The sequence below is a fragment of the Algoriphagus boritolerans DSM 17298 = JCM 18970 genome (genome assembly GCF_900108085.1).
GTDB classification, from domain to species: domain Bacteria; phylum Bacteroidota; class Bacteroidia; order Cytophagales; family Cyclobacteriaceae; genus Algoriphagus; species Algoriphagus boritolerans.
The window spans coordinates 1-57,671 of sequence record NZ_FNVR01000020.1; the positions used below are offsets into that span (position 1 = coordinate 1).

Genomic DNA, 57,671 nt, shown 5'->3' on the forward strand with positions numbered 1-57,671 from the left:
GGTCACATTTCCAGTGTTGGTGATCTCGTACTCATACGTCACCACATCACCAACCGCGGAATACGGATCACCGGAGGTAGCAGTCTTCACCAGGCTCAACTCAAAATTCTGACATACCGGCGCAACAGTTTCATCATTACTATCCACAGCAGTACCAGAGAGGTCACTTACTTTGTACCCGTTAAAAGTTCCTTCGGCCGTTGCCTGATTGGTCACTTGACCTGCTTCAATATCTGAGGCAATAATTGTGTATGAACCCGTATAAATCCATGACTCACCTGACTCTAAGATTCCATTAGTATTCGTATCTCCTGATTGATAAGTAATAATACTTACTTTGGGGTCAGCCACCGAAATACTACTCAAAGGAAAACTTCCTGCTCCCAAAGCTACCGTGAAGGTATAATTGATGTTTGGGTTAAGGGTCGGATCCAAACATTCATCGTCGCTTAAGTCATTGGTAAATTCCTTTACCAAGGTAATAGAGCATACTCCGATGTTTACTGTCACCTCAGCCATCTCACTTTCACATTCTCCATCTTTAATTTGGGTAATGTAAAATGTCTGAATCCCAGCCGTGGCAGTGGAAACTTCCGGAGCTGATTGCAATGGATTCATGTCAGAATCATACCATGTGATGGTATATCCAGTAGCAGGAGTTACTGAAAGCAATTGGCTTTGGTCAGTCCCAGACCCCTCACAAAAATCAAAAGTCTGAGCTTCAGGAGTAGGTGCTTTATTTGGGATAGTAACACTTGTGGTTGTAGTCTTAGGACACTCTTCACTTGTAAATGAATAGGTTACAACGTAAGTACCTGGTAAACTTTCTATTAAGTTAATTCTTCCGGTTTGAGAATTTATTGATAACCCCTGGGTTGAAGAAAAAGAACCCCCTGGAACACCATTAAGTGTAACGTCAGCAAAACTGTTACATAGATCAGAAGGATTGTAACTTATTTCGGCATTTCCTAAAACTAATCTTACTGGAACCGGCGCAACAAAATCTTCAAGAGCCGCAGTCGAAGAGCTAGAGGATTTTGTTTTAACAAATACAGTTCCAATAGTTAATCCATCACATGGATTACCTATACCTGTAAAAAATGCACTAACATTGACAGCGGCCTCAACAAATTGAAATTGAGAGTAGGTGTTAGTACCAAAAGCACCCAAAGGGGTGCTTATAGGATTTATACCAATATTTGTAGCAGCGAAAGCAACTGGGCCAGGAAACTGTTCAATATAATCATAGTTTGAGCCAGAAATTAAACTCCAGCGATAGAATCGAACTATTGGATTAGATCCACCATTAGTATATTCAACGGAAATCAAAAAGTCTCCAATAGTTCTTCCGTCATGAGGTCCAGATGCTGTAAAAGGGCGATTATTACCGGTAGTTCCAGTCGGCTGAAGTGTGCCCTGTAAAAATTCAAAATCGATGTAGCTATTTCCATTTGTTTCTAATCTATCAGCGCCTACTATTATCCACTGATCGTTTGCAAGATCTTCAGCGAGATGTACAAAAACATTGTTAATATCAGATTTACCTTGAACACCGCCCAATTGCCATCCCCAAGCCGTATTAGGATTATCATTAAATTTACCTCCACCCTGAAACACATTGTCTGTGGAAGGACTAAAAGGATCAATAAACTTCACTGTTCTGACGACGTTAACAGGAGATCCATCACTATTAAATAAAAAACCTCCCGATCCTGCTCCGCCTTGAACCCAATCCCCAGCTCCGTTGGTTGGCGAATTTGCTACAAGGTTTCCGTCAATTTCGAATCCACCAGTAGGTGTAGTCACCGACACCACTTGAGAAAAACTTGTAAAAGAAAGCCCTAATGCAAGCACAAAAAGTAAAAAACCTTTGATTAAGCTTGAATTCCTTTGGCTAAATATCCATTGCCAACTCGGCTTTTGGATAATCTGAAATTCGGATAACCTGTCCATATTATTAAAATTTAAATTTTTCGAGTCCGTAAACGTTTCGCAATACCTTGAATTTTTTATCCCTAAAAAAAATCGGATTAGGCCCTATTCTACTCTTCTAATCAGATTTTTACCCTGTTTTGACCGCTGATCCAAGTCTGAAATTGTGGTGAATTAAACCATTCATTTCAAACTCAGTACTCTCACAGTCACATTTATGCCATAAAAATACACTTTATTGTTTTTCATTTCCAAATCATTTTGGAAAAAAATTTATTTATAATACATTTTTTTTTATTTGAAATGATTTTTTGTTGGTTTTAGAATTCAGATTACATCATTCATTTATTAAAAATTCTAACCATCGCATACGTATAAAATTGAAAAAATATGTCCCTCATTTAGCTATTCGCTACTTTTCAACTGTCAATTGACTATGAATTAAAATTCAAAAGGACATTTATTCAGCTTTTGACCAATTTTCCCAAAACCATTTGAAATCTTAAAAACCTAGCCTCAAAAATCCAGTTTAAGGAAGAATTAGAATCAAACTTCATTATCCCTCTACCGAGATAAATTTTTAGATCCGGATAAAGTAGATTCCCTTTCAAAAAAATGTACTTGCATCCACATCCAATTCAGCCTTTCCCCCAAATGGAAACAACTACCCAAAGTGACATTGCTTCGATTCAAAAAGTTTTCTTAAATCATCAAGAAACTGCTCTAAAATGGAGATCATCAACCCTTGAGGAACGCTCAGCTCGATTGACCAAACTCAGGACATGGATAAAAGAGAATCAGGACTTAATTCGAACAGCACTTTGGGAAGATTTTAAAAAGCCGGGTCCGGAGGTGGATCTCAGTGAAATATTCCCAGTCACCTCAGAAATCAACCATACGCTGAAACACCTCAAAAGCTGGATGAAGCCTAAAAGCATCAGCACACCTTTGTCAATGATCGGGACCAGCGGGCAAGTTTATTTTGAGCCTAAAGGATCATCCTTGATCATTTCTCCCTGGAATTTCCCATTCAATCTGACAGTTGGCCCCTTGGTTTCGGCCCTGGCAGCAGGTTGCCCAGCTATCATCAAACCCTCAGAACTATCGCCGGCCACCTCTGATTTAATCCAAAAAATGATTCGGGCCATTTTTCAGGAGGAAGAGGTTACCGTTTTTTTGGGTGAAGTGGAAGTTTCTAAGGAATTACTTAAGCTTTCCTTCGATCACATTTTCTTCACTGGAAGCCCTGCAGTTGGAAAAATAGTGATGAAAGCAGCCGCAGAACACCTTACGTCAATTACCCTCGAGCTTGGTGGAAAGTCACCCGCCATCATCGATGAATCCGCTGACTTAAATGATGCCGCAGGAAAATTGATCTGGGGGAAATTTGTGAATTGTGGGCAAACTTGCATCGCTCCGGATTACCTTTTGGTGCATGAGTTCCAAAAAGATCGGCTGATTATGGAATTGAAGGTGTTCCTGCAAAAATTCTACGATCCAAAATTTGAAGGCATAGAAAAGTCACCGGATTATGCGAGAATTATTGGCCCTAGACATTTTAAAAGACTATGCGGCTACCTGGCCGATGCCGTCTCAAAAGGTGCGTCCCTGGATTTTGGAGGGAAAACAGTGGAATCAACTTTCTACATCGAACCAACACTCCTATCCAACATCAATAAAGACATGGAGGTGTTCAACGAAGAAATCTTTGGGCCGATTTTGCCGATTTTGACTTTCACCAAAATTGAAGAGGCAATCGCTTTGATCAACTCCAAACCAAAGCCTTTGGCGCTTTACTATTTTGGGAATGATACTCAAAACTCCAAAAAGGTAATCGAGGAAACCAGCTCAGGAAATGTGGTCCTAAATGACTGCATTATTCACTTTCTGCATAACAATTTACCATTTGGCGGAGTAAATAACAGCGGCATGGGAAAAGCACATGGTCACGCAGGTTTTTTAGCTTTCAGCCATGAAAAAGGAGTCCTCAAACAGCGGGTTGGACTCAACAACGTTACCATGCTGAGACCTCCTTACGGAATCCAGGCAAAGAAAATCATTCAATCTTTAATCAAATGGTTTTAATCTATGAGAAAACAAATTTTTAAATTCCTCGCATATTTCGGATTTGTCTCCTTATTTCTTTTCTCAGGATGTTCTTCTGATCCAGATACCGATCCGGATTTTCTAACTGCGCAGGATTTGTTGGATGAATCCTATGGACCTGATCCCAAACAGAATATGGATGTCTATTTGCCGGCAGGCCGAACCACTTTAGATACACCACTCCTTATATATATACATGGTGGTGCTTGGATAGATGGAGATAAAAGTGAGTTTTTACAAGTAAAATCCGCCTTGGAAAGCGAATTCCCCGGCTATGCTTTTATTTCACTCAATTACAGGCTATTCGATTTTACCTCTGGGTCAAATGGCATCCGGGATCAAGAGCAGGATATCATCGCAGCTTTCGATTACATTGAGAGCCAACTTTCCCAATGGAATATTTCAGATGATTTTGTAATCTCTGGAGCAAGTGCGGGTGGCCATTTGGCACTTTTGCATGCTTACAAAAATAACACCTCGGACATTAAAGCTGCTGTGGTATTCTTCCCTCCAACTGATCTGATTGAACTTTTCCCTTTCAGTAATTTTACTTCATTAGGTTTAACCGCCTTACTTGACGGAACGCCGACAACTTCGAAAATGGTCTATTTGGATTTAAGCCCAATTACTCATGTGGATCCTCTTGATGTTCCCACTATTTTTTTCCATGGTGATCTAGATTCCGTGGTTCCGATCAGTCAGAGTCAACTTTTGGAACAACGACTGCAAAATGAAAACGTTCGCCATAAGCTCAGAATAGTACAGGGTCAGGGTCATGGGTTTACACCACAGACCAATGTCATGTTGTTAAAAGAGGCCAAGGATTTTATAGGAGCGTTTTAAACAAAAAACCCCGACTCTTGCCGGGGTTACCCATGCTTTTCAGACTTTTTGAAGTCCCGTAGAATGTGCCATTGATTTGATGGCGTGTACTACTTTCTCCGAAGGATGCAGACGAATCTGGTTCAATTGCTCTATTGCGCTCAGCATCTCCAAGTATTCTTGCATCAGGGTTTGATCGCTATGCAAGGCTTGCATTAAGAGTTCTTGTTCTACCTCGGGCATTTCCTGGTAGATATACCGTACCAGGTCATTTGGGGTAAATGATTTTATCATAGGCAAAGTTTAATTGTATCATTTTCTTCCTCAGGTGGATCAGCGCGTATCGCATTCTACCCAAGGCGGTATTTATACTGACTCCGGTCTGGTCGGCGATTTCCTGGAAACTCATATCCAGGTAATGCCGCATCACCAACACTTCCTTTTGAGCTTCTGGAAGCTCTTCAATTAGTTTTTTTACCATTTCCAAGGTCTCCTCTTTGACGCGATGATCCTCTATTGAAGCCTCCGCAAACCTCAGGGAGTTGAATAGATTGGATCCATCCTCCATCAGGATTGTCGGGTAGCGCCTGGACTTACGGAAAAAATCAATTGCCAAATTGTGCGCAATACGCATCAACCAAGGCTGAAATTTCCCCTCCTCACTATACCTGTCTGAATGGATTGTCTGGACAACTTTCACAAATACGTCCTGGAGCAAATCCTCTGCTACATACTGATCCTTGACGATCAGATAAATTGTGGTAAAAACTTTACTTTGGTATCGATCTACCAAAAGATCAAAGGCTGCTTCGCTGCCATTTCGATACTGAGCTATCAACTCGCTGTCCTGTGGACCTATTCGCTTACTCATTTTAAGTTGGTTTATAAACAACGTAGAAGTCTAAGCCATAGTATCTGTTAAATTGTGAAAGAAATAAAATTGAATATCAATGTGAACTGCATTCAAGAGTTCCAATCTAAGCCGTTTTAGGAATACATGTCAAGTAGTCAATTAAATTCAAGAGGAAGTTTGGAAATTTAACGTTCAACAAACTTTAATTTCGACTACTCTCAAGTTATTCTAACATTTTGCCAATGTCTATGCCAAAAAATGTTAAATCAGGATCAGCTGTTCAATCTTTTTAGTCAGGAAACATCCCGAAAAATCCCCTTCAATTCTTACCTTCGTAAACTTATCAAGATAACATTACAATGGATTTAAGCGGAAAAATAATCAACCAACTGCCCGAAGTAGGCGGAAATTCAAAAACCGGGAATGCCTGGAGAAAACAGGAATTTATCCTGGAAACTGGCGGACAATATCCCAAAAAGGTTTGCGTATCCCTCTGGGGTGACAAAATCGATCAGTTTGGGTTGAAAGTTGGAGAGCAAGTAACCTTGGGAATCGATGTAGAAAGCCGGGAATATAACGGTCGCTGGTATACTGAAGTCAAAGCTTATAAAGTAGATCGAACTTCAGGAGGGGGGGCACCCGCTGCTATGCCTGCGGTCGATACCTTTTACTCTGAAAGTGAAGAAGACAAACTTCCCTTCTAAATAAATCAGAAACCTTTTTTTAGCTAGACTTTTCGATGTGGGACGATTTTGAAGAAAATGAAGAAGAGGATGAGAGTGAGTTTGACCCCAAAGCACATCGGGATCAGATTTACGCTCATCCTTTGATGAAAAAAGCGAATGAAATTGTATCGCTGACCCACGCGCTGGTGGGTAGTCTAGATGAGGCACGCAAGGAACTGTACGGCGGAATGATGATGGAAGACGCCATGATCATGAGTGCCAAATTTGCAGGCGCTGAGGGAGTCAATGACTACATCCACAAAATGGAAAATGCCACCATTATGAAAGTCCATGCCCGGCATCTCAACTCCATGACCTACCAACTGGCAATGGAAGAAACCCATGCGGAAGAACATTTGAATCTACTTAGGGAGGCAATTGAAGAGTTTAAAATATTGTTTGTGGCTTGGGTAAAAGGTTTTGATTCTCAGGACAGATATGACGACGGCTGGGGGCTTTTTGTTTAGGTCAAAATTTTGATTAAAGTATTTTTTTATTTTTTAGTTAAAAAAGACAATGAAAGGGCTCTTTTATCTCTTACTGGTATTTACAGTATTATCCTGCAACCGAAGCGAAAATTTGATTGAAATACAGGAATTTGACCTATCGGATTTGATTGTGGACACGCTTTTTCTTGAGAAAGATACCCTGACCCGAGACCCCTCCAGCCAGATTGGCAAGCAATTATATGACCATGCAGTTTAATCCAATTTTTAAATCAGAAAGCGGGGAATACACCGCCTTGCAAAAAGACCAACAAATTGGACTCATTTTCAGGCATGCTGAAATCAAAAGTGGCGATCTTGATCAAAATGTCAAATCCAAGCATGCCTTTATCGTTTTGAATTCGGAAGGAGAAAAAATAGCCGAAATCGCTTTTAGTAATTGGGACTTTTCACCCTATGCTTTTCAAACTCCCAATGGGATCTATTTCCCAATTGTGGACCAGCTTTGGGAAGATCAGGTGCCCAATACCCGAATGGATTTTTCCAAAATCAACCCATAAAAAAAACGAGACTTATTCAGTCTCGCTTTTTACTTGTTGTAGTTCGATTTCTTCACCAGATTCATCCAGGAATCTGTATTCCGTCACGGGTAGCGAAGAATCTCTGATCAGTTTTATCCATTTGTAATACTTGAAAAACCACCTCATCCGCTGGCTAATCAGGCCTTGGGTAAAGTATGCGTGCAGATAGGGATGCAGCCCGATTTGAATGTTGGCCACGTTTTGGATGGTGGCAATATGTGCTAGGTCATGTTCTAACTTATCGGCGATCAGGATCGAAGCCTGAATCTTACCGGTTCCGTTGCAAGCCGGGCAAGTCTCCTTGGTCACAATGTTGACTTCCGGTCTTACCCGCTGTCGGGTGATCTGCATGAGCCCAAATTTGCTCAGCGGCAAAACAGTATGCTTGGACCTGTCTAGTTTCATCTCCTGCATCATCACTTCGTAGATGGCTTTTTTATTATCAGCCTTCTTCATATCAATGAAGTCCACGACGATGATTCCCCCCATATCGCGGAGGCGGAGCTGTCTGGCAATTTCTTTAGCAGCGACCATGTTGGTTTTTAAGGCCGTTGATTCCTGGTCACTTTCCTGATTGGACTTGTTGCCACTGTTCACGTCGATGACGTGCAGAGCCTCGGTGTGTTCGATAATGACATAGCCACCCTGAGGTAGGCTCACCGTCTGTCCAAACAAGCTTTTGATTTGCTTTTCGATTCCAAAACTTTCAAAGAGCTTAACTTTACCGTTGTAAAGTTTGACAATTTTTTCTTTTTCAGGGACAATAGTCCTGATGTAGGATCTGATCTGATCGTAAGTAGATTCTTCTTCTACGGTGATTGCGTCGAATGATTCATTGAGCAGGTCCCTGATAAGTGAGGAAGCCATACTCATCTCTCCGATGATTTTGTCCCGACTCTTGGCTTTCAGCAATTTTTTCATCCCTTCTTCCCATGTATCGAGAAGATTTCGAAGGTCTTTATCAAGTTCCGTCACGGACTGTCCTTCGGCCACGGTACGGATGATTACTCCGAAGTTGGCAGGCTTGATTGAATTGATGAGTCTGAGAAGCCTTTTTCGCTCGTCGTTGCTTCGTATTTTCTTGGATACATTGACTGTATCGGAGAAAGGTACCAGCACCAAAAAGCGACCGGGCAGAGAGAGCTCACAGGATAGTCGGGGTCCTTTTGTAGAAATGGGTTCTTTTACGACCTGCACCAATACTTGATTGGTTTTGGATAGGACTTTTTCGATTTTACCGATTTTGTCTATCTCAGGTTCGTTTTCGAAGCCTTTCAGCAGATAATTAGTGTAGTTGTTGTTGCGCACCATTTTAGTGAACTTCAACATCGAGTTGACATTTGGCCCCAAGTCTTGGTAGTGAAGAAAGGCGTCTTTCTCATAGCCCACGTCGATAAACGCGGCATTGAGACCGTTGACAATCTTTCGGACCGTTCCCAGGTAAATATCACCTACTTTGAACTGGTTGTCCATTCCTTCGGAATGAAGCTCCACCAATTGCTTATCATGCAGCAGGGCAATCCGACTTCCGTTTTGAGCAGAATCGATTAACAATTCCGTACTCAAAATTTGGTCTTATATAATGTAAATGAACGTGTTGTTTTACTTAAAACAGGAAATGAAGAAGTGAATTACTTCTTCTTGTGTCTGTTTTTTCTAAGTCTTTTCTTACGCTTGTGCGTAGCGATCTTATGTCTCTTTCTTTTCTTACCGCAAGGCATAGTTTTTAGAATTTAAGGTGTAAATTATTGATTTATAGCCGATCAAGGTAGCTCTGAACACTCTCTAAGATCATGGGATCTTGAGTCATTTTTTTCACTTCCTCAAACTGAGCTTTCGCTTTATTCTTTTCCTTGGACTCAAAGTAGCTGACAGCAAGATAAAATTGACCCTGAATATTATCGGGATGGTACTTGACCAATTCCTCAAATCGCTCAGCCGCCCTTTTATATTGACCTGACTGCATGGACAGAATCCCCATGTTAAACAACCCATCCTCATTTTGGGGATCCGCTTCGAGAATTTCCCGCATCATCGTGATTCCCTGCATTGGATTGGCCGAAGATACATAAGTCATCGCCACTTTGGTTTTCAAATCTAAACGGCTTGAATCTTTTTCCAAAACCTGATTCAGGTAAATTCTTGTCTTCTCCGCCATATTCTCTACTTTGGTTTTATCCAAAGCAAAAGAAAACGCTTCATAGTAAGCCTTACCTGCTTCTTCGATCAATCCCAAGTCTGAAGGGTTCAGTTCAACAGCTTCTCCCAAGAAATAGGCCGCGCTGTCCAACATCCCTTCCGTCTGATAGATCGAAGCCAATGTTTTGGCAGCTTCGATTCTTTCAGTGGATTCTTCGGAAGAAGTCAGGGTTGACTTCAGCTGATCAGCCTGAGATCGATTGTCGGAAGAAAGCCCATTCTCATGCAATTCGGACACGTCCGGCGTAGAGCTTGGCATCGCATTGGGATCTTCGACAGCGGTAGTCCCGGCTTCATTGTCTACGACAACTTTTGGCAAGGCATACAACCCGATCACTGCAACTACTCCTAACACAATGAGAATGAGCTGAGATTTTTTCATGTCAAATTAGCCTCTAACTTATTCTTGAGGAGCCAATTCTTTGATTTTCTTGCTATTTTTGATCTTCTCTATAAACACTTTGGAAGGCTTGAAAGCCGGAATATAGTGCTCATCGATAACAATAGCCGTGTTTTTGGAAATATTACGGGCAATTTTTTTAGCTCTCTTCTTATTGATAAAGCTGCCAAAACCTCTCACGTAAATGTTTTCTCCGTCAGCCATAGAATCCTTCACTACTTTGAAGAACGCCTCAACGGCTTGTGTAACATCATCCTTTTGGATTCCTGTTTTGTCTGAAATCTTGGTGATTACTTCTGCTTTTGTCACAGTGTTTTTAATTTAGAAATTACGAAATAAGCTTAACAACCTATTAACCAAGTGTTTTTGGGACTGCAAATGTACGAGAACCAATGCAATTAAAAAACATATTCGAAAAAATTACCTTGGTTTGCACTAGAAATATTTCCAATAAATGATCCATAAAACCACTGAAAATCAAGCATTTTCCACTCAAATAATTTCTTGGTACAGATCAAATCCCAGAGAACTTCCCTGGCGAGGGATCACTGATCCATACAAAATTTGGCTCTCAGAAATCATCCTTCAGCAGACGAGAGTAGCCCAAGGATTACCTTATTATTATGCCTTTTCTGAAGCTTACCCCAGTGTCAAAGAACTTGCCTTGGCCCCTGAGTCTGAGGTTTTACGACTTTGGCAGGGATTGGGTTACTACAGCAGGGCTCGAAATCTCCACAGCTGTGCAAAATACATTTGGTTTGAGTTGGACGGAAAGTTCCCCGACAATTATCAGGATTTACTCCTGCTAAAAGGGGTAGGCAGCTATACTGCTGCTGCTATCTCCAGTTTTGCTTTTGGTGAAGCCAAAGCGGTAGTTGATGGAAATGTTTTTCGCGTTTTGGCCAGGTATTTTGGAATAGCCACTGATATCGGGACAGGTAAAGCAAAAAAGGAGTTTGAGGCGCTTGCGGATCAACTGATTCCCAAATCAAACCCGGGAGAATTTAACCAAGCCATGATGGATTTTGGGGCGAGGCTATGTATCCCGAAAAATCCGGATTGCGGACTGTGTCCTCTAAAATCAACCTGCTTTGCCTTCCAAAAAGGATTGGTCAAAGAACTTCCTGTAAAAATCAATAAAACCAAGGTGAAGGAACGCAACCTGCATTATTTTGTGATTCAATGTGGTCAGGATTATGTCTGGAACAAACGCAAGGCCGGAGACATATGGGAAGGGCTTCATGACTTTCCGATGGAAGAAAAAGGGAATGAAAAGTCAACCAAATTGGATTTCCCAACAGATCAAAAACCTGCTGCATTTCTAAAAAAATACCGACACATTTTGTCGCACCAAAAACTTAACGCGAGCTTTTCGAAGCTCGATATTCCGATTGAAAAGTATCCTGAACTCGCACAATGGTGCGAAAATGAAGGATATTTCCTGGTGGCAGAAAACGAAATAGCGTATCTGCCAAAACCCAAATTGATCGTTAATTTTTTGAACGATCAAGGGATTTGAGTAACTTCATGACTTTCAATTTTTCAACCTAAACAAAACAATTATGGCAGGAGTAAACAAAGTTATCTTATTAGGTAACCTCGGAGCTGATCCGGAGGTCAAATACCTGGAAGGAGACAAAGCGGTGGCAAAACTAAGACTAGCGACCACCGAGTCCTACAAGGACCGAAATGGAAACCGCGTGGATCAAACCGAATGGCATGATCTCGAAATGTGGGATGGACAGGCGAAAATAGCAGAACAGTACTTGAAAAAAGGATCACAGATCTATGTGGAAGGTAAAATCAAAACAGATACCTGGCAAGATGATCAGGGCCAAAACAAATACCGAACAAAAATTCGAGTCCTCAGCTTCACCATGCTAGGCGGTAAGCCTGATGGAATGGGTGGGAATCAGCCCTCATCTGCTACTGCTTCAAATCCGAAACCTGCAGCAACTGCCAGTTCAACCAACTCAGGTCCGGATTTGGTATTGGACGATACCGATGATGATTTGCCATTTTAAATTGATACTTGGTTCCCCTGAAGTTGATTTTCAGGGGAATTGCTTATTTTTGCAACAAACATCTTTTCGCCTACATGGACGACCCGTACCCGAGTTACTACCTGATCGCTCAGCTTACCGAGTTATCATTTAGTTATTTCTTAACCAATGGGTTACTATTGGTAATTTTGCTGATTGCCTCGGCCCTTGCATCCGGATCTGAAGTTGCGTTTTTTTCACTCAACAGCGAAGAGATTATATCCATTCAGGAGACTGACCCCAAGAGAGGAAAACAAGTCGCTGATCTTCTTGCCAATCCCAAAAAATTATTGAGTACAATTCTTATCCTTAATAATCTGATCAACATCGGAATTGTGACACTGACTACGTTCGTTACTTGGTCTTTATTGGGGATGAATGCCACCGGCATTGTGGTTATATTGATTCAGACCGTGGGAGTCACCTTCGCGATCGTCTTCTTTGGTGAGATTGTACCCAAAGTCTATGCAAATCAGGCAAAAATTCCGTTTGCCCTGGGGCTTGCCCCTATTCTGAGTTTTTTCTCTTCCATTCTTCAGCCTTTTTCCTGGTTTTTGATGGTATTCAGCAATCTCATCGAAAAGCGAGTGGAACAAAAAGGATACTCGCTATCTGTAGATGAACTTAATCAAGCGCTGGAACTGACTACTGAAGATACTCCTGAGGAAGAAAAAGACATCCTTAAAGGCATTGTGAATTTCGGTACACTCACGGTAAAACAAGTGATGCGAAGCCGGATGGATATCACGGCGATTGATTCTGAGATGGATTTCCATGAATTGATGGACAAAATCAATAAGAGCGGGTATTCGAGAATTCCTGTCTATGAAGAGACAATCGACAATATTTTAGGAGTTTTGTATATCAAGGATCTTTTGCCCTATATCGAAAAGGATGAAGATTTTGCGTGGAAAGATCTAATACGAAAGAGTTTTTTTGTGCCTGAAACCAAAAAAGTGGATTCGCTCCTCAAGGACTTTCAGAAGATGCGGGTACACATGGCTATTGTCGTAGACGAATATGGAGGCACCTCAGGACTTGTGACTCTGGAAGATTTGATCGAAGAGATCATCGGAGAAATCAACGATGAATTTGACGACACCAATGATATATTCTTTCAGGAAATCGACAGTGACACGTTTATTTTTGAAGGCAAAGTCTCCCTCAATGATTTTTGTAAAAAGTTGGAATTGGATCCCCAGCTATTTGAGACCGTCAAAGGTGAAAGTGAATCTCTGGGTGGCTTGCTTTTGGAACTGAATTCTAAACTGCCAAAGAACGGTACCAAAATCAAATTCGGAGATTTTGAATTCACGGTTTTGGCCGTTGATGCCCGTAAAATCAAAAAAGTCAAAGTCTACCACAACCGAGGAGAAAAGGACAGTACGACCTCGTTCACTGACTAAATCTGTTTTTAATATTATTTTGTTTATTTTATATAAATCCAAATAATATTCCGCCGTTCTAGTATAGACCCTCCCAAGAAATCATTCTTGGAAATTTCCTGAAATAAAAAACTTAAAAAAAAAATCAATTTTTTTTTCAAAAAACCTATTTTTTCTATTTCAACACATTTTTACAATAAAGTGGTCTTATTTTTTATGTAAAATGACATTTTTGACAAAAACATCTTGCATTTTCCGGTGTTTTTAAAGTCAAAAATAGATTTGATAAAAACCTAATAAAGCCTGATTTTATCAAAAATACTTCATAATAAAGCCCTGTTTATTGCCTTAATTTTAACAAAAGAATTTTTTTTTGTAGTTTTTGGAAATTTTGAACCTATTAAATCAATTTATAATGCAAGAAGGTTTGTATCGATCGGAGTTTGAGCATGACTCCTGCGGTATTGGAGCGGTAGTCGACTTGAGTAATATTCCAACTCATGAGACCATAAGCGATGCCTTATATATGCTAAGTAATATGGAGCATCGCGGTGGCAGGGGATCAGACCCTAAAACCGGTGACGGCGCAGGTATTTCTATTCAAGTCCCACACCAATTCCTCAAAGACGTTACCGCACGCACAGAAATCAATCTTCCAGAACCGGGATATTACGGTGTTGGAATGACTTTTTTCCCCAAGAATAAGCAGCTTTATCATCGGTCAAAAGACTTGCTCAACTCGCTGATTGAAGAAATGGGCTTCAATCTCATCGGATATCGCGAGGTGCCCGTTGATGAAACTATCCCGGGATCGGGAGCACTTGAGGTGATGCCTAATATTGAGCAGCTCTTTGTCAGTCACAAAGCTGGATTGACCGGAATAGAGTTGGAGCGGAAACTTTATGTCCTTCGTAATTTTGCCACATCAGAGATCAATTCCAAAATTCCAGGTGTAAACCATGCGTTCTATTTCGCAAGTCTGAGCAGCCTTACCCTTATATATAAAGGCCAACTGAGAACTGATCAGGTTTTGGCATTTTACAGAGATCTCCAAAATCCCCGAATCGAATCAGCTTTTGCTATTGTTCATTCAAGATTTTCGACCAACACTTTCCCAAATTGGAGACTGGCACAACCTTTCCGTTTCCTTTCTCACAATGGAGAGATCAACACCATCCGGGGAAACCTGAATAAAATGAAGTCAAAAGAGGCTCTGATGAAGTCCAAGTTCTTCACCGATGAGGAACTGGCCAAGCTGATGCCTATTACCAATAAACTCAATTCGGATTCGGCTAATCTCGACGCGATGGTTGAGCTGTTGACCTTGAGCGGCAGATCACTGCCTCATGCCATGATGATGCTTGTACCGGAAGCATGGCAGGACAATCAGGTCATGGATCGCGACAGAAAGGCTTTCTATAAGTTTCACGCCTCTTTGGTCGAACCATGGGACGGCCCGGCGGCCTTGCTTTTCACAGATGGAAAGTCAGTAGGCGCCACGCTGGACAGAAACGGACTCCGCCCACTTCGATACTTCATCACCCGCGACAACCGACTGGTACTTTCATCCGAAGCAGGAGCCTTACCGATCAGAGAAGCAACAATTACCGAAAAAGGTAGGATCAGCCCCGGCAGAATGCTCTGGGCAGACCTAGAAAAAGGACGGGTCCTATTCGACGAGGAGGTAAAAGGAGAAATCTGCCGTCGTCAACCCTATGAGAAATGGGTGAATGAACAGCGAACCAAACTTCGGTTTGTACCAGATCCTGAGGAGTTATCGCACCCGTATTCTACTGCTAACCTTCAAAAGTGCCAAAAAGTCTTTGGCTATACTTCTGAAGAACTAAAGGTGATACTCGGACCTATGGGGGACACCGGATATGAAGCTGTCGGCTCCATGGGTGCTGATACACCATTGGCCGTACTCTCCAAGCAAAGCCAACATATTTCCAACTACTTTAAGCAGCTTTTTGCCCAAGTAAGTAATCCTCCAATCGATCCGATTCGGGAGCGATTGGTTATGTCCCTTTTTACCAGAATTGGTGAAAGTCATAATATACTGGACGAAACACCTCAACATACCAAGCAGATTCATATTTCCCAGCCGGTGTTGCTCAACGCAGATCTTGAGAAAATAACGCGAATGGAACATTTGGGGTATCGAACACAAAAACTCTATGGCCATTTCATTGCGGACCACAAACCTGGAAGGCTACTAGAAGCTTTGGATAAGCTCTGTCATGAGGCGGAGGAAGCCATTCATGCCGGCAAAAATGTTTTAATTCTTTCTGACCGAAACAGCTCCAAAGAATTAGCGCCAATTCCTTCCCTGCTTGCGATCGGAGCAGTACACCAGCATTTAGTGATCAAGAAAATTCGAACACGGGCAGGTATTGTCCTTGAATCCGCTGATATCCGTGAAGTTCATCACTTTGCCACAGCGATAGGCTATGGGGTTTCGGCTATCAATCCTTACCTGGCTCTGGAATCCTTGTTGGATCTATTTGAAAAAGGTCAACTGAAAAAAGTAAAAGACCGCTCCACGGTATTTGCAAATTACCAAGATGCAATCGGCAAAGGCCTTTTGAAGGTGCTTTCCAAAATGGGAATCTCAACGCTCCAGTCTTATCAAGGAGCACAAATATTTGAAGCACTAGGATTGGGACCCGAGGTCATCGATCGTTGCTTCAAAGGCACGATTTCTCGAATCAGTGGAGTTTCATTTGACGATTTGGCTGAGGAAGTGCTAATCCGCCATCACGCTGCCTATGAAACCCACAGTCCCATATTGGAGACCGGGGGAGTCTATCAGTGGAAACGAAGAGGGGAAAAACACATGTTTAATCCGGAGACTATCCACTTACTTCAAAAATCTACCCGACTCGGAGACTTTGAGCTTTACAAAAAATTCGCCGCAAAAATCAATGAACAAACAAAAGATGCCCTGACTTTGAGGGGTTTGTTTGAATTTAAGAAACGAATCAGTGTCCCAATAGAAGCGGTTGAACCTGCAGAAAACATCATGCGAAGATTCGCAACGGGTGCAATGTCCTTTGGTGCCATATCTCACGAAGCTCATGTCACACTGGCCATCGCCATGAACCGTATCGGCGGGAAAAGTAATTCCGGTGAAGGTGGCGAGGATGAAATCCGATATGACAAAAAACCGAATGGCGACTGGGAGCGCTCTGCTATCAAGCAAGTGGCCTCAGGAAGATTCGGTGTCACCAGTCATTACCTAACCAATGCTTCCGAGCTTCAAATCAAAATGGCCCAAGGTGCAAAACCCGGAGAAGGAGGCCAGCTTCCCGGACATAAGGTGGATGAATGGATTGGAAGAGTGAGGCATTCAACCCCCGGAGTTGGATTGATATCTCCACCTCCACATCACGATATCTATTCTATCGAAGATTTGGCTCAGCTGATATTCGATTTGAAAAATGCAAACCGAAAAGCCCGAATCAATGTGAAGCTAGTCTCTCAAGCTGGCGTTGGAACAGTAGCAGCAGGTGTGGCAAAAGCAGCCGCAGATGTGATTCTCATTTCAGGTGCTGATGGAGGCACGGGAGCATCTCCATTGAGCTCGATCCGTCACGCGGGGCTTCCTTGGGAGCTTGGACTGTCGGAGGCCCACCAGACTTTGGTGAAAAACAACCTGAGAAGCCGTGTGGTTCTCCAGACTGACGGACAACTTAGAACCGGTCGTGATTTGGCGATCGCTACACTTCTTGGAGCAGAGGAATGGGGAATTGCCACCGGGGCACTCGTGGTAGAAGGCTGTATCATGATGCGTAAATGCCACCTCAACACCTGCCCTGTCGGTGTCGCAACACAAGATCCTGAATTACGGAAGTTGTTCACAGGAGATCCTGATCATGTCGTCAACTACTTCAAATTTCTGGTTCAAGACCTCCGTGAGATTATGGCGTCTCTTGGATTCCGGACTGTCGATGAGATGGTCGGCCAGAGCCAAGTACTTCAGTCCACCGGACATCTGAATCACTGGAAGTGGGATAAAGTGGATCTTTCTCCGATTTTCCACAAAGTGGAAGTTCCGGACCATGTGGGAATCCATAAGCAAATCGATCAGGAATTTGAACTGAAAAAAGTACTGGATCGTCAGTTGATCAAAACCGCAACACCAGCCCTCGAACAAGCGATTCCGGTTTCGGGGAATTTCCAGATCAAAAACACAGATAGATCAGTCGGAGCAATGCTTTCGAATGAGATTTCGAAAATCTATGGAGGCGTCGGATTACCCGAAGACACCGTTCAATTCAAATTCAACGGATCGGCAGGACAGACTTTCGGGGGATTCTTGGCCAAAGGCGTTAATTTCGAACTGGAAGGTGAAGCCAATGACTACTTTGGAAAAGGACTATCCGGAGGGAAACTGATTGTGTATCCGAGCCGAAATGCCCGTTTTGTTCCCGAAGAAAATATCATCATCGGTAACGTAGCATTCTATGGTGCCACATCCGGTGAGGCCTATATCAACGGTAAGGGAGGCGAACGGTTCTGCGTGAGAAACTCAGGGGTAAAAACTGTCATCGAGGGCATCGGAGATCACGGATGTGAATACATGACTGGTGGACTGGTCATCAACTTGGGAGAAATCGGCCGAAACTTCGCCGCTGGAATGAGCGGAGGTATTGCTTATATACTCAAGGATTACATCACTGAGGTCAATACCGAAATGGTGGATATCGATATCTTGGAAGACGAGGATTTTTCAACGATCAAGACCTACCTCAAGCGACATGTCAAGCTAACCAACAGCGGATTGGGTCAGCGGTTTTTGGATGACTGGGAAAAGATTAAGGACCAGTTTATCAAAATAATTCCGAGGGACTACAAAGCCGTATTGATTAAAAGATCACAAGAACAAGCAAAAACTTTGGTGTAAGATGGGAGCGAAAGAAGGATTTATTCAATTCAAAAGAGAAACACCTGTAAGCCGGGATCCCAGCGAACGAATCAACGATTACAGAGAAATATACAAACCTTTTTCAGAGGAAAAACTAAATCATCAAGCCGCAAGATGCATGGATTGTGGAGTTCCGTTCTGTCACAACGGTTGTCCACTGGGTAATGTCATCCCGGAGTTCAATGATGCGGTCTATAATCAGGAATGGGGACAAGCTATCGATATTTTACGAAGCACGAATAACTTCCCTGAATTTACCGGAAGGATCTGCCCCGCACCCTGTGAGGCAAGTTGCGTCTTGGGGATAAATAAAGACCCGGTTGCCATAGAGTTAATTGAGAAAAGTATTGCAGAAAAGGCCTATGAGTTGGGATTGATCAAAGCCAATCCCCCAAAAGAGCGAACCGGAAAGAGGGTAGCAGTAGTCGGCTCCGGACCGGCTGGACTGGCAGCAGCGGATCAGTTGAATCAGGCAGGTCATGAAGTCACGCTTTTTGAAAAAGACGCTAAAGTGGGTGGATTACTCCGCTATGGAATACCCGATTTCAAGCTTGAAAAATGGGTAATCGACCGCAGAATAGCACTCATGGAGGAAGAAGGAGTAATTTTCTCCCCCAATACCGAAGTAGGTAAGTCTATAAAGGCTGACGAAATACTTAATCAATTTGACGCTGTCGTTCTCTCTACCGGTGCTGCACAGCCAAGAAGCCTAAACATCCAAGGCGACAAATACAAAGGCGTTCACTTTGCAATGGAATTTCTTGGGAAACAAAATCGGGTAATCGGAGGTGAAATGGCTGAAAACCCAATTTCGGCCCAAGGAAAGCATGTCATTATCATAGGTGGCGGAGATACCGGCAGTGACTGTATTGGCACATCCAATCGACACGGTGCGGCATCCATCACTCAACTTGAGCTCCTTCCCAAACCTCCGAAACAACGGACTGTCCTGAATCCCTGGCCAGAATGGCCCATGACCTTGAAAACCTCAAGTTCTCATGAGGAAGGGGCGGAAAGGATTTTCTCTATCCTTACCAAGAAATTTACAGGTAATGAAGCGGGAGAAGTCACCGGATTGACCCTCGTAGATATCGAATGGAAAGAAAAAGGAGGTCGAATGGCTTTTGAGGAAATTCCCGGTACAGAACGGACCCTACCCTGCGACTTGGCATTCATTGCAATCGGATACCTCGGACCTGCACAGAATGGCCTTTTACAGGCTTTTGGAGTAGAAACAATGGAAAACAGTCTTCCTAAATCAAAAAATTATCAAAGTACGAATCCCAAAGTTTTTCTTGCTGGAGATATGCGTCGCGGCCAGTCCCTGGTCGTATGGGCCATCTCAGAGGGAAGAGAAGCTGCGGTCAAAGTAGATGAATACCTAATGGGCTCATCTTCGCTGCCTCAGAAAGATTCATCCTTCTTCGAGGTAGAAGAGCAAATCGCGGGATAATGTCAAGGCTATCCCCTTTGGGTTTTCCCTGACGTTCAATAGTACCCTGTTTAGTTGACCCACCTGCGATATAGAAAGCCACCTTTTGGGTGGCTTTCTTCATTTATTTGGTTTAGCTTCCTCTTTTTCTCAGGGGCATTTCACTTTGTTGATGAATTTGGCCTCCGGGTCTTCGTTGGCCCCGCCGCTCCTGCTTGATTTCTACCCACTTGATCCGTTGCTCTTCGGTAAGAATCTCCTTTATTTTCTCCTGATGAGCTTTCATCTCTTTAGCTCGAGCCCTTCTTTCTGTCCTTTCCCGTTCCATTTCGGCTTGCCTCTTTTTAGCCTGATCCAGATTCAGCGACAAGATTTGACTTTTTTGTTCTTCAGAAAGCTGAAGTTCAGTTGCCATTTTTTCAGTAGCCCTTTTGGCCCAGTCCTCTGGGTTGGTTTGCTCTCTTTTTCCTTGTTGTGCAGCTACCTGAAGACTGATAAATACCAATAAGGCTGCTCCGACGATCCACTTTTTCATACAATTATAGTTTAGTTTCGAAGGTTAGACCAGCCTGTGCACGATGAGTTTAAACTCACTGGAAAAGAAACTGTTAATAAATCTTAATCAGGAGCTTTTTTCCTCAATCAGCTCTTTTCGCTCAGAAGCCCTGACATATTTGGGTTTGATCAAAAGCCGAAGACTCGGATCAAAACTGAGGTAGTTCCAGCTCCAGTCTAAGAAAATGAAAAGTTTATTTTTCATCCCGAGGATGGCCATCAGATGGACAAATAACCAAGTCAACCAGGCAAAGAATCCCTGAAACTTGATAAATGGCAAATCAACCACGGCGAGTTTTCTCCCGACTGTAGCCATTGAGCCCAGATCTTTATAGCTAAAAGGACCCAATTCTTGGCCATTCACCAGCCGAAAAAGATTCCGTGATAGATTTTTTGCCTGCTGAATTGCCACCTGAGCGACCTGAGGATGACCTTTTGGAAATTCTCCTCCCGGTAGGAGGCATTGATCCCCCAAAACAAAAATGCTTTCCAAACCAAACAGCTGATTGTATTCGTTGACTAGCATCCGACCGTTTCCGGCGTAGTGAATTTGGTCGAAACCGGCAATTCGATTAGGCTTAATTCCCGCCGCCCAGAGCAAAGTTTGGGTTTCGATCGGTTCTCTTCCTTCCAGTAAAACCAATTTTCCATCATAATCCTGGACTTTGGTACTTAATAAAACCTCGACTCCAAGTTCTTTTAAATAGGCCAATGCATGGGACTGTGCTTCTGTCGACATGGCCGCTAGCAAACTTGGTCCAGCCTCTATCAGAACCACCTTCATATTTTTGAAGCTGAGCTCGGGGTAATCCTTCGGAAAAACATTATTTCTCAATTCAGCCATTGCACCGGCCAGCTCCACCCCAGTTGGCCCTCCTCCGGCGATAACCATATTCATGAGTGACTTCCGGTCTTCCATTTTGGAGATCGTAATAGCCCGCTCATAGTTGGAGATGATTTTATTTCGAATGTAAAGTGCCTCTGAGACCGTTTTCATCGGCGATGAGTAGTACTCGATATTCTTAGCTCCGAAATAATTGGTGTCCGCCCCCATCGCCAATACCAAAAAGTCAAAGTCAATGTAACCGATATCGGTATAAAGTCTTTTTGCGACTGGATCTACCCGTTCTGCCTCCGCCATTCTGAAGCTCACATTGGGTGTACCATGAAAAATTTTACGAAGTGGAAAGGCAATAGCGCTGGGCTCGAGTCCAGCAGTCGCCACCTGATAAAATAGTGGCTGAAACTGATGGTAGTTGTTTTTATCCAAAAGAATAACCTGAAAATCGCTATTCCTCAAGGCTCTGGCTAGCTTGAGTCCTGCAAATCCAGCACCGACGATGACTACTTTCGGAAGATTAAGGTTGGGAAGATTGGGAATTGGTTGATCTAACAATGGATTCATAAGGTTTAGGTTTTTATACTACTACGGCAGTAAGCTAAAATTGAGTAGGGATTTTGGAAAAAAGTCCCGCTCCGTTTAAAAAAGATGGCCTTCGGCTAAGTGAAAAGATTTGTTATTTTTGCCCACCTGTAAACAGAAATCATCTCCATGGGAAGAGCATTTGAATTCCGAAAAGAACGAAAGTTTAAACGTTGGGACAAAATGTCCAAGGTCTTTACCCGACTGGGAAAAGAAATCGTGATGGCGGTAAAAGCCGGTGGTCCTGATCCAAGTGGCAATGCAAAACTACGAACGGTCATTCAAAATGCCAAAGGTGCCCAAATGCCAAAAGACCGAATCGAGGCAGCCATCAAACGTGCATCCAACAAGGATGAAAAAGACTACGAAGAGATTGTCTACGAAGGTTACGGCCCTTTTGGAATTGCCTTTATTGTGGAAACCTCCACAGATAATACCAATAGAACGGTAGCCAACGTCCGCTCTTATTTTTCTAAAGCAGGCGGGTCAGTTGGGACCTCAGGCTCGGTAAGCTTCATGTTTGACAGAAAAGCTGTATTTCGCTTCGAAAAAGCAAACTATGACCTAGAAGAACTGGAACTTGAACTTATCGATTTTGGACTGACCGAAATCGCAGAAAATGAAGGTGAAATCTTCGTTTACACAGAATTTGAAGACTTTGGATCCATGCAGAAAGCGCTGGAAGATCATGGAGTAGACGTGATTTCAGCGGATTTTCAGCGATTCCCCACTACTTTGATTGAGCTAACCGAAGAGCAGGAAGAGATCATTCACAAACTCATCGATCGTCTGGAAGAGGATGACGATGTCAACCAAGTATTTACCAATATGGCCTAGGTTTAGCTTGGCCCTTATTTATGAATTTCAAAAGAAGACAAAATTTCCAGCCCTCCGACAAGCTTCTAGTTTTGGTTGGCAGTAAAAATCCGGTTAAAATATCCTGTACCGAAGATGCATTTACCCGAGCATTCAACAAAAGCTTTCTGGTGGAAGGTATCAACGCTGCATCCGGAGTCTCGGCACAACCTATGGGAGATCAGGAAACCCTGCTTGGCGCTAAAAACAGAGCCCGAAATTCGAGGGAAGTATTTCCTGAGGCAAACTATTGGGTAGGAATAGAAGGTGGCCTGGATGAGGATGAGGCAGGAATGTTTGCTTTTGCCTGGATTTACATTTTGGACAGCGAGGGCAGGTCAAGCCAATCCAAAACCGGGACATTCTATATACCAGCGGCTGTGGCAAAATTGGTAAAAGAAGGAATGGAACTGGGTGCTGCAGACGATACTATCTTTAATCAGGAAAATTCCAAGCAACAGGGCGGTTCGGTGGGCCTTTTGACACATGGAATTGTGGATAGAAATGAATATTACCGTCAGGCGATCATTTTGGCCTTGATTCCATTTCTAAATAATAATCTTTTCTGAATGTCTAAATTCTTCCAATTAGGGTCTGCTTAAAAACTTGAGATTCATCTGTTTATAATTTTTTTTTTCAATGGTCATCCCGATAGTTATCGGGGCATTCCAGTGTGTGACGTTTTCGTCATGTATTCTTGAGTCTTGCCTTGATCCGGTTCATTCCGTATCCTGTCTTTGCCTGAGCAAACTTGCGTTTTATCGGATTCCGCTCTCCCGGTCTTAGGTGGTTTTCTACTGCCTGGGCCGATGGCCTGCTCAAGGGCTTGGCCGCCAATTTAATCCCTTTGTCCTTTAGCCATTTTCTGTTTTCCCGGTTACATTAAATTTTATCGGCGAATACTTTTGTAACTTTTTCTGGCCTTTTGCCGATATGTTCTGGGCTTCTTGCCAACCGGTTATTTGGATCCAGCTGGTTGTAAAACGGGGTATGGAAACTGACCATCGTAAGTTGGTTGGGGCTGTAATATGAGCTGTTTGGTACACGCCTTTTGGTGGTCTTGGCCATATTTTCTGGCACTTAGTTATCCTTAAATTCCCAAGAATATCCCGAAAATTCCAAAAAAATACATTTTAGAGTTTTTCAGCAGACCCTACTTTAAGAATGTTAAGTACAACTACGACAAGCCTTCAATCGCACCTTCCTGGAATTGAAATCTGAGTACGAAACTCACTAGAGTCCAGAATGCTATTGATACCAATCTAGCTGGGTAAATAAAAAAATCCGATCCCGCACTTGCGAAACCGGACTTTAAAAATCACTTGGTAAAGGAATTAATACCCTGGATTCTGCGGCAATGGAGCAGAATTGTTGGTAAGAATTTCAACCAATGGAATTGGCCAGATAAACAAATCATCCTCATACGGCAAAGCATGATCCGTTGGGATGGCCACATCTGTGATGTAGAATTCAATACCTGTGATCGATCTGGAAGTGGCTTTAGCCGGAATTCCATCCATTCTTCCTTCGCCGGATAATCTGTGGATATTCGGGAATCGTCTACCTTCTGCAAGGAATTCGATTCTTGTCTCATTGATGATTGCATCGATTAGCGCATCTGTATTTGCAAAGCTTGCGGCAGTGTAAGAAGGAACAGAAGCAGGCAATGCTCGGTCTCTTACTGAATTCAACAATTCAATCGCTGCTCCGGTGTTACCCAAACGTGCATTAGCCTCAGCTGCTGCCAAGACAACCTCTGCAAATCTCATCACAATGGATTGATCGGAGAATGTGATGTTATCGATGTATTTATTGGTAAACATTCCAAGTGGACCTTGGCTTACCATTCCATCTGCATCACCTCTCAAGCTTCTTCGTGCATCTTCAGGATGCCAGAATTCTGCTCTCCAAATGATCGGACTGATCTTCACCAAACCTCTTGAACCCAAGTTTGGGTTGCCATACATGTTTGCAAGTGCACCGTTTACTCCAGGGTTTGAGTTTTGCGTATTTTCAAAAGAGAAAATGTTATCGCTGCTGGTTCCACCTCTGAATGGCTCCAAAGGATTTGCTGTCACTTCATAGACAGAAGCAAGCTTGTTGTATTCTGTCAATACTCCAGCCCAATCTTCCATGTGAAGTTTTACTCTTGCCTTCAAGCCGATCGCAGCACCTTTCTGGGCTCTGAATGGATTAGTACTCTCATTCAAAAGGTTTTCAGCTTGATCGAGATCAGCCAATAATTGTGTATACACTTCCTGTACGGTTCCTCTTCCTACTGCCTCGCCTGGACCTACTTTAGATACGTCGTTGATAGCAAATGTGCGGTAAGGAATACCCATCGAAGAAGGATCGTCAGAATAGGGTCTTGCAAAGAAAATTACCAATTCGTGATGCGCTAGCGCTCTCAGGTAAAGTGCTTCACCCATAAACTGGTTCATCACTTCAGTAGTAATTACACCGTTCTGTTCTGCGATTGGAAGGTTTTCAATCACGATGTTCGCACGGTTGATCATTCTGTAAAGTGAGATCCACTGCCCGTTATTGTTTGCAGACTGAGGATTGTGCGAGTTGGTGTAGGTGATTTCATAGAACAACTGATCGTTGTACATGTCCTCGCCTCTCATGTCACCCTGCTGTACCGATGCTGCTCCAAAAGGATAGCCACGCTGTACAGCACCCAGGTAGAAACCTCGCTGTGCAGCCTCATACACGCCAAGCACTGCAGCGTTTACTCTGTTTGCATCCGCAAAAGCTTCCGCATCAGGAATAATGTTCGCAGGCTGCAGGTCTGTAACCTCGCAGGAGGAAGTAATTCCCACCATCGCTAAAGCAACAAATGCTGTTTTTATTTTATTTGAAATTACTGTTTTCATTTTAGTCATTTTTAGGATGATTGATTAGAATCCAACATTAAGACCCACAGACCAAGTTCTGATGATTGGGGCTACGTTCCAGTCTACACCGAAGCTCAACTGACCACTGAACTGATTAGACTCTGGATCAATTCCTGAATATTTGGTAAAAATTAATGGGTTTTGAACCTGAGCAAAGAATCTTGCTGATCTGATTGCACCATTGAATGTATTGCTCAAGGTAGCAGCAGGAATTCTGTATCCAATTGCGATATTTTGAATTCTCACGAAATCACCTTTCTCGATGAATCTGCTGTTGGAAGCAGAAGTCTGCCAGGTGTTCGCATCACGTCCTGAGTAAAGTCTAGGTACGTCAGTTACCTGTCCGCTTTCTGTCCATCTGTTCAAGATCTCTCTGTGGTTGTTTGAGAAACCAAGTCCCATCAAACCTCTCAAAGATTCATTCATAATGTAGTTACCACCTGAGTACCTTACAAAGATTTCAGCATCCCAATTACCATAATTGAAGTTGTTGGACCATCCACCCTGGAATTTAGGAAGTGTATTTCCTAAGAAGAACTGAGTGGGTGCGGAAGCTGCATTAGCAACGTTGCTAGGATCATTGGCATCAAATGCTCTCCAAGAAGAAGCACCTACAAGCTGAACCACATTATCACCGCTGAAATACATTGCATTACCGTTTGCAGGGTTTACTCCAGCCCACTTAAATCCATAAAGCTGCGCAATTGGTCCACCCACTACGGTTCTGTTGTAAGTACCAGTCAATGGCTGCACCAAGTTGGTTACCTCGTTTTCGATGAAGGTGAAGTTGAAGTCAGTGTTCCATGAGAATTTACCTCTGTTGATCACATTGGCAAAAGCTCTCAATTCAACACCTTGGTTATACATCGCACCTACGTTTTGGCTGATGTTGTTGCCAGGAATACCCAATGAAGGAGCAGTTGGAGCGTTCAAGACGATTCCATCCACATTGTTCTTGAAGTAATCAGCAGAGATGGTCACTTTGCCGATGGTCATATCCAAACCTACATTGAACTTCTTGGAAGTTTCCCACTGCAATGCAACGTTAGCTACGTTAGAATATCCGATACCTGCGCCAGCAGCTGCCTGTACTGGACCGAAACCACCTGCATAAGGGAATGCCCCACCTGGTAAGCTTACGTTACCTACTTCAGCATAAGATGCTCTTAGTTTGAAGTCAGAGATCAATTCTGAATTAAAGAATCCTTCGTCAGACACTCTCCAACCGATGGATCCACCTGGGAATGTACCTCTTCTATTTTCTTCAGCAAGCTGAGAAATACCGTCATTTCTTACCGCAAAAGACAAAAGATATTTGCCTTTGTAGCTGTAATTGAATCTTGCAAAGTACGAATCAAACCCATTTTCCGAGAAGCCACCTGCAGAGAATTGATTGTTGTAAGAGTTGGAGATCAAGTTTCTCAATCTGAAAAACTCATCAGAGAAATCAGTTCCTGATGCAGAGAAATTGTAGAAGTTGGTGTACTGGTATTCCACACCTGCAGTTACGTTAATATTGTGATCATTAGCCAAAACAGTCTGATAATTCAAAGTATTCTGCCAGTTCCATCTGAACGCTGGATTGTACGCCATCGTCACTGAACCATTTGCGCTTCTACCGTCACCATGCTTAGGGTTCAATGTAGTAAAGTCATCTGCCATGGTCAAATCGATACCGATTTGTGTTCTTGCAGTCAGGCCAGTTGCCAGATCAACTTCAGCATAAGCATTACCCAACAATCTGTGGTTTCTGCCTCGGGTGAAATTGTTTTCCAATACATAAGCAATGTTTGGAATGTTGTTGTCCGGACCGGCTAGGTTGGCACCGAAACCGGTGGTTGCACCATTTGCAGTGATATTATACCCATCAAAAGCAGTGTTTTCAGGATCGAAAATAGGAACGTTTGGCAATGCACGGGTAGCATTGTAGATCGCACCTGAAAGGGAGTTGGCACCGTTGTTCAAAGCAGTGATTTCAGTGTAGGCATAAGAAAGGCTAGTTCCAATTCTTACTTTATTAGAAATCGAGTGATCAATGTTTGCTCTGAAAGCATAACGCTTCAAATCGTTATTTTTTACTACAGACTCCTGATCTGTAAAACCCATAGAGAAGAAGTATTTCGTAGCTTCAGATCCACCGCTGATGGAAAGGTTGTGCTGCTGAGTTGTACCTCTTCTAAGCACAGCACTTTGCCAGTCGGTGTTGACACCTGGATTTGCAAGGGGAGACGCATTTGCATTTGTTCTTTTTTCATTTGCGATAGGTACCCACTCGTCACCGGTCAATAGGTCGAACTGATCCACTGCCTCGTTGAAACCAGTACTTACGCTGTAGTTAACCTGTGCTTTTCCGGTTTTACCTCTTTTGGTTGTAATCAAAATTACACCATTAGCTGCTCTGGAACCGTAGATCGCTGTAGCTGATCCATCTTTCAATACTTCGTAAGACTGGATATCAGCAGGGTTGATGTTAGCCAATGGGTTGGAAGCAACTGCACCTGAACGGTCAGAATCCACCACAGGAACACCATCAATAACGATTAGTGGATCCGCTCCACCAGACAGGGAGTTTACCCCTCTGATCCGGATGATTGGTCTTGCTCCCAGGATACCACTAGGTACAGTCACGGATACACCAGCAGCTCTACCTGCCAATTGTGTGTCGAAAGAAGGAGAAACCAAGTTTTCTATAGACTCATTGCTGATAGAAGTCACCGAACCGGTGATGTCTCTTCTCTCCTGAGTTCCATAACCCGTTACCACGACTTCATTCAATACTTTGACATCGGTGTCCATGCTCACATTGATCACAGAACTTGAACCGATTGGCATTTCCTTGGTTAGGTAGCCCACAAAGCTGAATACAAGGGTGGTAGCATTGTCAGGAACAGAGATCGAATAAGATCCGTCTAGATCGGTAATTGTTCCTTGGGTGGTGCCTTTTACCACCACGCTGGCGCCTGGTACGCCTTCAGGCTCTTCGGCCGAAGTAACCCTACCAGTGATCGTTTTGGATTGCGCGAGTACTGACACGATCGTCAGAAAACTCAGTGCAAAACCTAATAAAACTTTCTTCATAGGTAATTGATTTAGTTTTTTTAACATTCAGAAGGCCAAGATGCGACCTATTAGACCAAGGAAACAAATCTTAAAAAGTGCTTCCATGAGTTGTAAATCCATATTTTATTTGGCCTTTTGACTTTTTTTAAAAATTTAAACTAAATAAAATTAAACCTAAAGACATGAACGTAATTAAACTATTGCATTTTTAATTATTGAATCCATTAAATTTTTTCTAAAGACGAAAAAGCCTCTAAAAATTCTGTTCATTAGAAAAGTTCAATAAATATTTATGATTGCTTATGAATTAATAGTTAATTAACATTTACATAATATTCTGCTTAATCAAAAAAATTAGCTGATTTATTTTGAAGTCTCTGCAATGAATCTTTCAAAAGTCAAAATCTAATTAAAGTGATTTGAATTTTTTCCAAATTTCATGGAAGCAGTGATTTTTTGATAAATTTTTGATTTTTTTCGACGATTGGCGCAAAAAACAGGTCCCAAATCAAAAAATCACCCTCCAAATGGTAGATTTCGATAAGGAATCCATTTTTGGTTCAATCGTTTTAGAATAGTTATCTCTCCAGCGTTAAAGTAAGCGCGGAAGCTTTGTTGTCTGACCAACTCCAACACCTCAAAAAAATTCCCCGGCTTGAGATCCTTGAAAGAGACTGTCAAATGCGGATGGTAGTTGCGATCACTCAATTCATCTACGAGGTTGAGTTCCCTTTTACAAAAAGTCTTCACGGACGATTGCATCGCCATGAGCTCTGTGGATTTCTCGATGCCAAGGAATATGACCCGGTTTCCAAACGTCCCCACTCCGGCAATTTTGACTTCAAAAGGTTTTTGAGCTTCTAAGAAACGCGCGAGTTTTTCTTCCAGGATTGATTCTTTGGCTTCATTATAGCTGAAAGGCATCTTCAACGTGATGTGTGGCGGAGATTTTAAGGCATATTTTATTCCAAACTGATCCCGGATTAACATTTTAATATCCTGCGCCATTTCAAGGATTTCCGGAGGAGGCAGCAGTGCCAAAAAGTATTTTTGCATTATTTTCATCCCCGTAGTTTAATTTTCCAAATAATCGCTCTTCATCAATTTCAAAAATCTGTTCGATTTCCTGAATCTATCTTATAACTTAAGACAAAAAAACCAAAAACCTTGAATTCAGGCTTACCTTAGCAAGACAGGCATGATCCAAGTATTACAAATAAGGATGGTTTGCCAAAAGAGACAGGCTAACTGACCTTAACTTCTCAAATTATAAGCATCTGAAATTGAGCATAGCTAAAAAGTCACACACTGGAATGCCCCGATAATTATCGGGGAAATCATGTGAGACTCCATCTGATCACTAAAAAATACATTGTAGGAATATGAAATTCTTTTCCAAAGCCATGATTGGTCTTGATCTGACCGAAATGGACGATATCCTGATCAAAAAGACGGCAGTTTTTGTCAAATTTTTAGGCATTGAAAAATGCTATTTCGTCCATGTGTCCAAAAATCTGGAAATCCCCCAAGCGATCCTTCAGAAATATCCTGACCTCGTGGCACCCACGGATGAATCCCTTGAGGCGGTGATTCAGAACAAATTAAAGGAGTTTAATTTCCCGGCAGATATCGAAACGGAGATTTTTGTGGAAGAAGGAAAACACCCTTTGGAAACTTTTCTCCGGTGGGCGAAGATCAAGGATACGGATTTGATCATCATGGGTCGGAAAGACACCCTGCCAGGACATGGCGTGTTGGCAGATGGAGTAGCCAAAAAAGCACCTTGTTCAGTACTCTTAATCCAAGAAAAAAGACCGGTCAAGTTTCCGAAAAAAATACTGATCGCGACAGATTTTTCAGCCCACAACCACCCCATTTACGAATTTGCAGAGCTTCTCTCTGACGAAGTGAAGGCGGAGTTGGTGCCTGTCCACATCTACGAAGTACCGCATGGCTATTCCAAAACCGGGAAAACTTTTGAGGAGTTTTCTGAGATTATGAAAGAAAACGCCAGAGCTGACTTCAAAAAATTTGTGTCAAAACACAATCACCCTAATTTGGAATGTCAAATGGTGTTGAATGATGGCAAAAATCCGGGAAACTTGATCCTGGAGTTTGCTACAAAGATCGAAGCTGATATGATTCTCCTCGGATCAAGGGGCCGAACCAGCTCGGCTGCAATACTTCTGGGAAGTACTGCCGAGAAACTCATCCATGTCAATAAGCTGCTGCCCATGCTCATTTTCAAGAAAAAAGGAGAAACCATGGGATTCTTTGACGCACTGTTTAAGATCTAAGCGGCTTTCTCAAGTAAAAACAAGCCTGATCTCCTTCGCCCTCTAAATTATTTTGGAGGGCTTTTTTGTGCATAATTTGTCTTTCTTCCTTCGTAAAAAATTTAGCTATTTTACTTTCATCGAGGATCTCGTCCCTTCGGTACAATTCCGTACCCCAAAATTGAAAATCGGAAGAGTCAAACTCCACTTCATCCAGCACAAATCCAAGTTGCTCGGCTTTGATTTTAAGTCCTGCCACGGTGGGAATGATCAAATGCCGTGGCGCATCCAGCTGCACCCACAGTTCCCGATGCGCTTTCCAAACTTGGGCATCAGCCACGGGACATCGGATGAGCAATTTGCCTCCCGGCTTCAACTGCCGATAGCAGCACTTCAGCACCTCATGGGGATCCTCCATGTGCTCAAATGAATGATGCATCATGATCAGATCAAAGGTGTATCCCGACTCTTCTATCCGTTTCTTCCAGAGGGTAAGTCCAGGAGCCACCTGCTTATCGGCATCTATAAAGGGATCAAACCCATGTAAATCCAAATACCCACTCGCGTAAAGCTCATAAAGCAGCTGCCCGTTGCCACATCCTACGTCCGCGATCCGGCAAGTGAATTCCGGATTAAGTTTTTTGAGCCAAAAACCATACCTGGGTGCTATCGCATCAAGTCCCAAACCTAAAAACAATCGCATTCTCAGCGATTTCAGGATTCGCTTCAGCAGGTTTGAAGGCTGTAATGGGATAAACGAATAGTAATTGGATGGATAATAAACGGACAAATCCTCCGGCACAGCATCCAACTGTAATGATCCACATCCCAAACATTCGGCATATCTAAAAATACCTCCCAAACCCAGCATTCGCTCTTTTGCCTGAAAAAAACTTAGCTCTCCGCTTCCGCAAAATTTACATTCGGACATCTATTAATAGGCATTTTCCCGATTAAACAAGAGCTCGTGGATTGTCTTTATCATGATTCCCATATCCAAAAAAAACGACCAATTATTAATGTAAAAATAATCCAGTCGCACACGGGACCTGATTTGATATGTATTCTCAATCTCCCCCCGGAACCCTCTCACCTGTGCCAGTCCAGTGATTCCCGGACGGATCTTATGTCTGGAATTGTATCGCTCAATTTGGGTTTTGAAGGTCTGATTCATCGGAATGGTATGCGGACGAGGACCCACTATCGACATATCCCCTGCCAGGACATTCAGAAATTGAGGCATTTCATCCAAAGAAGAATTCCGAAGAAATGAACCAATACGGGTCACACGGGGATCATTTTTGGTTGCTTGCTTGGTATCAGCATAGTCATTTGGAGTCATCGACCTGAATTTCAGACAATTGAACTCCTTATTATTTACCCCGTTTCTTTTCTGAATAAAAAAGACAGGACCCTTAGACTCCAATTTTATAAATATCCCTACCAAAGGAATCAGCCAAGAAAGGATAAATATGGTCACCAGTCCTGCAAAAACCAGATCAAATGTCCGCTTTGCAAAGCTGTTGAGCGGATGGTCAAGTGGAATTTCATTGACATTGATGACAAAGAAATCTCCGTATTTGGAGAATGAAAGGTTTTTTTCCAACTGCAAACTGCTCCCTGGAATCATCTTGACCTTAATGTAATTCTCATCGGCAAAGTCAATCACTCGCTTCACCAATGCCGGATCCAGATGCTCTTGAATATAGATGAGATCAAGATCCAAAGCAGGTGCCTGCCCAAAGAAATCCTTAATTCCTCCTCTCGTCTGATTACAGTCGGCCTGATCATCAAAATATCCCAAAAAATTGATTCCAAAGTCTTTTCGGATTCTAAAGACGTCAGCCAATCGAGGGCTAGTTCCTCCTTTACCCACGATTACAGCATTTTGGTAGTTATTTCCTTTGGCTCGATATCGACGAAGCAAGATGTGAACAAACACACGGAAACTCCCCATCAGAATCACCATAGTCACACCGAGCACTAAGAGCTGAATCCATCGGATATTTCCGCTTTGAAGGGGTCTCCAAAGGATCGCTGTCGCTACAAGAAACCACAAAAGCGTGACAAGTAGATTTCTTAAGGTATGATCATATTCATCCGTACGGCCAATCTTGTAGTCCTTTCGAAGTGCTGAAATCAACAGCCAAAAAACGGATAGGGGAAGAAAAGCTGAAAATCCAGCACCTTCAAACCCTCCAGTGAGCTGGAGCAATAGATTAGCTACCAAAAGTGAAATCAAAGATGCCAGGAAATCACTGAAGGTAAAAAACCAAGGAAAATAGGTGTCAAATCTTCTCTTCATAAAAATAATTCCAAACTAAGTCTGTCCATTAAAAGCAAAAACCAGACAATTTTAGGGATCAAGCTTAAAGTTTTATGCCTTAAAATTAAGAAAGAAATTCTGTCAGGTGCTTACTTTTAGATTTATTTGTACTCTTCAATTGCCTGTCGCTTCCCAATGAGTATAATTAACGATCTTTTTGCGTCTTCAGATCACCCAAAATCGCTAGGTTCCAAATTCCGAGCCATTCGCCTCCGAAAATTAGAATCGCTTTTCTTCAGAAATTTCAATCCCGAAAAGCCCATTTCCATTCTTGACGTAGGGGGGACTGACTACTTCTGGAAAAAAAGCCAGATCCCAAATATACCCGGAGTGCGAATAACGCTCCTCAACCTCCACCTCGAAAAGACAACACATCCACACATCAGCTCCATGATCGGTGATGCTACAGAAATGAATTCCTTTGAGGACAAAAAATTCGATTTGGTATTTTCAAATTCCGTGATCGAACATCTCTACACGTTTGAAAACCAGCGTAAAATGGCTGCTGAAGTGCAACGGGTAGGAAGGAAATATTTCGTCCAAACCCCCAATAAATACTTTCCGGTCGAGGCACATTATGCCCTTCCTTTTGCACAATATTTACCTAAAAAACTGCTGTTCTTTTTATTGACCAATACAAAACTCAGCAGACTTACACGTTGGGAATCCCGAGCTGCACAACAATATCTGGACGAAATCAGATTACTGAATGAAAAGGAAATGAAATCCCTTTTCCCCAAATCCAAACTCCTGAAGGAAAAAGTATTGGGAATGACAAAATCCCTGACAGCACACAATCTCCGCTAGTCAGCAAACTGCAGACGAACCAAGTTGGCATAAAACCCACCTTCATCGGCCAACAACTCCTTGTGACTTCCCTGCTCCACGATTTTGCCTTCACTGAGTGCATAGATCCGGTCTACTTTTCGGATCGTAGCGAGACGATGAGCGATGATAAGGGTTGTCCTCCCTTTCATCAATTCATCCAAGGCCTGCTGTACCAGCGACTCTGACTCGGCATCGAGTGATGACGTGGCTTCGTCCAGGATTAAAATGGCCGGATCTTTTAAAATTGCCCTTGCAATAGCCACCCGCTGCCGCTGACCGCCTGAGAGCTTTACTCCCCGCTCCCCAACGAGCGTCTCCAATCCCTCGGGAAATTGAGAAATAAACTGCCAGGCATTCGCCTTTTTGGCTGCTTGAATGATTTCTTCTTCAGTTGCATTGGGTTTGGCATAGGCGATGTTTTCACGGATGGATCCTCCGAATAGCAATACTTCCTGTGGAACGACTCCGATTTTGCTCCGCAAAACTTTGAGATCCCAATCCTTCACATCCCTTCCATCTATCCGAATGACACCTTTTTCGGTTTCATAAAAACGAAGCAGAAGTTGTATGATCGTAGACTTTCCTGCCCCGGAATGACCTGCCAGGGCCACTTTTTCCCCGGATTCTACACGGAAAGAAACATGCTTCAACACTTCCACTTCCGGTCGTGTAGGGTATCTAAACCCTACTGAATCGAATTCTATTTTCCCCTCAAATTTGCTGGAGGTTTCACCCAATTCAGCCTCGGTTTCCTCTTCCATGATCTCCAAGACCCGCTCGGAACTACCGATGGCCTTCTGAAGCTGACTGTAGATATCGCCCAATCCAGCGATCGATCCCCCGATAAAAGTGGTGTATAACACAAAAGAAACCAGCTCTCCGACGGTCATTTGGCCTGCTGCTACCAGGCTCGCGCCGTACCACATCACCGCCACTATGCCACCGAAAAGTGCGAAAATGATAAAGGATATGAAAGCTCCCCGGTATTTTGCAGTAGTCAAGGCTACACCCACTACTGCATTGAGCCCTTTCCCATAGCGTGCAGATTCATAAGCTTCCCCGACGAAAGACTTGACCGTGCTTATTGATTGCAGGGTTTCCTCCACGATCACATTGGCAGCGGCGAGCTCATCTTGCGTTTTTTTGGATAATTTTCTGATAAAGTGTCCAAAAACCATTGCTATCAACACCAGAACCGGAAAAGTACCAAGCATAAACAAAGTCAGCTTGGGCGTATTAAACAGCAAAAAACCGATACCTGCGACCAAGGTGACGATTTGGCGAAAAAGCTCAGCCAGAGTCGTGGAGAAGGTATCCTGCAGTTGGCTGACATCTGCGGTGATTCGACTGATCAATTCCCCGGTCCGCCTTTTGTCAAAGAAAGTCATCGGAAGCCGAACCAGCCGACTGTAGAGCTGAAGTCGGATATCGCGCATGGATTGCTCAGATACCAAGGCAAACAGCCAGACTCTAAAAAAGGAAAATATGCTCTGCACGGCCAGTATTCCGATCAAAATCAAAGCAATCGAATTGACATCGTTGACGATCCAAGAGGTACCCTGCGCGGTATCTATCAGCTTACCGGCGACAAAAGGAAAAGTAAGTAAGGTCAAGGAGGAGAACAGAAGGAAAACCAAGCCTGAAATAAAAGCCAGTTTGTATGGCATCAAAAACCGAAAAATCCCTCCCAGTTTACTTAGATTCTGCTTATTCAATTTTCGTTTCTCCTCGGGCTCCAGCGCAGTTCCTCGTTTTTTGGCCATTCTGTTTTTTCATGTTAAGGTCGCAAAAGTAGCGCTTTGGAGAGAGAAATGACAGAAAAAATGAAAGGCTCGAAGACTAGTCTCCGATCAGGGATTGGGCGAGCTGCTCCCCCAAAGCGGCGGAATGTTTGAATCCATGGCCTGAACAGGAGGATACCAGCAAGACCTTTTCCAATCCTGAAAGGGGCTTGATGACAAATCGGGCATCATCAGTCACTGTGTAGAAACATACCACAGATCGAACAAAGCTCCGTCTCAAACTGTGGATTCTTCCCTCAACTTTTTCCTTCCAAAATTGCTCCTGCTCTTCCGCACTTACTTTTCGGTTTAACAGATCCGGATGGCCTGCATCAACAAAGGATTCTGTAGCAATTTTCACCGTCCTGCCATCCAAGGAAGGAAATCCATAGATGAAATCTTCCGGATTCGGCCCAAAACCCCACATCCACACAGGATATTGAGTCCAGTCAGCTTCTCCGGGCTGAATCTCCAGCCAGTGCAGTACCTGTCGGCAGATTTTAAACTTGGGCCTTTCCGCCTCCGGCAAAAAATCCTTAATCCAGCCTCCCGCACTTAGCAAAACCTTATCTGCAAGGATCTCCCGGGTTTTTGTCTGCACCAAAATAGAATCATCACATGTCCTGACGGACTCGACCGGAGAATTAAATTGGAGCTCAGCTCCGTTATTTCTAGCCAGATCCAGATGCGTTTGAATGGCCAATTCAGGCCTCAAAAAGCCAGCTTCAAATTCCAGGTAGGCAGTACCGGTCGATTCGAGCTGAAAAGCCGGAAATCTTTTTTTCAATTGGTATGCGTCTAGAATTTCATGGGAAATCCCTCGTCTTTTGGCAAATGCAACGGTCCTGTTCCAAAACCCATCCGACCCATGTTTCGCCCATGGCCAGATGCCCGAATCCATCAAAATTCCGGAGGTGGTTGTCATAATCTTGGCACCAGTTTCCGCTTCAATTTCGCGCCAAATTTCATGGGAACGCTTTGCCAAAGCGACATAGTCTTCTCCCTCACCTACTGCCAAGCGGGTAATGCGGCTTTCGCCGTGGCTAGACCCCAGGGTATGTGGCGGCTCAAACCGATCGATGCCCAGAATACGTTTTTTTGCTTTGCTCAACTGGTAAAGAGTCGCACTTCCTACAGCCCCAAGGCCGATGACCAGGATGTCGTATTTTGATCGATGATCTGACATAAGTGCAAGTTAATCCAGACAAAAAAATTGCCGAAGAAAATCTCCGGCCGAACGCTAATTTTTTCCCATTTGTGCATCTATGAGCTCACGCTTGAGTTTTCTCTCCCGCTCCAGGGTGTTTTTCCGATGTTGCTCAAACTCTTCTTGCACGTCGATTAGGTCCTTTTCGGCTTTCGAAATTTTACTGGAGCTTCTGAAATATTGAAGTGCAAAAAAGGCCAATGCACCCGCAAGTATCAGGACCAATAACCACATCATGGAGGAGTAGGCTGATTTCTGGATTCCCATTCCTAAAAAATTGAAATTATCCCGATCTGCAATCGCCTGATTTTTTTCTTCTATCTCGGCGGCCAGAAGCTCCTTCACCAGGACAACAGAATCATCCAACGAAGATAAGTGGATTTTCAGATCAGCGACCTCTTTGGACATGGTGCGGATGGAGTCCAGCACGTTGGCTTTGAGCTGTTCGAGGTTTGATTTTTTTACTACTTCATACTCCTGGAAATTATTGGATACACGATAAATGTAATCAAACTGACTCGTGATAGTACCGGAACGAAGGGAGTTTTGAGTGGCGGTGGAGTCTTGACTGTAAGCGATGGAAATTCCAAAAAAAAGGAAAACAAAATTCAGAAATATAGATTTGATCATCTTAAGGGATAAATTAAGGATGAGTTAAATTTTTAACTAATTAACAATAAACATGCCTTAGATCAGTTATCTCATAATTTTTCCGGGTAAAATTGAACTACTTATTACAAACTTGTTATTTTCACTCAATTTCAAACACAAAACGAAGTCCTAACTATCGATTCTTATGAAACTTGCCTTAGGCATATTTATACTTTTTTTCACCTCATTCCCAGGATTAGGATTCCAAAGGAATTCATCCGATTCGCTTCTTGAGCGTGGGAGGCTGGAATTTGAAAATCAAGAATGGTCCGCTGCTCAAGTCTACTTTGATCAGTGGATTCAAACTCACCCGACAGATCAGGAAGCACTTTGGTTAAGAGGACAGGCATTCCAGAATCAGGGAAATCTGGACCGTGCTTTGAGTGATTTCAGCAGCTTATTAGTGCTGAACCCGAGCCATGCTGAGGCTTATTTTGAAAGAGGAAGAGTACGTTATTTATTGAAACAATATGAGGAAGCAAAGGTGGATTTTGAAAATTACCTAAAGACTCCACCCGGAGAAACAACACGGATTCTCTTCAAAATAGCCCCCGGCGACAATGCTGTATCCAGTGTCACTACTGCCCAATCCTCCAGCCAAGAGGATGCGTACTATCACCTTGGACTTTGTAGCATTGCGTTAAAGGAATATGATTTTGCGCTCTTGTATTTGGACGAAGCCATCCTTCTGAACCCAAAAATCCCGGATTTCCATGCAGAAAAAGGCCGGGCGCTTGCCAGACTTGGGGATAACGTCTCTTCAATCGAGGCTTATGAAATTGCCCTTCGGCTGGATCCTGATCACTTATCTGCCAAGCAAGGATTGGCATTGGTAAAAACCGGAGGTGACGAAGTGCTTCAGGAGCAGTTGGACCAGGTGATTGCTGACTCTGCGGCCAATTCCCAGAATTATAAGCAGCGGGGATTTTATCGAATGAACCACGATGATTATGCCGGAGCTATCGCGGATTTCTCAGCAGCTATCTCCTTGGATGCCTCCGACTCGGAATCTTATTTCTATCGAGGCAAGATTTATTATCGGCAAAAAAACTGGGAGAATGCGGAGATTGATTTTTCCGATGCCATCGCTATCGAACCTGAAAATCCCGAGTATTATCTGGCCAGAGGCCAGGCCCGATACGTAAGTCAAAATCTGGATGCCGCAGTGGCGGACTTCACCATGACCATCTTCCTCGATCCCGAATTTGCCTCAGGATTCTACCACCGGGGGATAGCCAATCAGCGCTTGGGAAAAGTCAAAGAAGCTTGCCCTGACTTGCTCAAAGCAAAAAATCTAGGCATGGAAGAAGCCGAAACGGCTTGGATAAAAGTCTGTGGCACCAATTAAAGCTCTCGCACAGTATCCACTTGGGCAGCAATAATCGCCGGCCGCCACGAAGCCAATAAGGTAATTGAGATCACGGCTAAACTAATCCAGATAAAATCGGTGAGTACAATTCTGACCGGATAGGCATCCACAATTGCAGAAGAAATCCCCAAGGAGACCAATCCAAAAGTATCTTGGGCCAATACAAGCAAATAACCCAAAATCAATCCGATCAGTGCCCCGCTGAGCGCAATCAAGGCTCCCTGCTTGAGGAAAATGCCCCGGATCATTCGGTCTCTGGCCCCCATCGCTTTGAGTACCGCGATATCTTTTTTCTTCTCAATCGCAAGCATGCTGAGCGAGAAGAAAATATTAAACGATGCGATGGCCAAAATAAACGTCAGGGTGAGGAATACGAAAAGCTTTTCGAGCTTTACCGTACGGATCAATCCGGCATGTTGTTCATCGGCATTTTTAACCAAAAAATCCGGTCCAAGATGATTTTTTAAAGCCTTTTGAACTTCACTTACTGCAAATCCTTCTTTGACTTTGATCTCCAGCGAAGTTCGCTTTTCCCCATAATTCAATAAATCCCGAGTGAAGTTAAGCGGAGCTAGGACATACCCATCGTCAAATTGCTGCTCGATACTGAAAAACCCGCGTGGCTCAAGCTGTGCAGTAGCGTATAACTGACTGGGATCGATACTGGCTGCAGACCGTGGAGCTTTGGGGTAGAAAACCTTCAGAGTGGAATTGACCTCCTCGAGATTAACCGACAGAAAAAACGCCACACCTCTGCCTAGGATGGCTCCGGGTCTGATGTCTGTCCCCAATGAAGTATCCCCCCAATAGTACCCTCTGGAAAATCTCCCCTGATCCAAAAAATTGTCTGAAACGCCTTTGATTTTCGCAACGATCTGATTTCCTCCATGTTCAAAGAGTGCATTGTCTTCGATGATTTCTGTCAGGATTTCGACTCCCTCGATTTGCTCAATTTCATTGAGCCATTCTTTTGGTGCCAAAAAACTTTTTCCGGCGGCAGGCTCAATCTTCAGTTCTGCATCAAAACTGGCAAACAAACTGCGAATCAAATCCTCCAGCCCATTAAAAACAGACATCACCACCACTAACGCAATGGTGCCCACCGCTACACCCACCATGGATATGATGGACAGCACTGTGATGAAATTTCGCTTTTTCTTACTGCGAAAATACCTGCCGGCTATAAACGAACTGGAATTCAAAACCTAGGAATTAATCTTCATCGTTTTCATTTTCTTCTTCGGGAGGAGCCGGTGGGATATGGAGATCCGAAATCACCTTGTCCATGTATTGGGCGTAAGTTGCAGAATCATCCGGAAAGAATGCAATCTCGGGAATGACACGGACTGACTTTCCGATTCGTTTGGATAGCTGATGACGGATTTCCTTTTTATGGTCATTGATCAGTTCGTAGGTTGCTTTGGGATCGGCCAGCAGGAAGCTGACGTAAACTTTGGCAAAGCCCAAGTCAGGACTGACCAGTACCCGGGTGATGGTGATCATCGCCCTTCCAATGAGGTGTTTTGCTTCCTTTTGAAAAATATCTCCAAGCTCTTTTTGAATCAGCTTTGCGTATTTTTGTTGCCTTTTGCTTTCCATGTGAAGTATTTGTGGTACAAATTTAGCGAAATACTTGGGCAAGCTTTAATTTCGGACCAAACCAAACAATCCCATTCAGAAACCTTGTTAAGTTTTTTCAAAGTAAACGATCCATTTAGACTTATCGGGGTAGCTGCTTACCTGATTTTGCTGGCAGTCCTTGCGAAGGTTTTTTTCGATTTCCCGATGACAGAACCAAGACTGTTGTGGATGGTTTTGGGGGAGCGCCTGAGTGACGGATTTTTCCTTTTTCAGGATACTATCGATGATACCGGACCCCTTGCAGCAGGCTTTTTTGCTTTTGTTGATTTACTTTTCGGGCGGAGTGATTTTGCCTATGAACTGATCGGGCGACTTTTGGTGCTTTTCCAGATCATTCACTGGAACGTAGTTTTGATTCGCTATCGGGTCTTTGATGAAAACACCTATTTGCCCGCCATCATCATGGCAGCATTATTTCATCTTTCATTTGAAATGGTTGGCCTGTCTCCCACTTTGCTTGGCAGTACTTTTTTGGTATTGGCTATAGGTCAGCTCTTCTCGCAGACTGTTCTTCAAAAAGAAACCAGTGAATCCACCCTTTTGATCGGGATCTATGGAGGGATTGCAACAGGCTTTCATTTAAACTTTGTGATATTCCTTCCTTATCTGATTTTCACCGGGATAGCGATCAGTGGATTTTCATTTCGGCAGCTTCTCCTGGCATTGATCGGCTTTTTCCTTCCATTGCTCTTAGTCTTGGTATTTTTCTTTTGGAATAACGGACATAGTGAAACCCTGCAGATCCTTCCGGAGATATTTACTTATAAAAAATACAGCTATCAACCACTTGCGAGCTGGATGATACTAGCAGGGTTTCCCTTGATTTTGGCTTTGGTGGGGTATTTCTACAGTGCGGTACTCCGAGGCTCCACGATCAATCAGCAAAAACAACGACAGCTGATTATCCTTTGGCTGGTTTTTTCTTTGATACAATTTCTTTTGGTAAAAAGACAGGCTGCTTTCCAGTTGTTGATTTTCATACCGGGCTTAACCTACCTGATCACCCAGTTTTTCCTGAATATGCGACGGGGAATGATAGCAAAATTAGCCTTTCTGATTTTGTTATTCGGCTTACCTGTCGGAGGCTGGTGGTTTATACAAACACAACTCCATGCAAACTCAACCTATTTTGTCAAAACCCAAACGGGTAATTTGAATACATCAGGTGAAAAAATCATGGTACTTTCAGAAGACTCGAGTCCTTATTTAGAAAATTCCCTTGGAGGACCATTTTTAAATTTCAACTTGACAAAGGCCTATTTAGCATCAGAAAAAACGCTGGAACAGAAAGCCCAAATCTTTCAAAATCTGATCAATCAGAAACCTCAGCTGGTGATCGATCCGGAGGGAATATTCAAGAACTTGTTGGAAGAACTCCCGGCATTAAAAAACCTTTACAACGAATCTGAGCCCGGAATTTTTCGGTTGAAATAAATTTTTTATTTATTTGGTTTACAATCAGATAGCAAGTATTTTTAGCCCAGTTTTCTGATTTTTATTAAGTTTTTTCACATTTAAACACAATTTTTATGTGTTCAGTAATCCAAATATTAGAATCCTGTTCGTATGCAGAAAAGGATCAGTTACTCCAAATCTGCAAAATCAGAAATTCTGGAGCCTCCAAAAAGGTGATCCTCCTGGAGTTGTTTGTTCATAAGTCAGGTCTGTCAGACGCAGAATATTCCAAATTGATCTACCGGGAAAGCAATTCCTCAGCCTATTTCCAATTAAAAAACAGGGTAAAAAAAGAGCTTGAAGAGTTAATCCCATTATTGAAGCCGCAAGGTCAAAGCGATGAAGTAAATAAACGGATCGAATGCACCGAACTGCTTCTCCAAAGTCAGGTACTGCTGGGCAGAGGATTGAAAATCGAAGGGGCCAAAGTCCTGGAAAAAAGTCTGAAAAAAGCAATTGACGGCGACTTTGCTGATTTGACATTATCCATTTTTGATATTTCACAGCGATTCAAACTTGAAGAGGTTTTGAGTAAAAAGGACCTCCCGGAACTGGAGCAAGTGATCAAAAGCCACCTGCAGATCTTAATCAATCAACACTATGGCCAAGAACCCAGGCAGGGAAATCGTGAGAAAAACACGCATTTAAGTCAAATCCTTAATCAACTCAACTTTGATCGAAAAAACTGGGGAATTTTGGCAAATATCAGGCAGTCGATCACTGAAAAAAAGTTTGAGGAAGCATCCAGTTTAATTGAGGATTCAGAATCAGATTTTTCACATTCAGAGGGTCATAGAGACGTCCTGGAGGAGTTTTATATCGCCAAACTTCAACTCTTACTCCAAACAGGCAACTACCGGGAGGTCATTCAAAACTGTAAAAAGCTCCATACAAAGTTTTCCCTTTCTCCCGAAAATCAACTCGAGCTGGTTCAAAGGGAATGGATAGCCCTCTTTCATCTCAATCGCTATGAGGAAGCGCTTATTCTTCTGAAAAAAAGTCTACATAGACTGTGTCCGGAAAAAACCGGCAAATGGAAGTATTGGGAGTCGATTATTCTCTTTAGGCAGAATATGCTGAAAAAGGCACTCCTCTTGGCCCATGAGTGCCAGAGCGATTTGAAAAATTCACCCAACTACTATCTGGGATCTAAAATGCTCGAATTGATGATTCTTTTTGACCAGAATGATCAGGATTGGTTGGATTACAAAATTGAAAATCTCCGAAAGCTCGTATGCAGATGGCGAGGCAAAATAAGTGTGCGGATCGAAGCTTCCTTTTCACTTTTCTATGAATTGCAGCGTCATTTACCCTATGAATCCAAAGGCGACTTACTCCAGAGTGCTTATTTCATACTGCTGAGCTCCGGTAAAAATGACTACGTCTGGAATCCTGTAGATTTTGAATTGATCCGATACGATAAATGGTTCTGCGAAAAGATAAATCATCCTGCTTTTTCAAAGGTTCGATGATCAAAAACAAGGAAATCTATTGAATTTTTATTTGGAAAAAATAATTTGTTTGTGACCTTCACAAAAGTGACAAACATTTAACCTGTTGTTTTTAAGCTATTTACAAAAATTAAAATTTGTGTTTTAATGTCAATTTTTAATTTTTTTTCCTCGATATCAGTGACTGGGATGAATAACTTTTGAGCTTTAAAATTATTTTTTCCCCAGCTAAACTTTTAATATATGATTCATTCCGTTTTGGAATTTTTGACTCAAGAGCTTAATTCCTTCATTAAGCTAAAGGTGGGCGATCCGCTCACTACAAGGATTTTTTTGTCCGGGGTAACCAATGAAGCCGGCATAGCCATTCCTGATCAGTCACTGGGCTTATCGCTGATCAACATCGAAGAAGAGCGAACCAATAAAGAGCAACAAAGTCGCTTCATCAACGCCGTAGGCAAAATAGAAAAACGAAACCCGGAGATTCAACTCAATCTCTACGTACTGATCACGGCCAATTTTCAAAACAAGCAGGCCAACAATACCTCCGATGATTATGTCGAGGGACTCAAACAACTGAGCTACGCCATTGCCTTCTTTCAAAGTAAAAATGTCTTCACACCCGAAAATAGCCCTGCGTTATCGGGCTTTGACGAAACACTCAAAAAAATAGTCGTTGAGCTTTACAGTTATTCCTTTGAGCAACTGTACAACTTCTGGTCTGTGGTCGGTGCAAAATACCTTCCAAGCGTCCTTTATAAAGTCAAAACACTCACTATTCAGGAAAATGCCATTCAGGAAAGTGGTGAACCGATAGAACAGATTTTTCTCACATCTCTCCATAAGTCATGAATATCATCTACTCTCGGCTTTTTGAAGTGAGCATCCTCCATGATTATTTCAGAGAGGGCGTAGCCCAAGGGATAAGACTAATCCCAACCCAAGAGACTGAGGAGAAGCTTAGAAAAGGCCGAATGGTGGTAAGAAATACGCCACAAGGCGTGGTTGTATTATTTCGGACAGAACAGGATCTTACCACTCCTGAAGTTCCGTTGTTACCACCGATGGATCTTTATTTTTTTATTCATAGCACAAATTCTCCACAATTTTTCGCAGTGACTCAACTGACCAAAGGTTCTAGAACTTACCAATCCGGCGATTTTTTGGCTTTTCAAAATTCCCCTGCCAATGCTTCTGCAGACCCGGAAAATCCGGAGAAAATCCAACTTGACCTTTGGGATGGAGCTCGGGGAAAAACATTTACAACTAGGATTACCCTCAATCCCGAACCTTCGAAAGTAATCCTTCAGGTAAGAAATGCTTCGGGTGAAAAAATCCCCTCGGCGATCGATGCTACTGGCGCTCCGCTTCCTTTGGATATGGAAATCACTCCGGATGACAACGGAGAATTTCTATTCAGAATCGATTTAAAGGGGAAATCAGAAGGTAATTACACCCTGACACTAAGAAATGAAGCAGACACTGAAGATCTCTGGAAGAAAGAATATTTTCTAACCCTGGATCCTGAGGTCAAAAACGCTTTGGGCGTATTAAAAATAGCCTATCGGGCGACTCCGAATCATTTATATGGGGAGCGGGAATACTTTGCCATTGATCTGAAAAGAAAGGCAACCAAATGGACGTATATCATTGTCAATCAAAACAAAAAAATAGAGTTGGCGGCTGCCCAACTTTCAATTTTAGACAAAGGGAATCCGCCTGATTCGCCTTATGCTACCTACAATTTCCAGCAAGTAGGAACCGCTCCAAATGCCGAGGTAAAAATCAACAATGCCGAGACGGTGATCTTCAAGTCCCAGGTACCGATACCGTTTTTCGAAAGTCCCAAACTCAATTTGGAGCTGAGAAGAAAACCGGGTAATCGGGTGCTATTCGGAAACCTACCCAATCCTTCACGCACCGGAGCCATCAAAATTAACCCCGGTGAAGAAATCTCAGAAATCTATGTATTCATTTAATCCTAACTGATATGGCAGAATTCAAAACCCCTGGGGTATATATCCAGGAAATCTCCACCCTCCCAGCTTCCATAGTTCCGGTGGCCACTGCCATCCCGGCTTTTGTGGGCTACACCAGGCAGCGAATCCGAAATAGAGAAGCCTTTGATCCAAATATTCCGGTAAGAGTTTCTTCTTACCTGGAATACAAAGAAATTTTCGGAGAATCATTTTTCGAAAATTACACCATCACAATTACTGATGGGCCAACAGTAGCGATTACAGATCCTGCCAATTTTTCACAATACCTGATGACCTATCAGGTTTACATGTATTTCGCCAATGGCGGAGGACCCTGTTGGATCGTATCAGTAGGTGATTTTGTCCTGACCCCAACAGGAGATGACATTGATGTTGATGATTTGCTGGCAGGACTGAAGGTCTTGGAAGAAGAGGACGAACCCACCTTGCTGGTTGTACCCGAGGCAGCCATGCTTACTGATATCAACCGCAAATCACTTCACGATCAAATGCTGGCTCAATGTGCCAAACTTCAAGACCGTTTTGCTTTGATGGATGCGCTTCATTATACGGATCAAACTGTAGCTGAGGATGGGGTGGATTTTAGAGCCGAGGTGGGCAGTTCTGACCTGAAATATGGAGCTGCTTATTATCCCGCATTAAGAACCATTCTTTTTCGAAATTTCAATCAAAACAGCCTTACTGTCATTGACAATCGAGGAGGTGCCGGATTGGGACCTTTTCACCAAAAAACGATAGCAGAAATAGGCAATGGTGAAAACTTTGCCACTTCAAGTATTACAATCACGGACAATGATGAAATCGACACTGAAGAATTTCTTATAGGAGGAGTAGTATTCAGAGAAGGTACTCAATTCAACAAAGGAGGAACCGAAATCGCCACCGCAACAGCCATGCAAGCGGCCTTAAATGCATTGCAGCCAAATCTTCCATTCACTGTAGAGCGAACATCCGCAACACTCAATCTGAGAGCCAAAGCTGTTGGAGAGGCTGGGCTGTTAGAATTCACTTATACCCCGGTGGGTGATCCCGGAGCTACTATTTCAGGTAACGGGACATTCTCTTGGCTTGCTCCGGACAAAACGCTGTACAACAGTATTATTACAGCTCTTCAAAGTAAGCTGATGGAGCTGTATCCATCGGCATCCATGGCTGGAGTATATGCACGGGTCGATAGTCAACGGGGAGTTTGGAAAGCACCTGCAAATGTGGATCTCCGGTCTGTTTTGAGACCTTCGATTTCTGTCAGCTCCGAGGAGCAGGAAGTGCTGAATGTGGATGCCACCTCCGGTAAGTCAATCAACGTCATCCGCTTTTTCCAAGGGAAAGGAAATCTGGTATGGGGAGCAAGAACACTTGCCGGAAATGATAATGAATGGCGATACATCCCGGTTCGCAGGCTTTATATCTTCATTGAAGAGTCGGTGAAAAAAGCCACTGAATTCGTCGTATTCGAGCCCAATGATGCCAATACCTGGCTTCGGGTAAAAACCATGATAGAGAATTTTCTCACCACCCTCTGGCGGGATGGTGCCCTGGCAGGTGCCAAATCCGAGCAGGCATTTTTTGTGAGAGTTGGGCTGGGTCAGACGATGACCGCCTTGGACATTCTGGAAGGCAGAATGAATGTAGAAATCGGTCTGGCGGCAGTGAGACCGGCAGAATTCATCATTCTGAAGTTTTCGCACAAGCTTCAGGAGTCTTAATCCCTTTTAACCCAAAAACGCAATTCTTATGTCAAATTATGCCACACCGGGTGTTTACATCAAAGAAATTTCAACCTTACCTGCATCCATTGCAGCGGTAGAGACTGCTATCCCGGCTTTTATCGGTCATACTGATCTAGCCACTAAAAACGGTGAACCGATAAGAGGTGTCCCCACCCGGATTACCTCCATGCTTGAGTATGAATCCATTTTCGGATTTGCTCAGCCCGAATTGATAACAGTCGCGATTCAGGACGCCTATATCGGAGAGAATAACCAGCCTGCAAAACTTAGCGCTCGCACAATCAAAGCCATTCCACCGGCGACCACTAGCCGATTTAAAATGTACTATAGTCTCCGGCTGTTTTTTGACAATGGAGGAGGGCCCTGCTACATCATTTCTGTCAATGATTTCGATTCGCCTCCCTCTGTGGGCGACAGCACAACACCTACCAGCCTGTTGGGAGGATTGGCAGCTTTAGAAAAAGTAGATGAGCCCACGATGATCTTGTTTCCTGATGATCTGACATTGGCACAGGGTAAATCTGTATATGAGGCTGCTTTGGCCCAATGTGAAAAACTAAAGGACCGCTTTGTCATTCTGGATGTGAAAGAAGTCTCTACAGATCCATTTGCTGATGCGGAAGCTTTTCGGAACAACGGAATTGGTTCTGGCGATCTCAAATATGGAGCAGCCTACTACCCTCATTTAAAATCTGCGCTGAATCTCAGCTATGATTCTTCCTCTGTGACCATCACGCAAGCTCATACTTACACGGGTACAGGAACTTCAAATCCTGCGATAACAAATCCTGCCGATGGATCAACCCTTGTGGCACTTGCTACTGCGGATCCCAGCCTTCATCGAGCCATCCTCTCTGAGCTGGGTAAGCTCTATGTGACAGTTCCTCCTTCTGGGGCGATAGCTGGAGTCTATGCACGTGTCGATAGCCAACGGGGAGTCTGGAAAGCCCCTGCAAATGTGGACATCCGGTCCATCATTGGCCCATCAATCAAAGTATCCAACGAACAACAGGCTTCCCTGAATGTGGATGCCTCCTCCGGAAAATCTATCAATGTAATCCGATCTTTCACAGGAAAGGGAACTTTGGTTTGGGGAGCCAGGACCCTGGCTGGTAATGACAATGAATGGCGGTATGTACCGGTACGACGACTCTTCATTTTCATCGAGGAATCTGTAAAGAAGGCCACCGAATTTGTGGTATTCGAGCCAAATGATGCCAATACCTGGCTTCGTGTCAAAACAATGATTGAAAACTTTCTCGCTAAGCTTTGGCGAGATGGTGCGCTCGCAGGTGCCAAACCGGAAGAAGCATTCTTTGTAAGAATCGGTCTTGGAATCACCATGACAGCACAGGATATACTGGAAGGCCGAATGAATGTCGAAATCGGACTGGCGGCCGTACGACCTGCTGAATTCATCATCCTGAAATTTTCCCATAAGCTTCAGGAATCCTAATCACTTTAATCATCAAAACTTTTAAAACCAATAGATCATGGCAGTAGCATATCCATTATCCGTCTTTCATTTTCAGGTAGAATGGGGCGGCACACGCATCGGTTTCACGGAGGTCTCCGGCCTTACCATTGAGCTTCAGTCTATAGATTACCGGGAAGGAAGCTCACTGGAATATCACGTGAGCAAAATGCCTGGCATTCCTCAATTCAGCAATATCGTTTTGAAACGAGGAGTTTTCCGCGCCGACAATGAGTTTTTTCAATGGCTCAACACCGTGAAAATGAATAAAATCGAGCGGAGAGACCTCACCATCAGCTTGCTCAATGAAGAACACGAGCCAGTCATGGTCTGGAAGGTAAAAGAAGCCTGGCCCAGCAAGGTGGAAGGCCCAACACTTAATTCAACCGGAAATGAAGTGGCAATCGAGACCATCGAACTTTGCCATGAAGGATTGGCTATCGAAACGACTTAAAGCATGGCCATTTTTCATCCGCCGACGGGTTTTCATTTTCTAGTCCGACTGGAAGGGCTTCTGCTCAAATATCCCGGGCTTCCTGACATTGGATTTCAGGAAGTAGGGGGACTTAGCGTAGAAATCGGAGTGGAGGAATATGCTGAGGGCGGAGAAAACAGATTCAAACACCGCATGCCTGGGCCAATTACCTATCCCAACCTGACGATGAAAAGAGGAATGCTGAGTGGAAGTCAGGCAGTCAAATGGTTCAAGGATTCGGTAGAAGGTTTTCAGTTTGAGTCGCATGACATCACGGTCATTTTACTCAATGAGGAGCATTTGCCACTCCAAGCCTGGAACTTCATCAATGCCTGGCCGGTCAAGTGGAGCATCGAAGGGCTCAACGCCATGGAGAACTCCCTAATGATTGAGTCCATTGAATTTGCTTACCAATATTATCGAAGGATTTCCCCCGGAGATATTTTACCATTCTGATTATGCCCATAGAAATCAAAGAACTCATCATACGCACCACGGTAGATACGGCGGAGGAAAAGCCCACGGGATCTTCCAAACCCCAACCAGGAACTGAATCCATACTACTTGGAATCCAAGAATTAACCCGCTTGATCAAGGAAAAAAACGAACGTTAATCCTGAAGCTATGGCCCTAAAAGACATCTTTTCTCCATTAGGAGGACTGGAAAAGCTGAAAATCACCGCATTTTCCGATGATCAGTATAATACCTCCACAGAGACCTATGTGGTGATGTATAATCCTACAGCTTTCAGTCAGGAAATCACTAACAAATGGATTCCCGAAGAAGGCCTGACCGACGGTGCCCAAAACCAATTTAAATCCAATCAGTCCGAAGGAGTTTCCTTTGAGTTTTTCTTTGATGCCACCGCCGCTTCTCCTCCGGGTAAGGACGTTCCTGGGGATGTGAATCTCTCCTATTTAGGCGATAATAAGCCCAATCTGGATCGAATCAGTGGAAACAAAATTTCAGCTTTTGACCTGATCAAAGAAGATAAACATGTGGATCGGGCGATCCAAAAGTTTCTGGAAATCACACAGAAAATCCAATCGCCCTCTCACAAACCAAATTTCCTTCAAATTAACTGGGGTGCATTTCAGTTTCGCGGAGTTCTTGAAAAGGCCACGATCAATTACAAATTGTTCAATGGGGCCGGACTTCCGATCCGGGCCACCATTGCAGCCAGCTTCAAGCAAAGCATTTCCCGGCAGGAGCAAGCAGCCGAAGCGGGGCGAACCTCTCCCGATCTGACTCACATTCGGGTAGTAAAGGCGGGAGATACGCTTCCCATCATGTGCTTGAGAATCTATGGTACTTCTGAATACTATCTCGAAGTCGCCAGGGCAAATAAGCTCACAAACTTCCGCAATCTCTCCATTGGCCAAGAAGTCTTTTTTCCACCGCTAGCTAAATCCTAAATCCATGCCTCTAGTACCTGTCAACACCGAAACTAACCCAAGCCTAGCCACCTACAAGATTTTTTCTGAAGGTACCGAGTTGCCTGCGTCTGTAGGTGTTGCTATGATTTCAGTCCAAAAAGCCATAAACAAAATACCTTCAGCCCGATTGGTTTTATTCGATGGGGATGTTTCCGAAGGAGATTTTGAATTAAGTGGAGGTAATCTTTTTGTGCCTGGAAATGAAATTGAAATCAAAGCTGGATACAATGCCATCGAAGAGACCCTATTCAAAGGAATCATCATCCGGCATGGGCTGGAAGTGTCGGAAAAAGCCTCCAAACTGTCGATAGATCTCAAAGACCCTTTTGTCAAAATGACTGTGGGACGAAAAAACAAATACTTTTTTGATTCGAAAGATTCAGAAATCATCGAGGAAATCATCGGTTCTTATAGCGGACTGAGTGCTGAAATTGAAGCCACAGGAGTGACTCATCCCGAAATGGTCCAATACTATGTCACTGATTGGGATTTCATTTTGACCCGGGCAGAAGTAAACGGTAAAATTTCACTCGTCGAAGACGGTAGCCTAAAAATCCAAAAACCGGAAACCAGCGCAGAAGCCAAACTGGAGCTTCAGTTTGGGGTCAATGTCGTAGAGTTTCATGCAGAAATGGATGTCCGTACACAGTACTCAACGAGTAAAAGCATAAGTTGGGACCTTGCCAGTCAGGAACTCAGAGAAGCCGAAGCGAGTGACCCGGGCATGGACTTTCAAAGCAATCTGAGCGGATCACAGCTAGCCGATGTGATCGGACTGAGTGATTTTCGCCTTCAGCACAGCGGAGGATTGGATGATCAGGAGTTGCAGGCTTGGGCTGACGCAAAGCTAATGCGCAGTCGTCTGTCCAAGATTCAGGGTCAAGTCAAAATTTTAGGGGACAATACGATCAGGCCGGGTGACATGGTTTCGCTGACCGGTTTTGGTGACCGGTTCAACGGTAAGGCATTCGTTTCCTCGGTGTATCATGAGATTTCACCAAATCGAAAATGGTACACCCATCTGGGCTTGGGCCTCGATTCACGGTTCATTTCCAGCCTATACGATGATGTTTTGGATGTACCTGCTGCGGGTTTGCTTCCTGCCATTCAGGGCTTGCAAATTGGAAAAGTGACCTCACTGGAAGACCCTTTGGGGGAAAATCGAGTGAAAATTTTTATCCCTATCATCGATCCTAGCTCGGAAGGAACCTGGGCAAGATTGGCTTCACCTGATGCAGGAGAAGAACGTGGGATTTTCTTTATGCCGGAAATCGGAGATGAAGTAATTGTCGGATTCGTCAATGAAGATCCGCGTGATGCAATCATTTTGGGCAAACTCTATAGCTCTGCAAAACAAGGGCCCTTCACCCAGAATGACGACAATCATCAAAAGGGAATCGTAACCCGGAGCGAGCTAAAGCTGGTCTTTGACGATGAGAAAAAGTCGATCACTATCGAAACCCCAAACGGAAATAAAATAATAATCAGCGATGAGAAAGGAAGTATTCTCCTGGAAGATGAAAATGGCAACAAAGCATCCCTGCGTGCGGATGGAATCACATTGGAATCTGCCAAAGACATCCTAATGAAAGCTTCCGGAGATGTCAAAATCGAAGGAACAAATGTCGAAGTCAAAGCTTCGGCACAGCTCAAGGCAGAAGGCGGAGCCGGGGCTGAACTATCCTCTTCTGGAAGCACTGTGGTCAAAGGTTCAATAGTTCAAATCAATTAAGTTATGCCAGCAGCAGTCAGAGTCACAGATACTACCAATCACGGAGGAACCGTCATCGGGCCAGGAGTCCCCACTGTATTAATCGGCGGAATGCCGGCCGCAGTGCTGGGTGACAACCACGTCTGTTCACTTCCTCCAAATTCACATCAGCCAACTACAAGTCCATTTATTCAGGGAAGCACAACGGTATTGATTGGAGGAACGCCGGCTGTGCGGGTTGGTGACACCTGTGTCTGCGGTGCAGCGGCTGTAGTAGGCGAACCCACAGTAATCATCGGATGATATGGCGGAGAAAAACACATTTCTGGGACGGGGATGGGCTTTTCCGGTGACATTTCTTCGGGAGGCAAGTCAGGTAAGCCTTGTGGAAAACGAAGAAGACATTCGCCAAAGCCTGATTATTCTGCTCAATACCACCGTTGGGGAGCGGGTCCTTCGCCCGGAATATGGAGCTAATATGGAGGACTTGCTGTTTGAAGCGCTTAATGTCACTACAGCAACGATGATCACCAACCGGATCAAACGGGCTATCCTGTTTCATGAGCCTAGAGTGAAAGTGGAGGAAATCGACATGAGGCCGGATTTCCAGGAAGGCCGCATCGAAGTCCTGATCAGCTACATCATTATCTCTACCAACAACAGGCAAAATCTGGTCTATCCCTATCTTTTCATTGAAGCCACAGACGTACCCAAATGAGCACTGACCGCTGCCATAGCATCCAAGTACCCGGAAGCGGAACCAACCGCGGCAACAGACTTTTGGAAAGTCTGTTGCCGAGCTTTGTAGCTGTGGATGGTCGAAAAATCGAGGACTTGAAAGCCTATGCATTAGGTTTGGCGACTCAGCTTAAGTTTAGAATCTTAAAAGAAGATTTGACTGAAGATTGGGATGGAGATTGGGCTTCTTTTTTCAAAAAAGAAATTGATCCCGATCAACAGACTGATCCTCACTACGCCCTTTTTCTGGCTTTCTTACAGAATTATCTTTTGGCTCAGGATGACCTTAATAGCTTGACCAAAAGCCATTTGGACTTTTTCTATCGGGATGTTTTAAGGTTGAAGGAAAAAGCGGCGGAAGCTGATCAAGCCTATCTCATCATCCAATTGGCCAAGCATGTCGCTGAGCATCTTTTGCCAAAAAACTCCGAATTCAAAGCCGGAAAAGATGATATCGGTAAAGAAATCCTGTTCAAAAATCACAAGGCCGAAACACTAAACAAAACTGAAGTTGCATCGATCAAGGCCTTGTTCAAAGATGAAAACGGCAGGTTTTACAAATCTCCCATCGCCAACTCTGCGGATGGTTTGGGTGAAGAAATTCTGAACGCGGATGGCCGTTGGAATCCTTTTGGCAGGCCAAAGAGCCTTTTTCCTACTTCAGATCGGCAGTCAGCGATTTTGGGTTTTGCAGTAGCTTCACCTACTTTGACATTGGCAGAAGGATTTCGAAAAATCTCCCTGACTTTACATTTGAAGCCCCAGGAAGGTCTGATCGAAAAGTTGAAAAGCCTCCACCTGAATTCCACTTTTAGATTTCTCCTCAGTGGAGAAAAAGAATGGATCGAAGCAGAAATCGGCTTCCCAAACTCAGAGGCGAATGTTGACGCCGAAATCCTGGATTTTTTAAATAAAGCTAAAGCCTGGCCGGATATAGCAGGCATAGAACCTCAGTCCGGGCCGGTTTTGGACAATCCGGAAACAGGAAATCACCGCCCTTTCATGGGCTATGACATCGGTGAGATTACCGCTAAAAATATTCTAAGCAAACGGGCTACTTTACTCAATAATAAGTTTGCCAATCTCGACCAGGTAGAATCGGTTCGGGGAATGGGCGAGGATAAAATGGCCGACCTCAAATTCACCTTCCGAACTCAAAAACATGAATTGAAGGACCTCGGAGCAAATGGCGTTGAACTGATTCTAAAATGCCATTTGGTTCCTGACCAAGATGCAGTAGTAGGATACAAAGAAGAAGTGCTCCTTCAAAAATTCCGAACTGATCAGCCGGTCTTAAAAGTCGAATTGGCTGACACCATCCAAAGTTATGCTTACCCGATTTTGCAAGGAATCGAACTTTCATCTGTCAAAATCCATGTGGATGTCTCGGGTGTGGAAAATCTGGTTTTACAAAATGATCAGACCACCTTGCCCGTTGGGAAAAACATCCATCCTTTCGGTTTCAGACCTGTCCTAGGTTCAAATTTTTACATCGGTAGTAGGGAAGTTTTCAGCAAAAGCCTGGAAAATCTAAACATCCACTTGGAATGGCACGGCTTGCCTTCTTTGGGATTTTCGGATCATTACTCCGAATATTCTCCGGTTAAAACAAATGCCTCCTTCCAAGTCAAAGCGTATTTTTTGGATGACCGATCCTGGGGCAATTCTAAAAAAACCATCCACCTTTTCACAGGAGCCGGGACTCCCGCTACAGTTCAAAGCTATTCCCTAAGTTCAGGCGATTTGGGAAGCATTGGGCCAGAACCTGAATTGGAGGAATTCATCAGCTGGTCTCCTGCCTCAAAAAGAGGTTTTCTGAAGCTGAGCTTATCAGGAACTGATTTTGGCCACAAAGAATACCCCAATCTTTTTGCCTCGAAGGTTATCAAAAAGCTTGATAACAAAGAGGAGGTGCTTCCCAACGAACCTTACACTCCGGAAGTAAAAAGCGTAAAACTAGACTACACCGCCTCAGACTCCTTCAAAGCCGGAGAAAGTGATTGGAATTCATTTTTCCATATCAGTGCATTTGGGGAAGCAAAACAGGCTTTAAACCCAGGGCTTTTAGTACCGGATTACCTAGATGAAGGCTATTTGTTGATTGGCTTGAAAAATCATTTCCCCGGTCAGTCCATCCAGCTGCTGATCAATGTGCTAGACGGAAGTGCAAACCCTGAGAAACCCGTACCGACTGTATCCTGGAGCTACCTCAGCGGAAATGAATGGAAAGCATTCGATAAGCGGGATGTCGTTTTGGATGAAACTAACGGTCTGATTCAAACGGGACTTATCGGATTTACCATGCCTCGCGCAGCTGATCAATTCCACACTATCTTGGATAGCAATATGACCTGGCTTAGAGCAACAGTTGTAGAAAACAGTGATGCCATTCCTGATTTCACGCATATCATCGCTCAAGCTATTCGGGTGACATTTGAGGATTTTGAAAATGACCCGAATCGCCTTGCCATTGCTCTTCCTGCCAAAACCATAGCAAAGCTTAAAAACTCCCAAGCCCAAATCAGCAAAATAGATCAACCCTTTGCCTCATTTGGTGGTAAGACCGCCGAAGCTTCAGAGGATTTTTACACCCGAATTTCCGAGCGACTCAGACATAAGCAACGTGCAGTGACCCGTTGGGATTACGAGCATCTGGTGCTGGAGTATTTCCCTGAAATCTATCAGGTCAAAGCACTCAATCATACCGAGTACGACGGCAATCTGGAAAATTACCGAGCCCTCGCTCCCCGGCACGTGACCGTCGTCTTGGTGGCTAATGTTCGAAACAAAAACGCGATCGATCCACTACGACCCAAGGCAAGCGTGGCTTTGATCGCTAAAGTCCGGGAGTTCATTTCAAAAATCTGTTCAGCAGGAGTCTATTTTCATGTGGTAAATCCCGTCTATGAGGAGCTGCAAGTGAAAGCTAATGTGCGGTTTCTGGCCGGCGTAGACCGTTCACTTTTTACAAAAAAGCTTGAAGATGATCTGAAAACATTCCTTTCCCCTTGGGCATTCCAAAGTCCGGAAACATTCACTTTTGCCGGAGAAATTCACAGATCGGTGGTCTTGCATTTTGTAGAAAAACTGCCTTACGTGGATTATTTGACCTGTTTTGAGCTGTATCACATTATCAAAAATCCAGTGAATGGGGAAATTATCTCCAAAAATCAAGTAGAAGAAGCCAAAGGAAGTACGGGAGTTTCGCTCTTAGGGTCTGTAGGATCGATTGGAACCTATGGAGATCATTTGATCACAATTTTGGAAACGGAGGATTGTGAGTGCGCAGACAATGAAGTGCCTGCGATCCTTGACATCACCTCCACGGAAAGTTCGGACATGGATGAAGCTTTTGACACCTAAGGATATGCAGGAATCAATCACGATATCGAAAGCAAAACCGGCAAGTCCTGCCATGGATTTTGAGCTGCTTCGCAAAGAAGCCATCGCTTACATTCAGCGCCTTTCCGGCAAAATCTGGACGGATTACAACACCCATGACCCTGGAGTCACAATTTTGGAAGTGCTCTGCTATGCCATCACAGACTTGAGTTATCGGGCAAATAAACCGATTCAGGATTTGCTGGCGGATGAATCCGGCTCACTGGCTAACCAGTTTTTCAAAGCGTCTCAGATTCTTCCGGGAAAAGCCCTCACAAGTGAAGACTTCCGAAAGCTTATCATGGATGTGGAAGTAGTTGAAGAAGTCGAGATTGATGGTGTTCCGGAAAAAAGATTTACTGGTGTAAAAAATGCCTGGCTGACCCTCAGGGAAAGTAATGAGATCAAAATTTTTCCGGATCGAAAGGCCAAAAAACTGGCTTATATCCCCTTTCCCGCTTCCGAAAAAGCACTTCGGTTAGGAATACTTTACGATGTGCTACTTGAGTTTGACACCACGGATGAACTGGGCGATCTGAACGAGAACAAGCTCAGCATGGAGATAGCCATTGATGCCCATCCGGATTTGGCTGGAGTGGTGATCGATGTTCAGGTCGAGTTTCCGCGCTGGGACGAGGACATTGATTGGGAAGACAAAACGGCTATCCGAAAGGCCATTCAGGGTATTTCTATCCAGTTTCAGAATGTTCCTTCAGGCTATGAGCTTACTTACAAACTTTCCCCTACTAACTACATTCAGCTCAGCGGCACAGAATTAACTCCAACAGGTCTGGAAGAAATCGAAGGAATTGCCGCCATCAATACCTTGGTCAACAATTTTGTGTTCAATGACCCTCAGGGAATTCTTGCTTTTTACCTGATCAAAATTGAAAAAATCAGGGAAGTGCTCTCCGAAGTCAAAAAAACTCTGAATGCCAATCGAAACCTGTGTGAGGATTTTGTGTCATTTCACGCACTTCGGGTGGAGGAGATCTTAGTCTGTGCCGATATCGAACTTAGTCCGGAGGCGGATGTGGCGCTGACAGAAGCCAGGATTTTCTCTGTAATAGGTGATTTTCTTTCCCCTCAGATCAATTTTT

Annotated in this window: 49 protein-coding genes and 1 pseudogene (1 of these 50 running past the window's edge); 31 read left to right on the forward strand and 19 right to left on the reverse strand. The window is 43.6% G+C overall.

The features are described from left to right. The coding region (locus C4S61_RS15320) for a DUF7507 domain-containing protein (protein ID WP_200820596.1) at positions 1-1,953 on the reverse strand (1,953 nt) is incomplete at its 3' end. A gap of 633 nt (positions 1,954-2,586) precedes the next feature. Between C4S61_RS15320 and C4S61_RS15325 the strand changes: the two genes are divergently transcribed. Together C4S61_RS15325 and C4S61_RS15330 are read left to right on the forward strand one after the other, a co-directional pair. Continuing rightward, positions 2,587-4,017 carry an aldehyde dehydrogenase family protein gene (locus C4S61_RS15325; RefSeq protein WP_103925743.1) on the forward strand — a complete coding sequence of 477 codons (1,431 nt, stop codon included), beginning with the start codon at positions 2,587-2,589 and terminating at the stop codon, positions 4,015-4,017. A gap of 3 nt (positions 4,018-4,020) precedes the next feature. Further along, positions 4,021-4,881 (forward strand): prolyl oligopeptidase family serine peptidase, encoded by an 861-nt coding sequence (locus C4S61_RS15330; RefSeq protein WP_103925685.1) that lies wholly within the window; start codon positions 4,021-4,023, stop codon positions 4,879-4,881. A 39-nt stretch (positions 4,882-4,920) separates the two neighbouring features. On the opposite strand, the gene C4S61_RS15335 is transcribed toward C4S61_RS15330, so the two are convergent. Further along, a complete protein-coding gene (locus C4S61_RS15335) occupies positions 4,921-5,154 on the reverse strand; it encodes a hypothetical protein (RefSeq protein ID WP_103925686.1) in 234 nt (77 codons plus the stop codon). After that, positions 5,129-5,731: an RNA polymerase sigma factor gene (locus tag C4S61_RS15340; RefSeq protein ID WP_103925687.1), complete on the reverse strand. Its 603-nt coding sequence runs from the start codon at positions 5,729-5,731 to the stop codon at positions 5,129-5,131. The genes C4S61_RS15335 and C4S61_RS15340 overlap by 26 nt, the downstream gene beginning before the upstream one ends. 341 nt (positions 5,732-6,072) lie before the next feature. On the opposite strand from C4S61_RS15340, the gene C4S61_RS15345 reads away from it, so the two are divergent. The 4 genes from C4S61_RS15345 to C4S61_RS15360 are packed head-to-tail and all read left to right on the forward strand — an operon-like array spanning position 6,073 to position 7,444. Beyond that, positions 6,073-6,417, forward strand: coding sequence for a DUF3127 domain-containing protein (locus C4S61_RS15345; RefSeq protein ID WP_103925688.1), 345 nt, complete (start codon positions 6,073-6,075; stop codon positions 6,415-6,417). A gap of 35 nt (positions 6,418-6,452) precedes the next feature. After that, on the forward strand, positions 6,453-6,905 hold the full coding sequence (locus C4S61_RS15350) for a hypothetical protein (RefSeq protein ID WP_103925689.1): 453 nt from the start codon (positions 6,453-6,455) through the stop codon (positions 6,903-6,905). Between the two features lie 49 nt (positions 6,906-6,954). Further along, positions 6,955-7,143 (forward strand): hypothetical protein, encoded by a 189-nt coding sequence (locus C4S61_RS15355; protein ID WP_103925690.1) that lies wholly within the window; start codon positions 6,955-6,957, stop codon positions 7,141-7,143. Continuing rightward, a complete protein-coding gene (locus tag C4S61_RS15360; protein WP_103925691.1) occupies positions 7,133-7,444 on the forward strand; it encodes a hypothetical protein in 312 nt (103 codons plus the stop codon). Before C4S61_RS15355 ends, C4S61_RS15360 begins: the two co-directional genes overlap by 11 nt. 12 nt (positions 7,445-7,456) lie before the next feature. On the opposite strand, the gene C4S61_RS15365 is transcribed toward C4S61_RS15360, so the two are convergent. The 3 genes from C4S61_RS15365 to C4S61_RS15375 all read right to left on the reverse strand — a co-directional run bounded on the left by C4S61_RS15365 (position 7,457) and on the right by C4S61_RS15375 (position 10,373). Next, positions 7,457-9,031, reverse strand: a complete 1,575-nt coding sequence (locus C4S61_RS15365; RefSeq protein ID WP_103925692.1) for an Rne/Rng family ribonuclease — start codon at positions 9,029-9,031, stop codon at positions 7,457-7,459. 187 nt (positions 9,032-9,218) lie between these two features. Further along, entirely contained in the window at positions 9,219-10,046 is an 828-nt protein-coding gene (locus C4S61_RS15370) for a tetratricopeptide repeat protein (protein WP_103925693.1), read from the reverse strand. 18 nt (positions 10,047-10,064) lie between these two features. Next, on the reverse strand, positions 10,065-10,373 hold the full coding sequence (locus C4S61_RS15375) for an HU family DNA-binding protein (protein ID WP_103925694.1): 309 nt from the start codon (positions 10,371-10,373) through the stop codon (positions 10,065-10,067). Positions 10,374-10,518: 145 nt separating this feature from the next. Here C4S61_RS15375 and mutY point away from each other — a divergent pair, with 145 nt between their 5' ends. The 5 genes from mutY (at position 10,519) to C4S61_RS15400 (ending at position 19,871) form a co-directional block, all read left to right on the forward strand. Beyond that, positions 10,519-11,583, forward strand: a complete 1,065-nt coding sequence (mutY, locus tag C4S61_RS15380; RefSeq protein ID WP_103925695.1) for an A/G-specific adenine glycosylase — start codon at positions 10,519-10,521, stop codon at positions 11,581-11,583. 43 nt (positions 11,584-11,626) lie between these two features. Continuing rightward, on the forward strand, positions 11,627-12,088 hold the full coding sequence (locus tag C4S61_RS15385; RefSeq protein ID WP_103925696.1) for a single-stranded DNA-binding protein: 462 nt from the start codon (positions 11,627-11,629) through the stop codon (positions 12,086-12,088). Between the two features lie 74 nt (positions 12,089-12,162). Then, the gene (gldE, locus tag C4S61_RS15390; protein ID WP_103925744.1) at positions 12,163-13,512 is read left to right on the forward strand and encodes a gliding motility-associated protein GldE; all 1,350 of its coding nucleotides are present in this window, start codon (positions 12,163-12,165) and stop codon (positions 13,510-13,512) included. A gap of 394 nt (positions 13,513-13,906) precedes the next feature. Next, positions 13,907-18,397 (forward strand): glutamate synthase large subunit, encoded by a 4,491-nt coding sequence (gene gltB, locus C4S61_RS15395; protein ID WP_103925697.1) that lies wholly within the window; start codon positions 13,907-13,909, stop codon positions 18,395-18,397. Position 18,398: 1 nt separating this feature from the next. Further along, positions 18,399-19,871 carry a glutamate synthase subunit beta gene (locus C4S61_RS15400; RefSeq protein ID WP_103925698.1) on the forward strand — a complete coding sequence of 491 codons (1,473 nt, stop codon included), beginning with the start codon at positions 18,399-18,401 and terminating at the stop codon, positions 19,869-19,871. Between the two features lie 112 nt (positions 19,872-19,983). Here C4S61_RS15400 and C4S61_RS15405 read toward each other — a convergent pair whose 3' ends face one another. Continuing rightward, entirely contained in the window at positions 19,984-20,385 is a 402-nt protein-coding gene (locus tag C4S61_RS15405; RefSeq protein ID WP_103925699.1) for a DUF4890 domain-containing protein, read from the reverse strand. 87 nt (positions 20,386-20,472) lie between these two features. Further along, a complete protein-coding gene (locus C4S61_RS15410) occupies positions 20,473-21,810 on the reverse strand; it encodes an NAD(P)/FAD-dependent oxidoreductase (protein ID WP_103925700.1) in 1,338 nt (445 codons plus the stop codon). Positions 21,811-21,957: 147 nt separating this feature from the next. Here C4S61_RS15410 and C4S61_RS15415 point away from each other — a divergent pair, with 147 nt between their 5' ends. Both C4S61_RS15415 and yjjX read left to right on the forward strand, forming a co-directional pair. Beyond that, complete coding sequence (locus C4S61_RS15415; RefSeq protein ID WP_103925701.1) at positions 21,958-22,665, forward strand: YebC/PmpR family DNA-binding transcriptional regulator; 708 nt, start codon at positions 21,958-21,960, stop codon at positions 22,663-22,665. Between the two features lie 20 nt (positions 22,666-22,685). Beyond that, a complete protein-coding gene (yjjX, locus tag C4S61_RS15420) occupies positions 22,686-23,252 on the forward strand; it encodes an inosine/xanthosine triphosphatase (RefSeq protein WP_103925702.1) in 567 nt (188 codons plus the stop codon). Between the two features lie 118 nt (positions 23,253-23,370). Here the strand turns inward: yjjX and C4S61_RS22350 are convergent. From C4S61_RS22350 to thpR, 4 genes and pseudogenes are all read right to left on the reverse strand, one after another. Continuing rightward, positions 23,371-23,547 (reverse strand): annotated as a pseudogene (locus C4S61_RS22350) (transposase); the annotation flags it as partial. Positions 23,548-24,017: 470 nt separating this feature from the next. Beyond that, positions 24,018-25,559 (reverse strand): RagB/SusD family nutrient uptake outer membrane protein, encoded by a 1,542-nt coding sequence (locus tag C4S61_RS15430; protein ID WP_235010038.1) that lies wholly within the window; start codon positions 25,557-25,559, stop codon positions 24,018-24,020. Between the two features lie 24 nt (positions 25,560-25,583). After that, a complete protein-coding gene (locus C4S61_RS15435; RefSeq protein WP_103925703.1) occupies positions 25,584-28,658 on the reverse strand; it encodes a SusC/RagA family TonB-linked outer membrane protein in 3,075 nt (1,024 codons plus the stop codon). Between the two features lie 498 nt (positions 28,659-29,156). After that, positions 29,157-29,696 (reverse strand): RNA 2',3'-cyclic phosphodiesterase, encoded by a 540-nt coding sequence (thpR, locus tag C4S61_RS15440; protein WP_160111260.1) that lies wholly within the window; start codon positions 29,694-29,696, stop codon positions 29,157-29,159. 326 nt (positions 29,697-30,022) lie between these two features. Between thpR and C4S61_RS15445 the strand changes: the two genes are divergently transcribed. Continuing rightward, entirely contained in the window at positions 30,023-30,937 is a 915-nt protein-coding gene (locus tag C4S61_RS15445) for a universal stress protein (protein WP_103925705.1), read from the forward strand. Here the strand turns inward: C4S61_RS15445 and C4S61_RS15450 are convergent. Continuing rightward, positions 30,927-31,847: a class I SAM-dependent methyltransferase gene (locus C4S61_RS15450; protein ID WP_103925706.1), complete on the reverse strand. Its 921-nt coding sequence runs from the start codon at positions 31,845-31,847 to the stop codon at positions 30,927-30,929. The genes C4S61_RS15445 and C4S61_RS15450 overlap by 11 nt on opposite strands. Before the next feature lie 3 nt (positions 31,848-31,850). Then, complete coding sequence (locus tag C4S61_RS15455; protein WP_103925707.1) at positions 31,851-33,221, reverse strand: exopolysaccharide biosynthesis polyprenyl glycosylphosphotransferase; 1,371 nt, start codon at positions 33,219-33,221, stop codon at positions 31,851-31,853. A gap of 156 nt (positions 33,222-33,377) precedes the next feature. On the opposite strand from C4S61_RS15455, the gene C4S61_RS15460 reads away from it, so the two are divergent. After that, entirely contained in the window at positions 33,378-34,049 is a 672-nt protein-coding gene (locus tag C4S61_RS15460; protein ID WP_103925708.1) for a class I SAM-dependent methyltransferase, read from the forward strand. On the opposite strand, the gene C4S61_RS15465 is transcribed toward C4S61_RS15460, so the two are convergent. The 3 genes from C4S61_RS15465 to C4S61_RS15475 all read right to left on the reverse strand — a co-directional run bounded on the left by C4S61_RS15465 (position 34,046) and on the right by C4S61_RS15475 (position 37,688). Then, positions 34,046-35,833: an ABC transporter ATP-binding protein gene (locus tag C4S61_RS15465; protein WP_103925709.1), complete on the reverse strand. Its 1,788-nt coding sequence runs from the start codon at positions 35,831-35,833 to the stop codon at positions 34,046-34,048. The genes C4S61_RS15460 and C4S61_RS15465 overlap by 4 nt on opposite strands. 76 nt (positions 35,834-35,909) lie before the next feature. Continuing rightward, positions 35,910-37,037: an N-methyl-L-tryptophan oxidase gene (gene solA / locus C4S61_RS15470; protein WP_103925710.1), complete on the reverse strand. Its 1,128-nt coding sequence runs from the start codon at positions 37,035-37,037 to the stop codon at positions 35,910-35,912. A gap of 54 nt (positions 37,038-37,091) precedes the next feature. Then, a complete protein-coding gene (locus C4S61_RS15475) occupies positions 37,092-37,688 on the reverse strand; it encodes a hypothetical protein (RefSeq protein WP_103925711.1) in 597 nt (198 codons plus the stop codon). A gap of 166 nt (positions 37,689-37,854) precedes the next feature. On the opposite strand from C4S61_RS15475, the gene C4S61_RS15480 reads away from it, so the two are divergent. After that, positions 37,855-39,057 carry a tetratricopeptide repeat protein gene (locus C4S61_RS15480; RefSeq protein ID WP_103925712.1) on the forward strand — a complete coding sequence of 401 codons (1,203 nt, stop codon included), beginning with the start codon at positions 37,855-37,857 and terminating at the stop codon, positions 39,055-39,057. On the opposite strand, the gene C4S61_RS15485 is transcribed toward C4S61_RS15480, so the two are convergent. Together C4S61_RS15485 and rbfA are read right to left on the reverse strand one after the other, a co-directional pair. Continuing rightward, positions 39,054-40,280: an FtsX-like permease family protein gene (locus C4S61_RS15485; RefSeq protein ID WP_235010040.1), complete on the reverse strand. Its 1,227-nt coding sequence runs from the start codon at positions 40,278-40,280 to the stop codon at positions 39,054-39,056. The two genes, C4S61_RS15480 and C4S61_RS15485, sit on opposite strands and share 4 nt — an antisense overlap. A 10-nt stretch (positions 40,281-40,290) precedes the next feature. Beyond that, positions 40,291-40,677 carry a 30S ribosome-binding factor RbfA gene (gene rbfA, locus C4S61_RS15490; RefSeq protein ID WP_103925714.1) on the reverse strand — a complete coding sequence of 129 codons (387 nt, stop codon included), beginning with the start codon at positions 40,675-40,677 and terminating at the stop codon, positions 40,291-40,293. Positions 40,678-40,761: 84 nt separating this feature from the next. Here rbfA and C4S61_RS15495 point away from each other — a divergent pair, with 84 nt between their 5' ends. The 15 genes from C4S61_RS15495 to C4S61_RS15560 form a co-directional block, all read left to right on the forward strand. Further along, positions 40,762-42,153, forward strand: coding sequence for a hypothetical protein (locus C4S61_RS15495; protein WP_103925715.1), 1,392 nt, complete (start codon positions 40,762-40,764; stop codon positions 42,151-42,153). Between the two features lie 95 nt (positions 42,154-42,248). Then, entirely contained in the window at positions 42,249-43,646 is a 1,398-nt protein-coding gene (locus C4S61_RS15500) for a hypothetical protein (protein WP_103925716.1), read from the forward strand. Positions 43,647-43,868: 222 nt separating this feature from the next. Further along, on the forward strand, positions 43,869-44,477 hold the full coding sequence (locus C4S61_RS15505; RefSeq protein ID WP_103925717.1) for a DUF4255 domain-containing protein: 609 nt from the start codon (positions 43,869-43,871) through the stop codon (positions 44,475-44,477). Then, positions 44,474-45,604 (forward strand): hypothetical protein, encoded by a 1,131-nt coding sequence (locus C4S61_RS15510; protein WP_103925718.1) that lies wholly within the window; start codon positions 44,474-44,476, stop codon positions 45,602-45,604. The genes C4S61_RS15505 and C4S61_RS15510 overlap by 4 nt, the downstream gene beginning before the upstream one ends. A gap of 11 nt (positions 45,605-45,615) precedes the next feature. Next, positions 45,616-47,331, forward strand: a complete 1,716-nt coding sequence (locus C4S61_RS15515) for a phage tail sheath family protein (protein ID WP_235010042.1) — start codon at positions 45,616-45,618, stop codon at positions 47,329-47,331. 28 nt (positions 47,332-47,359) lie between these two features. Next, positions 47,360-48,811 (forward strand): phage tail sheath family protein, encoded by a 1,452-nt coding sequence (locus C4S61_RS15520; RefSeq protein WP_103925719.1) that lies wholly within the window; start codon positions 47,360-47,362, stop codon positions 48,809-48,811. 37 nt (positions 48,812-48,848) lie between these two features. Continuing rightward, positions 48,849-49,283 (forward strand): phage tail protein, encoded by a 435-nt coding sequence (locus C4S61_RS15525; protein ID WP_103925720.1) that lies wholly within the window; start codon positions 48,849-48,851, stop codon positions 49,281-49,283. Positions 49,284-49,286: 3 nt separating this feature from the next. Beyond that, positions 49,287-49,760, forward strand: coding sequence for a phage tail protein (locus C4S61_RS15530; protein WP_103925721.1), 474 nt, complete (start codon positions 49,287-49,289; stop codon positions 49,758-49,760). Between the two features lie 2 nt (positions 49,761-49,762). Then, a complete protein-coding gene (locus C4S61_RS21890) occupies positions 49,763-49,918 on the forward strand; it encodes a DUF5908 family protein (protein ID WP_160111261.1) in 156 nt (51 codons plus the stop codon). A 10-nt stretch (positions 49,919-49,928) separates the two neighbouring features. Beyond that, positions 49,929-50,720, forward strand: coding sequence for a CIS tube protein (locus tag C4S61_RS15535; RefSeq protein WP_103925722.1), 792 nt, complete (start codon positions 49,929-49,931; stop codon positions 50,718-50,720). 4 nt (positions 50,721-50,724) lie between these two features. Beyond that, positions 50,725-52,473, forward strand: coding sequence for a type VI secretion system tip protein VgrG (vgrG, locus tag C4S61_RS15540; RefSeq protein ID WP_103925723.1), 1,749 nt, complete (start codon positions 50,725-50,727; stop codon positions 52,471-52,473). 3 nt (positions 52,474-52,476) lie between these two features. After that, positions 52,477-52,755, forward strand: a complete 279-nt coding sequence (locus C4S61_RS15545) for a PAAR domain-containing protein (RefSeq protein WP_103925724.1) — start codon at positions 52,477-52,479, stop codon at positions 52,753-52,755. 1 nt (position 52,756) lies between these two features. After that, positions 52,757-53,170, forward strand: a complete 414-nt coding sequence (locus C4S61_RS15550; RefSeq protein WP_103925725.1) for a GPW/gp25 family protein — start codon at positions 52,757-52,759, stop codon at positions 53,168-53,170. After that, complete coding sequence (locus tag C4S61_RS15555) at positions 53,167-56,553, forward strand: baseplate J/gp47 family protein (protein WP_103925726.1); 3,387 nt, start codon at positions 53,167-53,169, stop codon at positions 56,551-56,553. The genes C4S61_RS15550 and C4S61_RS15555 overlap by 4 nt, the downstream gene beginning before the upstream one ends. Continuing rightward, positions 56,534-57,671, forward strand: the 5' portion of a protein-coding gene (locus tag C4S61_RS15560; RefSeq protein WP_103925727.1) for a hypothetical protein. Its footprint extends 3,086 nt past the window's final position; only the first 1,138 of its 4,224 coding nucleotides appear in the window; it begins with the start codon at positions 56,534-56,536; the stop codon falls past the right edge of the window. The genes C4S61_RS15555 and C4S61_RS15560 overlap by 20 nt, the downstream gene beginning before the upstream one ends.

Bases quoted from the DNA above. Each gene is read 5' to 3' on its own strand.
- C4S61_RS15325 (WP_103925743.1), top strand. From the start codon at position 2,587: ATGGAAACAACTACCCAAAGTGACATTGCTTCGATTCAAAAAGTTTTC.
- C4S61_RS15330 (WP_103925685.1), top strand. From the start codon at position 4,021: ATGAGAAAACAAATTTTTAAATTCCTCGCATATTTCGGATTTGTCTCC.
- C4S61_RS15335 (WP_103925686.1), bottom strand. From the start codon at position 5,154: ATGATAAAATCATTTACCCCAAATGACCTGGTACGGTATATCTACCAG.
- C4S61_RS15340 (WP_103925687.1), bottom strand. From the start codon at position 5,731: ATGAGTAAGCGAATAGGTCCACAGGACAGCGAGTTGATAGCTCAGTAT.
- C4S61_RS15345 (WP_103925688.1), top strand. From the start codon at position 6,073: ATGGATTTAAGCGGAAAAATAATCAACCAACTGCCCGAAGTAGGCGGA.
- C4S61_RS15350 (WP_103925689.1), top strand. From the start codon at position 6,453: ATGTGGGACGATTTTGAAGAAAATGAAGAAGAGGATGAGAGTGAGTTT.
- C4S61_RS15355 (WP_103925690.1), top strand. From the start codon at position 6,955: ATGAAAGGGCTCTTTTATCTCTTACTGGTATTTACAGTATTATCCTGC.
- C4S61_RS15360 (WP_103925691.1), top strand. From the start codon at position 7,133: ATGCAGTTTAATCCAATTTTTAAATCAGAAAGCGGGGAATACACCGCC.
- C4S61_RS15370 (WP_103925693.1), bottom strand. From the start codon at position 10,046: ATGAAAAAATCTCAGCTCATTCTCATTGTGTTAGGAGTAGTTGCAGTG.
- mutY (WP_103925695.1), top strand. From the start codon at position 10,519: ATGATCCATAAAACCACTGAAAATCAAGCATTTTCCACTCAAATAATT.
- C4S61_RS15385 (WP_103925696.1), top strand. From the start codon at position 11,627: ATGGCAGGAGTAAACAAAGTTATCTTATTAGGTAACCTCGGAGCTGAT.
- gldE (WP_103925744.1), top strand. From the start codon at position 12,163: ATGGACGACCCGTACCCGAGTTACTACCTGATCGCTCAGCTTACCGAG.
- gltB (WP_103925697.1), top strand. From the start codon at position 13,907: ATGCAAGAAGGTTTGTATCGATCGGAGTTTGAGCATGACTCCTGCGGT.
- C4S61_RS15400 (WP_103925698.1), top strand. From the start codon at position 18,399: ATGGGAGCGAAAGAAGGATTTATTCAATTCAAAAGAGAAACACCTGTA.
- C4S61_RS15405 (WP_103925699.1), bottom strand. From the start codon at position 20,385: ATGAAAAAGTGGATCGTCGGAGCAGCCTTATTGGTATTTATCAGTCTT.
- C4S61_RS15410 (WP_103925700.1), bottom strand. From the start codon at position 21,810: ATGAATCCATTGTTAGATCAACCAATTCCCAATCTTCCCAACCTTAAT.
- C4S61_RS15415 (WP_103925701.1), top strand. From the start codon at position 21,958: ATGGGAAGAGCATTTGAATTCCGAAAAGAACGAAAGTTTAAACGTTGG.
- yjjX (WP_103925702.1), top strand. From the start codon at position 22,686: ATGAATTTCAAAAGAAGACAAAATTTCCAGCCCTCCGACAAGCTTCTA.
- C4S61_RS15430 (WP_235010038.1), bottom strand. From the start codon at position 25,559: ATGAAAACAGTAATTTCAAATAAAATAAAAACAGCATTTGTTGCTTTA.
- C4S61_RS15435 (WP_103925703.1), bottom strand. From the start codon at position 28,658: ATGAAGAAAGTTTTATTAGGTTTTGCACTGAGTTTTCTGACGATCGTG.
- thpR (WP_160111260.1), bottom strand. From the start codon at position 29,696: ATGCAAAAATACTTTTTGGCACTGCTGCCTCCTCCGGAAATCCTTGAA.
- C4S61_RS15445 (WP_103925705.1), top strand. From the start codon at position 30,023: ATGAAATTCTTTTCCAAAGCCATGATTGGTCTTGATCTGACCGAAATG.
- C4S61_RS15450 (WP_103925706.1), bottom strand. From the start codon at position 31,847: ATGTCCGAATGTAAATTTTGCGGAAGCGGAGAGCTAAGTTTTTTTCAG.
- C4S61_RS15455 (WP_103925707.1), bottom strand. From the start codon at position 33,221: ATGAAGAGAAGATTTGACACCTATTTTCCTTGGTTTTTTACCTTCAGT.
- C4S61_RS15460 (WP_103925708.1), top strand. From the start codon at position 33,378: ATGAGTATAATTAACGATCTTTTTGCGTCTTCAGATCACCCAAAATCG.
- C4S61_RS15465 (WP_103925709.1), bottom strand. From the start codon at position 35,833: ATGGCCAAAAAACGAGGAACTGCGCTGGAGCCCGAGGAGAAACGAAAA.
- solA (WP_103925710.1), bottom strand. From the start codon at position 37,037: ATGTCAGATCATCGATCAAAATACGACATCCTGGTCATCGGCCTTGGG.
- C4S61_RS15475 (WP_103925711.1), bottom strand. From the start codon at position 37,688: ATGATCAAATCTATATTTCTGAATTTTGTTTTCCTTTTTTTTGGAATT.
- C4S61_RS15480 (WP_103925712.1), top strand. From the start codon at position 37,855: ATGAAACTTGCCTTAGGCATATTTATACTTTTTTTCACCTCATTCCCA.
- rbfA (WP_103925714.1), bottom strand. From the start codon at position 40,677: ATGGAAAGCAAAAGGCAACAAAAATACGCAAAGCTGATTCAAAAAGAG.
- C4S61_RS15500 (WP_103925716.1), top strand. From the start codon at position 42,249: ATGTGTTCAGTAATCCAAATATTAGAATCCTGTTCGTATGCAGAAAAG.
- C4S61_RS15505 (WP_103925717.1), top strand. From the start codon at position 43,869: ATGATTCATTCCGTTTTGGAATTTTTGACTCAAGAGCTTAATTCCTTC.
- C4S61_RS15510 (WP_103925718.1), top strand. From the start codon at position 44,474: ATGAATATCATCTACTCTCGGCTTTTTGAAGTGAGCATCCTCCATGAT.
- C4S61_RS15515 (WP_235010042.1), top strand. From the start codon at position 45,616: ATGGCAGAATTCAAAACCCCTGGGGTATATATCCAGGAAATCTCCACC.
- C4S61_RS15520 (WP_103925719.1), top strand. From the start codon at position 47,360: ATGTCAAATTATGCCACACCGGGTGTTTACATCAAAGAAATTTCAACC.
- C4S61_RS15525 (WP_103925720.1), top strand. From the start codon at position 48,849: ATGGCAGTAGCATATCCATTATCCGTCTTTCATTTTCAGGTAGAATGG.
- C4S61_RS15530 (WP_103925721.1), top strand. From the start codon at position 49,287: ATGGCCATTTTTCATCCGCCGACGGGTTTTCATTTTCTAGTCCGACTG.
- C4S61_RS21890 (WP_160111261.1), top strand. From the start codon at position 49,763: ATGCCCATAGAAATCAAAGAACTCATCATACGCACCACGGTAGATACG.
- C4S61_RS15535 (WP_103925722.1), top strand. From the start codon at position 49,929: ATGGCCCTAAAAGACATCTTTTCTCCATTAGGAGGACTGGAAAAGCTG.
- vgrG (WP_103925723.1), top strand. From the start codon at position 50,725: ATGCCTCTAGTACCTGTCAACACCGAAACTAACCCAAGCCTAGCCACC.
- C4S61_RS15545 (WP_103925724.1), top strand. From the start codon at position 52,477: ATGCCAGCAGCAGTCAGAGTCACAGATACTACCAATCACGGAGGAACC.
- C4S61_RS15550 (WP_103925725.1), top strand. From the start codon at position 52,757: ATGGCGGAGAAAAACACATTTCTGGGACGGGGATGGGCTTTTCCGGTG.
- C4S61_RS15555 (WP_103925726.1), top strand. From the start codon at position 53,167: ATGAGCACTGACCGCTGCCATAGCATCCAAGTACCCGGAAGCGGAACC.